This is a genomic window from Micromonospora sp. CV4, from assembly GCF_003667455.1.
Lineage (GTDB): Bacteria > Actinomycetota > Actinomycetes > Mycobacteriales > Micromonosporaceae > Micromonospora.
The window spans coordinates 1-41,655 of record NZ_RCVI01000308.1; the positions used below are offsets into that span (position 1 = coordinate 1).

41 protein-coding genes and 1 tRNA gene are annotated in these 41,655 nt (G+C 72.2%); 21 read left to right on the forward strand and 21 right to left on the reverse strand.

The window, feature by feature from the left end; genetic code table 11:
* Positions 1-46 precede the first annotated feature (46 nt).
* On the forward strand, positions 47-877 hold the full coding sequence (locus tag EAD98_RS21200) for a 1,4-dihydroxy-6-naphthoate synthase (RefSeq protein ID WP_121655788.1): 831 nt from the start codon (positions 47-49) through the stop codon (positions 875-877).
* Here the strand turns inward: EAD98_RS21200 and EAD98_RS21205 are convergent.
* Both EAD98_RS21205 and EAD98_RS21210 read right to left on the reverse strand, forming a co-directional pair.
* Complete coding sequence (locus tag EAD98_RS21205) at positions 838-1,224, reverse strand: cold-shock protein (protein WP_088986676.1); 387 nt, start codon at positions 1,222-1,224, stop codon at positions 838-840. The genes EAD98_RS21200 and EAD98_RS21205 overlap by 40 nt on opposite strands.
* A gap of 27 nt (positions 1,225-1,251) precedes the next feature.
* A complete protein-coding gene (locus tag EAD98_RS21210; RefSeq protein ID WP_121655789.1) occupies positions 1,252-1,875 on the reverse strand; it encodes an HAD family hydrolase in 624 nt (207 codons plus the stop codon).
* An 83-nt stretch (positions 1,876-1,958) separates the two neighbouring features.
* Between EAD98_RS21210 and EAD98_RS21215 the strand changes: the two genes are divergently transcribed.
* A complete protein-coding gene (locus EAD98_RS21215) occupies positions 1,959-4,445 on the forward strand; it encodes a helicase-associated domain-containing protein (protein WP_121655790.1) in 2,487 nt (828 codons plus the stop codon).
* Positions 4,446-4,482: 37 nt separating this feature from the next.
* On the opposite strand, the gene EAD98_RS21220 is transcribed toward EAD98_RS21215, so the two are convergent.
* Together EAD98_RS21220 and EAD98_RS21225 are read right to left on the reverse strand one after the other, a co-directional pair.
* Positions 4,483-4,719: a hypothetical protein gene (locus EAD98_RS21220; protein ID WP_121655791.1), complete on the reverse strand. Its 237-nt coding sequence runs from the start codon at positions 4,717-4,719 to the stop codon at positions 4,483-4,485.
* A gap of 95 nt (positions 4,720-4,814) precedes the next feature.
* Entirely contained in the window at positions 4,815-5,705 is an 891-nt protein-coding gene (locus EAD98_RS21225) for a L,D-transpeptidase family protein (RefSeq protein ID WP_121655792.1), read from the reverse strand.
* A 172-nt stretch (positions 5,706-5,877) separates the two neighbouring features.
* Here EAD98_RS21225 and EAD98_RS21230 point away from each other — a divergent pair, with 172 nt between their 5' ends.
* Positions 5,878-7,557, forward strand: coding sequence for a DNA repair helicase XPB (locus EAD98_RS21230; protein ID WP_121655793.1), 1,680 nt, complete (start codon positions 5,878-5,880; stop codon positions 7,555-7,557).
* Between the two features lie 85 nt (positions 7,558-7,642).
* Here EAD98_RS21230 and EAD98_RS21235 read toward each other — a convergent pair whose 3' ends face one another.
* The gene (locus EAD98_RS21235) at positions 7,643-8,224 is read right to left on the reverse strand and encodes a TetR/AcrR family transcriptional regulator (protein ID WP_121655794.1); all 582 of its coding nucleotides are present in this window, start codon (positions 8,222-8,224) and stop codon (positions 7,643-7,645) included.
* A gap of 87 nt (positions 8,225-8,311) precedes the next feature.
* On the opposite strand from EAD98_RS21235, the gene EAD98_RS21240 reads away from it, so the two are divergent.
* A complete protein-coding gene (locus EAD98_RS21240; RefSeq protein ID WP_121655795.1) occupies positions 8,312-8,683 on the forward strand; it encodes a DUF4267 domain-containing protein in 372 nt (123 codons plus the stop codon).
* 116 nt (positions 8,684-8,799) lie between these two features.
* On the opposite strand, the gene EAD98_RS21245 is transcribed toward EAD98_RS21240, so the two are convergent.
* On the reverse strand, positions 8,800-9,522 hold the full coding sequence (locus EAD98_RS21245) for a hypothetical protein (protein ID WP_147457460.1): 723 nt from the start codon (positions 9,520-9,522) through the stop codon (positions 8,800-8,802).
* Positions 9,523-9,712: 190 nt separating this feature from the next.
* A complete protein-coding gene (locus EAD98_RS21250) occupies positions 9,713-10,669 on the reverse strand; it encodes a zinc metalloprotease (protein WP_121655797.1) in 957 nt (318 codons plus the stop codon).
* 287 nt (positions 10,670-10,956) lie between these two features.
* Between EAD98_RS21250 and EAD98_RS21255 the strand changes: the two genes are divergently transcribed.
* Positions 10,957-11,442, forward strand: coding sequence for a carboxymuconolactone decarboxylase family protein (locus EAD98_RS21255; RefSeq protein WP_121655798.1), 486 nt, complete (start codon positions 10,957-10,959; stop codon positions 11,440-11,442).
* 4 nt (positions 11,443-11,446) lie between these two features.
* Here EAD98_RS21255 and EAD98_RS21260 read toward each other — a convergent pair whose 3' ends face one another.
* The gene (locus EAD98_RS21260) at positions 11,447-12,199 is read right to left on the reverse strand and encodes a TIGR03089 family protein (RefSeq protein WP_121655826.1); all 753 of its coding nucleotides are present in this window, start codon (positions 12,197-12,199) and stop codon (positions 11,447-11,449) included.
* 141 nt (positions 12,200-12,340) lie between these two features.
* On the opposite strand from EAD98_RS21260, the gene EAD98_RS21265 reads away from it, so the two are divergent.
* Positions 12,341-13,375 (forward strand): hypothetical protein, encoded by a 1,035-nt coding sequence (locus EAD98_RS21265; RefSeq protein ID WP_121655799.1) that lies wholly within the window; start codon positions 12,341-12,343, stop codon positions 13,373-13,375.
* Between the two features lie 54 nt (positions 13,376-13,429).
* Positions 13,430-15,736, forward strand: a complete 2,307-nt coding sequence (locus tag EAD98_RS21270; protein ID WP_121655800.1) for an esterase-like activity of phytase family protein — start codon at positions 13,430-13,432, stop codon at positions 15,734-15,736.
* A 305-nt stretch (positions 15,737-16,041) separates the two neighbouring features.
* Here the strand turns inward: EAD98_RS21270 and ligD (EAD98_RS21275) are convergent, their stop codons facing one another.
* Complete coding sequence (gene ligD / locus EAD98_RS21275; protein WP_121655801.1) at positions 16,042-16,950, reverse strand: non-homologous end-joining DNA ligase; 909 nt, start codon at positions 16,948-16,950, stop codon at positions 16,042-16,044.
* Positions 16,940-17,881: a non-homologous end-joining DNA ligase gene (ligD, locus tag EAD98_RS21280; RefSeq protein ID WP_121655802.1), complete on the reverse strand. Its 942-nt coding sequence runs from the start codon at positions 17,879-17,881 to the stop codon at positions 16,940-16,942. Before ligD (EAD98_RS21280) ends, ligD (EAD98_RS21275) begins: the two co-directional genes overlap by 11 nt.
* Positions 17,882-17,966: 85 nt before the next feature.
* Here ligD (EAD98_RS21280) and EAD98_RS21285 point away from each other — a divergent pair, with 85 nt between their 5' ends.
* The 6 genes from EAD98_RS21285 (at position 17,967) to EAD98_RS21310 (ending at position 23,412) form a co-directional block, all read left to right on the forward strand.
* A complete protein-coding gene (locus EAD98_RS21285) occupies positions 17,967-18,998 on the forward strand; it encodes a Ku protein (RefSeq protein ID WP_121655803.1) in 1,032 nt (343 codons plus the stop codon).
* A gap of 73 nt (positions 18,999-19,071) precedes the next feature.
* The gene (locus tag EAD98_RS21290; protein WP_121655804.1) at positions 19,072-19,710 is read left to right on the forward strand and encodes a DUF4241 domain-containing protein; all 639 of its coding nucleotides are present in this window, start codon (positions 19,072-19,074) and stop codon (positions 19,708-19,710) included.
* Between the two features lie 111 nt (positions 19,711-19,821).
* Entirely contained in the window at positions 19,822-20,538 is a 717-nt protein-coding gene (locus tag EAD98_RS21295; protein ID WP_121655805.1) for an FKBP-type peptidyl-prolyl cis-trans isomerase, read from the forward strand.
* 187 nt (positions 20,539-20,725) lie between these two features.
* Entirely contained in the window at positions 20,726-21,550 is an 825-nt protein-coding gene (locus tag EAD98_RS21300) for a hypothetical protein (protein WP_121655827.1), read from the forward strand.
* Positions 21,551-21,582: 32 nt separating this feature from the next.
* Complete coding sequence (locus EAD98_RS21305; protein ID WP_121655806.1) at positions 21,583-22,239, forward strand: HAD family phosphatase; 657 nt, start codon at positions 21,583-21,585, stop codon at positions 22,237-22,239.
* Positions 22,240-22,398: 159 nt separating this feature from the next.
* Positions 22,399-23,412 carry an NADPH:quinone reductase gene (locus EAD98_RS21310; RefSeq protein WP_121655807.1) on the forward strand — a complete coding sequence of 338 codons (1,014 nt, stop codon included), beginning with the start codon at positions 22,399-22,401 and terminating at the stop codon, positions 23,410-23,412.
* Positions 23,413-23,599: 187 nt separating this feature from the next.
* Here EAD98_RS21310 and EAD98_RS21315 read toward each other — a convergent pair whose 3' ends face one another.
* On the reverse strand, positions 23,600-25,249 hold the full coding sequence (locus tag EAD98_RS21315; protein WP_121655808.1) for a fatty acid--CoA ligase: 1,650 nt from the start codon (positions 25,247-25,249) through the stop codon (positions 23,600-23,602).
* Between the two features lie 56 nt (positions 25,250-25,305).
* Between EAD98_RS21315 and EAD98_RS21320 the strand changes: the two genes are divergently transcribed.
* Positions 25,306-25,797, forward strand: coding sequence for an NUDIX domain-containing protein (locus EAD98_RS21320; RefSeq protein ID WP_121655809.1), 492 nt, complete (start codon positions 25,306-25,308; stop codon positions 25,795-25,797).
* A 52-nt stretch (positions 25,798-25,849) separates the two neighbouring features.
* On the opposite strand, the gene EAD98_RS21325 is transcribed toward EAD98_RS21320, so the two are convergent.
* The gene (locus tag EAD98_RS21325) at positions 25,850-26,881 is read right to left on the reverse strand and encodes an aldo/keto reductase (protein WP_121655810.1); all 1,032 of its coding nucleotides are present in this window, start codon (positions 26,879-26,881) and stop codon (positions 25,850-25,852) included.
* Between the two features lie 119 nt (positions 26,882-27,000).
* On the opposite strand from EAD98_RS21325, the gene EAD98_RS31305 reads away from it, so the two are divergent.
* Complete coding sequence (locus EAD98_RS31305) at positions 27,001-27,633, forward strand: TetR/AcrR family transcriptional regulator (RefSeq protein ID WP_199723484.1); 633 nt, start codon at positions 27,001-27,003, stop codon at positions 27,631-27,633.
* 50 nt (positions 27,634-27,683) lie between these two features.
* On the opposite strand, the gene EAD98_RS21335 is transcribed toward EAD98_RS31305, so the two are convergent.
* Positions 27,684-29,360 carry an MDR family MFS transporter gene (locus EAD98_RS21335; RefSeq protein ID WP_121655811.1) on the reverse strand — a complete coding sequence of 559 codons (1,677 nt, stop codon included), beginning with the start codon at positions 29,358-29,360 and terminating at the stop codon, positions 27,684-27,686.
* A 136-nt stretch (positions 29,361-29,496) separates the two neighbouring features.
* Positions 29,497-30,039, reverse strand: coding sequence for a type 1 glutamine amidotransferase domain-containing protein (locus EAD98_RS21340; protein ID WP_121655812.1), 543 nt, complete (start codon positions 30,037-30,039; stop codon positions 29,497-29,499).
* Positions 30,040-30,240: 201 nt separating this feature from the next.
* On the opposite strand from EAD98_RS21340, the gene rfaE2 reads away from it, so the two are divergent.
* Entirely contained in the window at positions 30,241-32,088 is a 1,848-nt protein-coding gene (gene rfaE2, locus EAD98_RS21345; RefSeq protein WP_121655813.1) for a D-glycero-beta-D-manno-heptose 1-phosphate adenylyltransferase, read from the forward strand.
* The gene (locus EAD98_RS21350) at positions 32,085-32,963 is read left to right on the forward strand and encodes a glycosyltransferase family 2 protein (protein WP_121655814.1); all 879 of its coding nucleotides are present in this window, start codon (positions 32,085-32,087) and stop codon (positions 32,961-32,963) included. The genes rfaE2 and EAD98_RS21350 overlap by 4 nt, the downstream gene beginning before the upstream one ends.
* An 18-nt stretch (positions 32,964-32,981) precedes the next feature.
* On the opposite strand, the gene EAD98_RS21355 is transcribed toward EAD98_RS21350, so the two are convergent.
* The 3 genes from EAD98_RS21355 to EAD98_RS21365 are packed head-to-tail and all read right to left on the reverse strand — an operon-like array spanning position 32,982 to position 35,148.
* Positions 32,982-34,088, reverse strand: a complete 1,107-nt coding sequence (locus EAD98_RS21355; RefSeq protein ID WP_121655815.1) for a glycosyltransferase family 9 protein — start codon at positions 34,086-34,088, stop codon at positions 32,982-32,984.
* Positions 34,089-34,096: 8 nt separating this feature from the next.
* The gene (locus tag EAD98_RS21360; RefSeq protein WP_121655816.1) at positions 34,097-34,645 is read right to left on the reverse strand and encodes an Hsp20/alpha crystallin family protein; all 549 of its coding nucleotides are present in this window, start codon (positions 34,643-34,645) and stop codon (positions 34,097-34,099) included.
* Entirely contained in the window at positions 34,645-35,148 is a 504-nt protein-coding gene (locus EAD98_RS21365) for a DUF2231 domain-containing protein (protein WP_121655817.1), read from the reverse strand. Before EAD98_RS21365 ends, EAD98_RS21360 begins: the two co-directional genes overlap by 1 nt.
* Before the next feature lie 163 nt (positions 35,149-35,311).
* Between EAD98_RS21365 and EAD98_RS21370 the strand changes: the two genes are divergently transcribed.
* Entirely contained in the window at positions 35,312-35,929 is a 618-nt protein-coding gene (locus EAD98_RS21370; RefSeq protein WP_121655818.1) for a pyridoxamine 5'-phosphate oxidase family protein, read from the forward strand.
* Between the two features lie 51 nt (positions 35,930-35,980).
* Here EAD98_RS21370 and EAD98_RS21375 read toward each other — a convergent pair whose 3' ends face one another.
* Positions 35,981-36,388: a VOC family protein gene (locus EAD98_RS21375; protein WP_121655819.1), complete on the reverse strand. Its 408-nt coding sequence runs from the start codon at positions 36,386-36,388 to the stop codon at positions 35,981-35,983.
* Between the two features lie 234 nt (positions 36,389-36,622).
* Here EAD98_RS21375 and EAD98_RS21380 point away from each other — a divergent pair, with 234 nt between their 5' ends.
* Together EAD98_RS21380 and EAD98_RS21385 are read left to right on the forward strand one after the other, a co-directional pair.
* Positions 36,623-37,096 carry a hypothetical protein gene (locus EAD98_RS21380; RefSeq protein WP_121655820.1) on the forward strand — a complete coding sequence of 158 codons (474 nt, stop codon included), beginning with the start codon at positions 36,623-36,625 and terminating at the stop codon, positions 37,094-37,096.
* Between the two features lie 27 nt (positions 37,097-37,123).
* The gene (locus EAD98_RS21385) at positions 37,124-37,768 is read left to right on the forward strand and encodes a class I SAM-dependent methyltransferase (RefSeq protein ID WP_121655821.1); all 645 of its coding nucleotides are present in this window, start codon (positions 37,124-37,126) and stop codon (positions 37,766-37,768) included.
* A 45-nt stretch (positions 37,769-37,813) separates the two neighbouring features.
* Here the strand turns inward: EAD98_RS21385 and EAD98_RS21390 are convergent, their stop codons facing one another.
* The 3 genes from EAD98_RS21390 to EAD98_RS21410 form a co-directional block, all read right to left on the reverse strand.
* A complete protein-coding gene (locus tag EAD98_RS21390) occupies positions 37,814-38,461 on the reverse strand; it encodes a sigma factor (protein ID WP_121655822.1) in 648 nt (215 codons plus the stop codon).
* Positions 38,462-38,627: 166 nt separating this feature from the next.
* A complete protein-coding gene (locus EAD98_RS21395) occupies positions 38,628-38,996 on the reverse strand; it encodes a hypothetical protein (protein ID WP_121655823.1) in 369 nt (122 codons plus the stop codon).
* Between the two features lie 770 nt (positions 38,997-39,766).
* Positions 39,767-39,840: transfer RNA gene (locus EAD98_RS21410), tRNA-Thr, on the reverse strand.
* Positions 39,841-39,984: 144 nt separating this feature from the next.
* Between EAD98_RS21410 and EAD98_RS21415 the strand changes: the two genes are divergently transcribed.
* The coding region (locus EAD98_RS21415) for a metallophosphoesterase (protein WP_121655825.1) at positions 39,985-41,655 on the forward strand (1,671 nt) is incomplete at its 3' end.

The following is a 41,655-nucleotide window of genomic DNA, read 5'->3' on the forward strand; positions in this document are numbered from 1 at the left end:
GGGGTGGGCGCGGGTGGCCGCTCGGGGGCAGGGCTAACGTGGAGGCGTGGCGCTCTCCCTGGCGATCTCGCCCTGCCCCAACGACACGTTCGTCTTCCACGCTCTGGTGCACGGCCGGGTGCCCGGCGCGCCGCCGGTCGAGGTGACGTACGCCGACGTGGACGTCACCAACACGGCGGCCGAGCGGGGCGCGTTCGACCTGGTGAAGGTGAGCTTCGCGGCGCTGCCCTGGCTGCTCGACGACTACCACCTGCTGCCCTGCGGCGGCGCCCTCGGTCGCGGGTGCGGGCCGCTGGTGCTCACCAAGGGCGACCGCACCGACCTGACCGGCGCCACGGTGGCGGTGCCGGGCGACCGGACCACCGCGTACCTGCTGTTCCGGCTCTGGGCGGCCGGAAAACCGCCGGCCCGGATCGAGGTGGTTCCGTTCCACGAGATCATGCCGGGCGTCGCGGCCGGCCGCTACGACGCCGGGCTGGTCATCCACGAGGCCCGGTTCACCTACCACCGGCACGGCCTGACCGCCCTGGTCGACCTCGGCGAGTGGTGGGAGGCCGACACCGGCCTGCCCATCCCCCTCGGCGCGATCCTGGCCCGACGCGGCGCGGTGGATCCGGAGGCCGCGGCGGGCTGGGTCCGCGAGTCGGTCCGGCAGGCCTGGGCGGACCCGGCGGCCAGCCGGGAGTACGTGCTCGCGCACGCCCAGGAGATGGAACTCGACGTGGTGGACCGGCACATCGGCCTCTACGTCAACGAGTTCACCGCCGACCTGGGCGAGGCCGGTTTCGCCGCGATCGCGGCGCTGCTCGACCGGGCCGCCGACGCCGGGCTGGTGCCTCAGACCTCCAGCTCGCGCGCGACCGCGTGGACCAGCTGAGCGATCTTCTGCGCGGTCTTCTTGTCCGGGTACCGGCCCCGGCGCAGATCCGGCTGGACCTTCGCCTCCAGCACCTTGATCATGTCCTCGACGAGGCCGTGCAGTTCCTCGGCCGGCCGGCGCCGTAGCTCCGCCATCGACGGCGGCGCGTCCAGCAGTTTGACTCCCATGGCCTGCGCGCCCCGGCGGCTGTCGACCACGCTGAAGTCGACCCGCTGACCGCCCTTGAGGTCGGTGACGCCCGCCGGCAGCGCACCCTTGGGCAGAAACACGTCGCCGCCCTCGTCACTGGTGACGAAGCCGTATCCCTTGGCCGTGTCGTACCACTTCACTCGACCCGTAGGCACCTGAAAACCCCTGCTTCACTTGAGCCGCTACTGCTCCAAGGCTAGCTGGATCATGCCGTCGAGCGCCGCTGGGAATCCGGTGAGGTCGTCCAGCACCACTTTCGCCCCGGCGGCGCGCAGTTCGTCCGCGGAGCATGGCCCGGTCGCGACGCCGATTCCGGGCACCCCGGCCGCCCTCGCCGCCACCATGTCCGCCACGTGATCCCCGACGTAGTGGGTCGCCCCGTGCTCGCGCAGGGCGGTCGCCTTCTCCTCGGCGAACAGGTCGCCGGCCAACTCGTCGACCGTGAGGCCGAGGTGGTCCAGGTGCAGCCGGGCCAGCCGGCCGATCTTGGACGTGACGACCAGCACCCGGCCGCCCCGCGCACGGATCGCGTCGATCGCCGCCCGCGCGCCTGGCAGCGGCACCGTCGGGGTGATCGCGTACGCCCGGTACAGCTCGCGGTACATCTGCACGGCCGACTCGACCTGCTCCGGCGGGAACCAGTGCGCGATCTCGGTGCGCAGCGGCGGACCGAGCCGGGACACCGCCAGGTCGGCGTCCACCGGCACGCCGGTCCTGGCGGTCAGCGCCCGGTAGGCGGCGGCGATGCCAGGGCGGGAGTCCACCAGCGTCATGTCGAGGTCGAATCCGACGGTCAGTGCGGGCATGCCGAGAAACGTACAGGCGACTCCCGGCCGGGCGGACGTCCGAGGGGCGCGACGGCCCGGTGCCGGGCTAGCGTGGTAAGACGATGACCACCTCACTCGCCGACCACCTGCGGTCGCTTCCCGACGAGTCGCTGGCCGCACTCCTTCAGCTGCGGCCGGACCTCGTCGTGCCCGTGCCGGCCGACATCTCCGCCCTGGCCATCCGGGCCCAGTCCCGGGTCTCGGTGGCCCGCGCGCTGGACGGGCTGGACCAGTTCACCCTCCAGATCCTCGACGCCGCCCGGCTGACCCGGGACCCGGACGAGGGCACCACGGCCACCGAGGCCGTGCTCGCCATGGCCACCGCCGGGCCCCGCCCGCCGGCGCCGACGGCCGTCCGGGGCGCCGTCGGCCGGCTGCGCGCGCTCTTCCTGCTGTACGGCCCGGAGCACGCACTCCAGGTGGTGCCTGCCGTGGACGAGGTGGCCCCGTACCCCGCGGGGCTGGGCCGGCCGGCCGCGGAGCTGGACCCGCGCACGGCCGCGCTCTGCGCGGACCCGGCGAAGCTCCGGCGGACGCTGCTCGCCGCGCCTCCCTCGGCCCGGGCAATCCTGGACCGGCTGGCGGCCGGACCACCGGTGGGCAGCGTGCCCCCGGGTGCGTTGCAGGCACCGCCGCTCGGCGCGGAGGACGCCCTGCTCTCGGATCCCACCAACGGTGGCGCGCCGACCGGTTCCCCGGTGCGCTGGCTGGTCGACAACCGGCTGCTGGTCCCCGTCTCGGCCGGCTCGTCGACCACCACCGGCACGGTCGAGCTGCCCCGCGAGGTCGGCCTGCTGCTGCGCCGCGACAGCGGCCCGCTCGGACCGCTGCGCACCAGCCCGCCGCCGGTGGCCGCCGCGCCCCGCGAGGCGAAGGCGGTCGACTCCGCCGGGGCCGGGCAGACCATGGAGGTGGTCCGGCACACCGAAGGGCTGCTGGAGCAACTCGCCGCCGAACCCGCGCCGGTGCTGCGCTCGGGCGGCATCGGCGTACGGGACCTGCGCCGGCTGGCCCGTACCGCCGGGCTGGACGAGCCGACCACCGCGCTGCTGCTGGAGGTGGCGTACGCGGCGGGGCTCGCCGGCGAGCTGGAGCTGCCCGGCGCGACCACCACCCGGTACGGGGCGGATCAGCAGGTGCTGCCGACCGGCGGGTACGAGGTGTGGCGGGCCGCCTCGCTGGCCCAGCGCTGGGAGCAGCTGGCCCGGGCGTGGCTGACCATGACCCGACAGGTCGGGCTGGTGGGCCGGCGCGACGACCGGGACCGCCCGATCACCGCCCTCTCCGCCGAGGCCGAGCGGGCCAGCGCCCCGGGCACCCGGCGGGCGGTGCTCGCCGTGCTCGCCGGCCTCGAACCGGCGACCTCACCCACCCCGGAGGAGGTGCAGGACCTGCTGGACTGGCGGGCGCCGCGGCGCAGCCGGGGCCGGGAGGCCGCCCACCGGGAGGTGCTGGCCGAGGCGGCGCAGCTCGGCGTCACCGGCCTGGGGGCGCTCACCTCGTACGGCCGGCTGCTGCTGGCCGACCTGACCTCGGCCGACGAGCCGGGCGGCGAGGACCCGCTGGGGCTGCACGCGGACGCCGAGAGCGGCGACCCGTCCAGCGCGGCGCGGGCGCTGGACGCGCTGCTGCCCGCCCCGGTCGACCACTTCCTGGTGCAGGCCGACCTGACGGTGGTGGTGCCCGGGCCACCCGAGCCGGCGCTCGCCGCCGAGCTGGAGGCGATGACCGAACCCGAGTCGGCCGGCGGGGCCAGCGTGCACCGGGTCACGACGGCGAGCGTGCGGCGGGCGTTGGACGCCGGCTACTCGGCCGACGACCTGCACGACGTGTTCCGGCGGCGGTCCCGCACCCCGGTGCCGCAAGGGCTCACCTACCTGGTGGACGACGTGGCCCGCAAGCACGGCGGGTTGCGGGTCGGCCTGGCCGGGGCGTACCTGCGCAGCGACGACGAGACCCTGCTCAGCGAGGTGCTGGCCGACCGGCGGCTGGAGTTGCTGACGCTGCGCCGGCTCGCCCCGACGGTGCTGACCACGCCGTACCAGGTCGGCCGGCTGCTGAGCGCGTTGCGCGACGCCGGGTACGCCCCGGCGCAGGAGGACGGCAGCGGCGGCACCGTGCTGTCCCGGCCACGGATCCGGCGGGCCCCGGCCCGGGTGCCCGTGGCCACCCGGACGTTGGATCCGCTGGCCGCACCGAAGCTGCCCATGCCCCGACTGCTGGGCGTGGTGGAGCACATCCGGCGGGGTGAGGCGGCGGCGCGGGCCGCCCGACGGGCGCCGGCGGTGGTGCGTGGCGGGGCGGCCGGGCTCGGCGGCGGTCCGGTGCCGGCGCACACGCACAGCGAGGCGCTGGCCGTGCTCCAGCAGGCCGTGCGGGATCGTGCGCTGGTCTGGGTGGGTTACGTGGACGCGCACGGGGCGACCGCGTCCCGGCTGGTCAAGCCGGTCTCGATCGGCGCCGGCTACCTGCGCGCCGAGGACGAACGGACCGAGATGCTGCACACGTTCGCGCTGCACCGGATCACCGCGGCGGTGGTGGCGGACTGACCGGAGCCCGGCCGGCGCCGGCCGGTGTGCGCGCCGGTCAGCGTCGGCTGCGGCGTACGGTGCCGACGACCGAGATGATCAGCAGCAGCGCGAAGCCGGCGCCGGCGGACTCTCCGACCGAGTCGACGAAGCCCTGCCGCAGCACCAGCCAACCGAAGAGGAACCACCCGACGAGGAGCGCCGCCGCGACGGCGTACGCGACCACGGTTGCGCGGGACACCTCGTCGGGTTGAACCTGGTCGTGCGCTTCGATCACGTCACGGTCGACCGTCATGCCCAGCCTCCCCGCCCGGTCCGGCCCTGGACTCCCAGGGTGTCACTCGCGGGACCGGTGTGACAGGGGTTAAAACCCCGATTCGGGCGAGCCGCTCAGGTCCCCGGCCGGCGGCCGATCAGCACCACCCGGGTGCCCACCTTCCCCAACTCCCACATCCGGACGGCGTCGGCGTGCAGCAGGTTGACGCACCCGTGCGAGCCGATCGACTTCTCGTGCAGGTAGGTGGTGGTCTCGTGGAAGCCCATCCCCTGGGTGAAGTGTTGCCAGTACGGCAGCCACACCTCGTACGGGTCGGACCATTCCCTCGGGTTGCGGTAGTTGACCTTGTACGTGCCGGCCGGGGTGCGGTATCCGGACATTCCGGTCCGGGTCACCGTCGGCGCCATGATCACCTTGCCGCCCCGGACGGCCCAGACGGTCTGCCGGGTCAGGTCCACGCAGAACGTGGTGCCCGTGCCGGCCTTGCAGCGGGCCGGGTCGGTGGTGGCGAGCCGCTGGGCCACGTCGTACGTGGTCGGGCCGGCGCGACCCTGGACGGGGCGGATGCCGTACCGCCGCTGGAACTTCTTGATCGCCACGCAGTCGGCGGCGGACTGCCGGCCGTCCACGGTCACCGACCCGAACCCGCCCAACCGGGCCAGGTACGTCTCCACCGCTCGCTGGTGCTCGCCCTGCGGGCAGCCCGCGGCGGGCGCGGCGGTGCTGGTGGCCGGCGCCGGCGGCTTGCTGCGGGTCGGTTTCGGCGTGGCGCTCCGGGTGGGCTTCGGCGTCGGCGCCCGTGTCGGCGCGATCGTCGCGGGCCGGCCGCGCTGGTCCGGCCCGGGCGTGCCGCTCGCCCCCGTTGACTGTTCCGCCGCGCCTGCTGGGGCGGCTCCCCCGCCGCCACCCCCGCCGGCCTGCGGATCGAACGCGCACGCACCGGCACCGACCAGCGCGACCACCATCAGGGCAACAAGTCGGGAAGTGATCCGGACATGCTTCATGGAACCTCCCCTGGACCGTCGTCCCTTTGCTAGACGTTCACAAGTGCCTTCTCGGTTGCGTCCGGTGAGCATCTTTCTTCCGACAGTCCGCACCGTGCAACACTGGATGGTCGGCCAGCGGCGGGTAAGCAGGCGCAACGACCGGCGGCCAACCGGAGGAGAGGACCCTGGCGTGAGCGGTGGACCACTGATCGTGCAGTCGGACAAGACCCTGCTGCTGGAGATCGACCACCCGGATGCGCAGGCCTGCCGGATGGCCATCGCGCCCTTCGCCGAGTTGGAGCGCTCTCCCGAACACGTGCACACCTACCGGCTGACCCCGCTCGGGCTGTGGAACGCGCGCGCGGCGGGGCACGACGCCGAGGGCGTGGTGGACTCGCTGATCAAGTATTCGCGCTACCCGGTGCCGCACGCGCTGCTGGTGGACGTGGCCGAGACGATGGACCGGTACGGCCGGCTCCAGCTCGCCAACGACCCGGCGTACGGCCTGGTGCTGCGGGCACTGGACCGACTTGTGCTGATCGAGGTGGCCAAGAGCAAGAAGCTCGCCGGCATGCTCGGCAACAAGATCGACGACGACACGATCCAGGTGCACCCGTCCGAGCGTGGCCGGCTCAAGCAGGCGCTGCTCAAGCTCGGCTGGCCGGCGGAGGACCTGGCCGGCTACGTCGACGGCGAGGCGCACCCGATCGAGCTGGCCGAGGCCGGCAAGGACGGCAGCAAGCCGTGGACGCTGCGGTCGTACCAGCGCGAGGCCGTGGAGGCGTTCTGGGCCGGCGGGTCGGGCGTGGTGGTGCTGCCCTGCGGCGCCGGCAAGACGCTGGTGGGCGCGGCGGCGATGGCCGAGGCGAAGGCGACCACGCTGATCCTGGTCACCAACACCGTCGCCGGCCGGCAGTGGAAGCGGGAGCTGATCGCCCGCACCTCGCTGACCGAGGAGGAGATCGGGGAGTACTCGGGCGAGCGCAAGGAGATCCGCCCGGTCACGATCGCCACGTACCAGGTGCTCACCTCGCGGCGCGGCGGCGCGTTCACCCACCTGGACCTGTTCGGGGCCCGCGACTGGGGCCTGGTCGTCTACGACGAGGTGCACCTGCTGCCCGCGCCGATCTTCCGGTTCACCGCCGACCTTCAGGCCCGCCGCCGGCTCGGCCTCACCGCGACCCTGGTCCGCGAGGACGGCCGCGAGGGTGACGTGTTCAGCCTGATCGGCCCGAAGCGGTACGACGCGCCGTGGAAGGACATCGAGTCGCAGGGCTGGATCGCCCCGGCCGAGTGCACCGAGGTCCGGGTGACGCTGACCGACGCGGAGCGGATGTCGTACGCGACCGCGGAGGCCGAGGAGCGCTACCGGATGGCGGCGACCGCGCGCACCAAGCTGCCGGTGGTCCGGGCCCTGGTCGACCGACACCCGGACGACCAGGTGCTGGTGATCGGCGCCTACATCGACCAGTTGCACCAGCTCGGCGAATACCTGGACGCGCCGATCATCCAGGGCTCGACCACGAATCGCGAACGCGAGCGACTGTTCGACGCGTTCCGGTCCGGGGAGATCCGCACGCTGGTGATCTCCAAGGTCGGCAACTTCTCGATCGACCTGCCCGAGGCGGCGGTGGCGATCCAGGTGTCGGGGACGTTCGGCTCCCGACAGGAGGAGGCGCAGCGGCTCGGCCGGGTGCTGCGACCGAAGGCCGACGGCCGGCAGGCGCACTTCTACACGGTGGTCTCGCGGGACACGATCGACACCGAGTACGCCGCACACCGGCAGCGCTTCCTGGCCGAGCAGGGCTACGCGTACACCATCGTGGACGCCGACGACGTCCTCGGCCCGAAGCTCCCGACGGTCGACTGAGCGCGAACCCTCGATCGACTCGGCTTCCGGGAAGTCGTGGCGTCCGGAGCGCTCCGACACCGCGTTCTCCTGGAACCCGAGTCGATCAGTGCGCTCCCCGAGAGAAGCGGTGCACCAGCACCGCCACCCGCCGGTCGTGGTCGGCGCGGCGGAGCCGGCCGCTGCGCATCAGCGTGACCAGCCCGTGCAGGCCGCTCCAGAACGTCTCGGTGACCGTCTCCAGGTCGTCGTCCCCGGCGACCGGGCGCACCGCCTCGGCCAGCTCGGCGAAGCCTCGGGCCAGGTCCGCCGGGACCTCCTGGGTGGCGAACGGCAGATCCACGGCGAGCGTGAACATCGCGTCGTAGAGCGCAGGACGCCGCTCCGCGAACGCGATGTACGCCGCCGCGATGTCGGCGACCGCCTGCCGGGGATCGGCGGCCGAAGTCCGGGCCGCGGCCAGCGCGGTCGCCAGCTCGGCGAAGCCCTCGACGGCGACGGCCGCCATGATGGCGTCCTTGCCCTTGAAGTGGCTGTAGAGGACGGGCTGGCTGTACTCAATCTCGGCGGCGAGCCGCCGGGTGGTCACCGCGTCCCAGCCTTCCGCCAGCGCCAGGTCGCGTGCTGCGGCGACGATCGCCTGTTCCCGTTCCGCCCGCTCGCGCTCCCGGCGTCCCTGCGTCGACATGCACCCATCCTAGCACCGCTAGATATCCTGTCGACGCTCTGCTAGCGTCGCTCCTATATCTAGCAGCGCTAGGAATTGGAGCGGATCATGCTGTCCTTCATCGCCTACGGGCTCGCCGTCGTACTCAGCCTCTTCGTCGCCTTCATCGGCGCGCGGTTCCTGATGGTGCCGCAGGCTGCGGCCGCCGGGTACGGCGTACCGGCCAGGCCGGACGGTGACCCCGCCTACCTGACGGTCAAAGGGCTGAAGGATCTCACCTTCGGGCTGCTCGGCCTCGCCCTGATCGCCTTCACCACCGCCGACGCGGTCGCGTGGTTCATGCTGATCGTCGCGCTCGTCCCGCTGGGCGACACCGTCATCGTGCTGAGAAACGGCGGAACGAAGGCGGTGGCATTCGGCATCCACTTCGCCACCGCCGCAGTCGTCCTCCTGAACGCCGCCCTGCTCTTCGCCTTGTAACCAGACGCCGCCCCGCCGATGTTGATCAAGAGGTTTGCGTCATCGATCGGCCTGATGATGACGCAAACCTCTTGATCAACGCAGTGATCGACGCAGTGATGGACGCAGTCGATGGGTTACGGGGTGGGGGGTGGGCAGCGGTCGGGGAGGGTGACCTCGCCGGGGCGGTGGTCGAAGGTGTCCATCGTGAACCACTCGTCCAGCTCCGGGTCGAAGAGGTTCTGGAGACCGAACTGCAGGACCTGCCACCACTGGCTCGGATCGCGCTGGTCGACGTAGATGTCGCCGAGCGCGATCGGGAACCGGAACTCCTCGCCCGGCACGGTGGAACCTCCGACGACCCCGACCCGCCAGTGGTCGACGTGCCGGTCCTTCTCGCCTTGCAGGATCTCCGGTCCCACGAAGCGCGCGGTCTTCAGCTTGTCGTTGAAGATCTGGCGGTTGAAGAACCCCGGGACCTTGCTGCACGGCTGGGGCGGAAACAGCGGGATGTTCGGCCACCGGTAGGTGAGCGTGTAGAGCGTGTTCTCGTAGATCAGGTTCGTGAACCAGATCGGATGGTCCGGACCCCCGGCGGTCATCTGACTGTTGCCGTCCCTGCCCTGCCAGCTGAACGGCACGTCGATGCCGAGGTCGCGCACGATGTACCGGCCCTCGCCCTGGAAATCCGCCGGCAGCTGCGGGGGACGCGGCTCCCCCGGATCGTGGGCCGTGGCACCGTCGGCCTGGACCGCTCGGGGCTGCGGCGCGGCGGCCGGGCCCGGTGCGATCACACCGAGGGCGAACAGGCCACCGGCGACCGCCGACACCAGTGTCCGACGTGTACGCCTCGACGCCATCAGCCCTCCGCCGGTTGGAGTAGCGGCCGGCGCTCCGATCGCGCACGTGCCTTCGGCGAAGCGTATGAGCAGGCAGATCTGAGCGACGGCGTAATGAGCCGGCTTCACCGGAAGGGTGAAGCCGACCCCGAAAGGAAGGGGCCGACGAGCCGCTGGCAGCGACCCGTCGACCCCGACGCGCGTTCCCTGACTACCCGGCGCCACCGGCCCGGAATGCCACCCAGGCGTCGCTCATCCGGTCCGCCTGTCCGACGGTGAACATGTTCATGCAGGAGTCCTGCGTGTAGTCCATGAAGTTGTGGATCGGGTCCAGTCCGGGTGCGGTACAGGTGTCCGCGCCCACCGGGCAGTCGAACTGCGGCCCGGCCTCCCGGGGAGTGTCGGCGACGAAGTCGCCGGCAGCGGAGCATCCGTGCGCGAAGGTGTGCTCCAGCATCAGCCAGTGCCCCACCTCGTGCGTCAGCGTGTCGCCCAGGGAGTACTTCCCCGCCGTGCCGCCCGGCATCGACTCGTCGAGCATCACCACGCCGTCGATGTAGTCGCGGCCGTTGTTGTAACCCTTCGGGAAGTACGCCCAGCCGAGCAGCCCGCCGCCGATGTTGGCCGCGTACACGTTCAGGGTCTCCGAGTCGCCGGTGTACAGCGCCTTCTTCATGTCCCGCTCGTTCTTGCCCGGCACGACCGTGTACCAGGCGCTGTTCACCGTCCACGTCGTGTCGACGAGGTCGAACCGGAACGGCGTGTCGGAGGCGTTCGCCGCCGTACGCCCCGCGAACGAGTCGTTGAGCACCGTCATCTGCGCCGCGATCAGGGTGTTCCACCTGGTCGTCTCGGCTGCGGTGAGCGGGTGGTCGGAGACCATGTGAAAGACCGTCGGCACGGTCACGCTGCCGTTGGCCAGGCGCGGAGCGTCCTTGATCACCCCGTAGGCGTTCGCCTCGTTGTCGGGGTACAGCTTCGGCTCCTGCGCGGTGGCGCCCTTGGCGACCCGGGCCGCGCTGTGTGCCTCGGCACCCGGCTCACACGCGCCGACACCCGGGGAGGCGGGAACGGGTGCCGCCACCGCGGCGTAGCCGCCACCGGACGCCAGGAGCGTCGCGGCGGTGGCGGTGAGGACTGCCAGTCGGAAAATTGGTCTCCTGTGCATCGGTGCACCTCTCGGGGGAATCGGAGACGGCGCGGGGTCGTCAGGATCAGGTCGACGACGTCGTCTTCCCGGTATGAGACCACGCCGACGGCACCGGCAAAAGGCCTGCGTACAGCCCTGATGGGGGGTGTAACGGCAGGACGCCGAGGAGCGCTGTTAACGCCGTCCGCCGCCGTTCTGGGACGCGTGGAGCTGTGGCGGCCGTCACCCAGCCGCGCCGTCACAGGACGCTGCTCGCCGGCATCTCATGGTCGTCCGATCGAATACCGGGAGTGAAGGACGGAACCATGGACGCCCGATTCAACATGTTCGGCAACGAGATCGCCATGAAGTTCGCCAAGCGGTTCGCCAACGCCGGCATGGTGATCCAGCAGTCGCCGCTGCCGAAGTCCACGCAGGAACTGGTGTCCCTGCGGGCCAGCCAGATCAACGGCTGCGGCTGGTGCATCGACATGCACACCAAAGAGGCAGTGGCGGCCGGTGAGAGCGCGGTCCGGCTCAACCTGGTCGCCGCCTGGCGCGAGTCCACGGTCTTCACGGAGGCCGAGCAGGCCGCGCTGGCGCTCGCCGAGGAGGGCACCCGACTCGCCGACGCCCACCCGGGCGTGTCCGACGAGACCTGGGCGCAGGTGCGCAAGCACTACGACGACGACCAGATCGGCGCCCTGGTCGCCCTGGTCGCCCTGATCAACGCGGCCAACCGGCTCGCCGTGATCGTGCACCAGCGGGGCGGCTCCTACGAGCCCGGCATGTTCGCCGCCGCGTTCGAATGAGGCCCTAGAGGACCCGGCTCACCCGCTCGGCGGCGACCACTGTGTCCCGCCGGGCGGGGTCGAGGTTGGCGCTGATCACCACGGACGCGCCGGCGGAGAGCGGCGCGAGCAGCCACTTCAGCGGCTGCTCGTGCTCGGCCGCGTCGACCAGCAGCCGGTCGCCGGCGCGCAGGTCCAGCATCTCGGCGATCCCCCCGGCGAGGGCGCCCCACTCGCCGTAGGTGGTGCCGTCCGCACTGGCCGGGTCGGACGGGCGGATGACGGTGTGGTCGGGCGTGGCGTCGGCGTACCGGAGCACCTCGGCGGACCAGTCGAGCCAACCCAACGGCACGTCGGCCAGCGGCCCCGGCCCGGTGCCGACGAGGTAGCGGTGCGGGGCGTCCGGCACGTCCTCCAGCCAGTCGTCCTGCCGTTCGGGGGTCACGAAGACCGCGTCGAACGGCCGGTCGCCGCCCGGTTCGAGGACCGGCAGGCCCGCGGTGGCGCGGGGCCGGAACGACACCGCCAGGCCGGAGGCCCAGGCGCCCAACAGAACCGCAGCGGTACGCCAGTGCGGCGGCAGCAGCACCGCTACGCGGCTGCCGGGGCCGAGCCCGCAGCCGTCCCGCAGGAGACCGGCGCTGCGCGCCGCCCAGGCGCCGACCTGGTGCGCGGTCAGGTCGACCCGCTCGCCGGTCGCCTCGTCGCGGTAGCTGAGCAGCGGACGCTCGGCGTCGGCGGGCTGGACCGACAGGTCGGCCGTGACGGTTGGCTGCATCTCCACGCTCCCCGGGTGACGGCGTCGAACCACCCTACTCAACGACTTTGGTCGCGCCGGTCGTCGGCCGATGGCCGTATCGGCTGTCCGGGTGGCCGGCGCACGGTACGGGTGACCCCGAAGCGCCGCTGAGGAGCCACCGTGCCGACCGAGTCCCGCCCTGCCACCGCCGACCGTCTTCCACTGCGCCGCCGGCTCCTGCCGGTGGTGGCGTTGCTGCTGATCGCGCCCTGGGCCGCCGAGTGCTCCTGGGGCGGCTTCACCCTCGACGACTTCCTCCCGGTGCTGATCTTCCTGGGCCCGATGTACGGCGGGGCGGCCATCCTGATCCGGGAGACCGCCCGGCATCTTGGCGCCGGCTGGCCGGCGATCGTGCTGCTCGCCGCCGCGTTCGGCGTGCTCCAGGCCGGCCTGGTCGACCAGTCGCTGTTCAACCCCGGTTATCTGGACGACACGGAGTACGCCGACACCCGGGCCGCCGCCGAGGCCACGCTGGTGCCAGGCCTCGAGTTCAGCGTCCGCCAGGCCTTCGACTACGTGGGCAACCACATCGCGTTGACCATCTGCGCGCCTATCGTTCTCGTCGAGTCGTTCCTCGGGCCGGAGCGTCGGCTGCGGCCATGGCTCGGCCGGCGCGGGCTCGCCGTGGTCGGCGTGATCTACCTGCTCGGCAGTCTGCTGATCTTCTCGGACAGTGGGCGGACGGGCTTCCTGGCCAGCCCGCTCCAGCTGACCTTCGCCGCAGCGGTGATCCTCGCCCTCGTCGCGACGGCCCTGCTGCCCCGGTGGCGTCACCCGCACCCGCGGCACGCCCGCCGGGCGCCCGGCCCGGTCTGGGTGGGCCTGGTGGTCGTCGTCGTTCACTTCGGCACCGACGTGACGCCCGGTTGGCCGGGGATGGTCATCGCGCTGGCGCTCGCCGCCGGCACCGCGGGTCTGCTCGCCTTCTGGTCCTCCCGCGCCGGTTGGGGGCAGCGGCACGTGCTCGCCGCCGGCACGGCGAGTCTGGTCACCGCCGCCGCGTTCGCGTACCTGGTGCCGCCCTACTCGCCGGCGACGCCATCGGCGGCGCTGGCCGCAGACGTGGCGGTCAGCGTGGTCACCGCGGCCCTCATCGGTGGTGCTTGGTGGCGGCTGCGCCGCGCTTCGCCGGTTGTTCATCTCGGCGCAAGCTGATGCTCCCTCTCGGGTGCCAGCCTCCGTCCGGGTACCAGCAGACGGAGGAACTCCTTGTCAGTCAGAAGAGCAATCACGGCGCTCACCGCAGCCGGGGTCGCGGTCGCCACCATCAGCGGCGCCACCTCGGCGACCGCCGGGGAGCGGCACCACCCGAGCGGCACGGTCGCCTTCGACCGGGTCGCCACGTACCCGGTCTTTGCGAACCGTCCGGCCGGCGAGGACCCAGCGACCCCGACGGTCGCCGAGATCTCGGCGGTCAGTCCCGACGGTCGCACCCTGATCCACACCGACGCGCTGGCTCGGCGGATCGGCTTCCTCGACATCTCCCGGGCCGACCGGCCGCGCGGCCTCGGCACGCTCTCCCTGGCCCAGCTCGGCAACGCCGAGGACGAACCCACGTCGGTGGCCGTGGTCGGGAAGTACGTCCTGGTGGTGGTCAACACGAGCAGCAGCTACACCGAGCCGTCCGGCCGGCTGGACGTCATCGAGCTGGCCGGCCGCGAGCGGGTGGCCAGCTTCGACCTGGGCGGCCAGCCCGACTCGATCGCCATCAGCAAGGACCAGCGGTACGCCGCGATCGCCATCGAGAACGAGCGCGACGAGGAGGCCACCCCGCCCGGCGGCGAGGAGGGCGACCTGCCGCAGGCGCCCGCCGGTTTCGTGCAGATCGTCGACCTCACCGGGAAGTCCCCGGCCGGTTGGCGGCTTCGGCCGGTCGCGCTGACCGGCGCCGACGGGAGCGCGCTGCCGGCGCTGGTCCAGGCCGGCCTCGCCGCGCCGACCGACCCGGAGCCGGAGTACGTCTCCATCAACAGCCGTAACCAGCTGGTGGTGACTCTCCAGGAGAACAACGGCGTCGCCCTGATCGACCTGCCCACCGGGCGGATCACCCGCGTGTTCAGCGCGGGCACGGCGACCGTCAGCGGGATCGACACCGAGAAGGACGGTGTCATCGACCTGACCGGCGGCATCACCGATGTGTCGCGCGAGCCGGACGCGGTGGCCTGGGTCGACGACCGCTATCTCGCCACGGCCAACGAGGGCGACTGGCGGGGCGGCACCCGTGGCTGGTCCGTCTTCGACAGCCGCACCGGGCGGGTCGCCTGGGACGCCGGCAACAGCTTCGAGCGCCTCGCCGTCACGTACGGGCTGCACAACGAGGACCGGGCCGGCAAGAAGGGCACCGAGCCCGAGGGCGTCGCCGTCGCCGAGTACGACGGCGTGCGGTACGCGTTCGTCGGTTCGGAGCGCAGCAACTTCGTCGCTGTCTACGATCTGGGCAACCCCACCAGGCCGGTGTTCAAGCAGATCCTGCCGACCACCAACGGGCCGGAGGGGCTGCTGCCCATCCCGTCACGGGGGCTGCTCGCGATCTCCAGCGAGGAGGACGACGCCTCGGTCAACGTCCGCGCCTCGGTGTCGCTCTACCAGCTCGGCAAGGGCACCCCGGCGTTCCCGAGCATCGTCTCCGGCACCGACCGGGCCCGCACGCCGATCGGTTGGGGCGCCCTCGGCGCGCTGAGCGCGGTACCCGGCAAGCGGGACCAGCTCTACAGCGTCACCGACGCGGCGTACAGCCAGACCCGGATCCTCACCATCGACGCGAAACGGACGCCGGCAGTGATCACCGGTGCGCTGGCGGTGCAGGACGCGACCGGTACGCCGGTCGGGTACGACGCCGAGGGCATCTTCGCCCGCCCGCAGGGCGGCTTCTGGCTCGCCGTCGAGGGTGCCAAGGGCTCGGAGAACAAGCTGGTCCGACTGGACGCCGCCGGGATCACCCGGCAGACCGTTCCGCTGCCCACGGATGTCGCCGCCGGCCTGGCCAAGCAGGGTCTGGAGGGGGTCACCGCGACCACCGACCGGCAGGGTCGGGAGATCGTCTGGGTGGCCGTGCAGCGGGAGCTGAGCACCGACCCGACCGGCGTGGTCCGGCTCGGCCGGTACGACGTGACGGCGGGCACCTGGAGCTGGTTCGGTTACCGGTTGGGCAGCACCAGCGTGCCGGGTGACTGGATGGGGCTCTCCGAGATCACCGTGGTCGGCGACCGACTCGCCGTCATCGAGCGGGACAAGCTGAACGGTCCCGCCGCCGCGGTGAAGCGGATCTACACGGTGCCGCTGCCGGGTGCGGCGGCGACCGGCCCGCTCAAGGTGCTGCCGAAGACGCTCGCCGTCGACGTGCTGCCCGCGCTGCGCGCCACCAACGGCTGGACCCAGGAAAAGCTGGAGGGTCTGACCGTGGCCGGCAACGGCGAGGTGTACGCGATCACCGACAACGACGCGGTCCAGGACGCCACCGGCGAGACGGTCCTGCTGCGGCTGGGTTCCAGCCGCAAGATCTTCGGGCGCAGCTGACCCGTCACCGCTCACGTTCCGGCCCGGCGTCCACCTGGAGGCGGGCGCCGGGCCGGTCACAGCCGGTGATGCCGGGTGCCGGGCCGGCATCCCCACACCACACCCTTTGCTCTGCTTACCTGTACGCGCCACGCACGCTGCGCGACCAGACGTATGGCTGCCCCTTCGGGACCATCGCGCAAAGGCGCAGCTCAGCGTGGTGGTGCGTAGGTAAGCAGAGCAAAGGGGTTGAGTGGTCCGACCAGGGGCGGCGCTGTCCGTCGCGCTCAGTGACGAGCAGTGCTCCGCCGTCCGGGCACTGCCCGTCACGGGAGCTCGGGGCCGCCGTCGAGCAGCGGGGCCAGCAGGTCGTCGTACTCCTCGACCCGGTCCAGCACCTCGGCGGCGGTGAACTGGCGGACGGCCGGCTTCCGGCCGCGGGCGCCGGCCTCGACCTCGTCCCAGGTCAGCGGGGTTGAGGCGGACGGCACGTCCTGGGCCCGCAGCGAGTACGGCGCCACCGTGGTCTTCGCCGCGTTGTTCTGGCTCCAGTCGATGAAGACCTTCCCCGGGCGCAGGTTCTTCGCCATCTTCGACACGATCAGCTTCGGGTGCGCCTTCTCCAACTCCTGAGCGACCCGCTTGGCGTAGTCGGAGACGACCTCGGACGACTGGGTGCCGGCGATCGGGCAGCAGAGCTGCATGCCCTTCTTGCCGGAGGTCTTCGGGTACGACTCGATCCCGTCGTCGGCGAGCCGGTCGCGCATCAGCACCGCCACCGGGCAGCACTCGGCGAGCCCGGCCGGCGGCCCCGGGTCCAGGTCGACCACCATCATGTCCGGGTGCTCGCCGACCTTCCACTGCGGCGTGTGCAGCTCCAGGGCGGCCAGGTTGGCCAGCCAGACCAGCGTGGGCAGGTCGTCGGCGACCACGTAGTCGATGGTCTCCCGGCCCTTGCTCGACCCGGGGACGGGCAGCGTCTCCAGGCGTACCCAGTCGGGGGTGGCGGCCGGGGCGTTCTTCTCGAAGAACGAGCCGCCGCCCACGCCGTTGGGGAACCGGATCCGGGTCAGCGCCCGGTCCCGCAGGTGCGGCAGCAGCACCGGCGAGATCCGCGTGTAGTAGTCGATCACTTCACCCTTGGTGAAGCCGGCCGACGGATAGAGCACCTTGTCCAGGTTGGACAACTCCAGCGCGCGGCCCTCCACGTCCACCCGCAACCGCTCACCCGGCATCGTCGACCTCCTCCGGAGGTTTGTCCGGGCGCAACCGCAGCACCCGGGGGAAGCGCAGCCGGCCGTCGGGGGTGCGCTGGCCGTACTTCACCTCCACCACCACCCGGGGAGTTACCCAGATGGCGCCCCGGGCATCCTCGCGCGGCACACCCGGCGCGAACGGGGACACGCCGGAGCGCAGCGGTTCCAGCTCGGCGAGGAGCTGCCGTTCGATGGCCGCGCCGATCCCACCGCCCACCCGGCCCCGGTAGATGAGCCGGCCGTCCGGGCCGGGCACACCGACCAGCAGCCCACCGATCCGGCGCGCGCCCGGTCGCCAGCCACCGACGACGAAGTCGCCGGTCACCTCCAGCTTGACCTTCACCCAGTCCGGCGAGCGCACCCCGGGGCGGTAGACGGCAGCGACCCGCTTGGCCATCACCCCCTCCAGGCCGTGCTCGCCGGCCGCCTCGTAGGTGGCCGGGCCGTCGGCGAAGACCGGAGGCACCGCCCACCGGGCACCGCCGAGGGCGAGCGCGTCCAGGGCCTCCCGGCGGCGCTCGTACGGCCAGCCGGTCAGGTCGTCGCCGTTCAGCCGGAGCAGGTCGAAGATCATGTACGTCACCGGCATGACCGCCGCCAACCGGGCCGCCTTGTTCCGGTCCCGGACGTGCATCCGTTCGGCCAGCGCGGTGAACGACGGCTGGCCGCCCTCGCCCAGCAGCACCACCTCGCCGTCGAGCAGCGCGTCGTCGACCTGCTCGAACAGGGTGGCCAGCTCGGGGTACGCGGCGGTGATCTCCACGCCGGAGCGGGCGTACAGGTGTTGACGGCCGGCGGAGATGTCGGCGAGCGCGCGGACGCCGTCCCACTTGAACTCGTACGCCCAGCCGTCACCGGCCGGGAGCGGCCCGGTCATCGCGAGCATCGGCTTGAGCGGCGCGCCGGGCACGACCCGACTGTAGTAGCAGGCCGAACACCTCGCGTCCCGTTCGTTCGGATGCGAGCATGGTCGATACCGGGGAAGGGAGCAGAGGATGCGGGCCATCTGGAAGGGAGCCGTGTCGTTCGGGCTCGTCTCGATCGGGGTGAAGCTCTACTCCGCGACCGAGGAGAAGGACATCCGGTTCCACCAGGTGCACCGCGAGGACGGTGGCCGGATCCGCTACAAGCGCACCTGCTCGGTCTGCGGCGAGGAGGTCACCTACGACGACATCGCCAAGGGCTACGACATCGGCGGCGGGGAGATGGTGATCCTCACCGACGAGGACTTCGCCGACCTGCCGCTGACCAGCTCGCGCGCGATCGACGTGCTGGAGTTCGTCCCGGCGGACCAGGTCGACCCGATCCTCTACAACAAGGCGTACTTCCTGGAGCCGGAGGGCACCGCGACCAAGCCGTACGTGCTGCTGCGCGACGCGCTGCTCGACTCGGAGCGGGTGGCCATCGTCAAGGTGGCGCTGCGCCAGCGCGAACAGCTGGCCACGCTGCGGGTCCGCGAGGGCGTGCTGCTGCTCAACACCATGCTCTGGCCGGACGAGATCCGGACGGCGGATTTCGGCTTCCTCGACGAGGACCTCAAGGTGCGCCCGCCGGAGTTGGCGATGGCGAGTTCCCTGATCGACTCGATGACCGGCGAGTTCGAGCCGGACGTCTTCACCGACGACTACCGGGCCGCGTTGCAGGAGGTCATCGACGCCAAGGTGGAGGGTCGGGAGGTCGTCCAGCCGGAAGAGGTGGAGGAGGCGCCGGCCGCGGCGGTGGACCTGATGGCCGCGCTGAAGGCATCGGTGGACCGGGCTCGGTCGGCCCGCGGCGAGCAGCCGGCCCGTGGCGGCGGTGGCGAGCCGACGCCCATCTCGTCGGCCCGTTCGGCCAAGAAGGCGGCCGAGAAGAAGACGGCGAAGGCGCCCGCGAAGAAGGCGGCGGCGAAGAAGACCGCCGAGAAGAAGACGGCCGCGGCCAAGGCCGAACCGGCGAAGAAGGCCGCCAAGAAGACCCCCGCGAAGAAGGCGGAGCCGGCTAAGAAGACGGCGGCCCGCAAGGCGGCACCCCGCAAGACCGCCTGACCGCACGGCAGCGACGGAGGCGTCGGCCGGACCGGGTACGCTCCGCCGGCCGCTGGCCACCGGAGGAGCCGCCATGCCGTACACCCCTGATCTGGACCGGTTGTTGACGCCCGGCGCTCGCTTCACCGACGAGCACGGCTCGTACGTGATCGAAGCCCACCCGGTGGGCGACGTCGTGCTGCCGACCGGTCAGGTGGTCGGGTGTGACCCGCTGGTGTGCCCGGAGGCCGAACCGTTCACGGTCACCGTGCCCTCGGGTCGGCATCCCGCCCGCGCCTGGGTGGCCGTGGTGCTCCGGGAGGACGCCGAGGTGGACCGCCGGGTGGCTGCGCTGGAGCTGGTGGTCCAGGACGCGCCGACGGTCCGTTGGGAACCGGCCGTCGCGGGCGACCAGGACGTCGCCACCCTCGGCGCGGACGACTACTTCGGGTACGGGGTGGACGCCGGTGCCGGCACCCTGGCCGACCCGACGGCGCTCGCCGCCCTGGAAGCCTGGGACTACGACCAGGTGGAAGCGGTGTTCATTCCGGCCGAACTGCCCGTCTCGCCGGTTCCGGGCCTGATCACCGCGGTGCTGGACGAGGCCACCGGCGCCAACGTCGTCACCGTCGCCACGGGCTGGGGCGACGGCTGCTACGGCACCTGGATCGGGCGCGCCGCCGACGGCCGGGTGACGTCGTTCGTGACGGACTTCATGGTCGTGCCGGAATAACCGTCGCGCCGGGCCCGGGATGGCGCCCGCGGAACGATCCGGACGGTCCGGGGTGGGCACGGTGGGCCGTCAGGCGGGTACCGTGTGCGTCGGCTTTCCCCCCGGCACCGGGTGCCGGCCACACCTTCGCAGCAGGGAGTCGACGACGTGAGCGAGCGCACGCAGCAGAACAGGTCGGAGGGCCAGAGCCCGGCAACCAAGGCGGGGCGACGGCTGGCCGCCCAGCTGGCAGCGCAGAAGGCGGCCGAGGCGAAGCGGCGCCGTCAGGCGTGGGCCGGCGGGCTGGCCGGCGTCGCCGTCGTGGCGGTGCTGATCACCGTCTTCGTGCTGGTCGGCGGGGGCGACGACAAGCCCGCGAACCAGGCCGGCGCGACCCCCTCCGCGTCCGCCTCCGCCCCGGCTCCGGACGAGGCCGCCGCGCCTCCCGCCCCCCAGCTGCCGGAGGGCGCCGACCCGGCGCTGGGCAGCAAGCCGACCGTCGAGGCCGGCAAGGGTGAGCTGACGAAGCTCGCGGTGACGCCCCTGATCAAGGGCACCGGCCCGGCGGTCAAGAAGGGCCAGACCATCACCACGAACTACGTGGGCGTCTTCTACAAGGACGGCAAGGAGTTCGACTCCTCCTGGAAGGCCGGCCAGCCGGCCACCTTCCCGATCGGCGTGGGCCAGGTCATCCCCGGCTGGGACCAGGGCCTGGTCGGCGTGACCGTGGGCAGCCGGGTGCAGCTCGACATCCCCGGTGAGCTGGGCTACGGCAACGACGCGGCCGCTGCGGGTGGCCGGCCGACCGGCCCGCTGCGCTTCGTGGTGGACGTGCTCGCCGCCCAGTGACCCGTCCGGATCGCCCCGGTTGTCACCTGAGCGCGATGGACTTGTTCACATGGGGCTTCCGGCCCGTCACCTACCGGCAGTAGGTTCGGCGTCACCCCGGGCGGTTCGCCGCCCGGGGTGAGCATCCGGACGGGACACGGAGGTGCACGTGACGGCGCTCGACGAGCCCGGGCGGGTCGCCCGGTTGATGTGGACGCACTTCGAGCCGGTGCACGCCGTCACCTACTTTCACCCCCGGGCACGAGCGGCGTACGAGGCGGTCGGGCTACGCGGCTACTGGCGGGGCTACTTCGCCGGCCGGTCCGCGCCGCTGGGCGCCACCGACGCAGCCCCGGTGATCTCCGCCTTCTTCAATTTCGCGCCGCCGATGGTCAGCCGGGCGCTGCCGGCGGTGTGGCGGTTGGCCACCCCGCAGGAGGCGTTGCGGGCCCGGCTGACCGGCGCCGTGCAGGCCCTCGCGGAGCTGACCTACGAGCTGCCGGAGGCGCACCTGGCGGAGGCCGCCGACCTGCTGGAGCGGGCCGCCTCGGCGGCGCAGACCGCCGGCCGGCTGCTCGGTGCGGTCAACGCGGCTCTGCCGATCGGGGAATACCCGCTGGCCCGGCTCTGGCAGGCCGCCACCACGCTGCGCGAGCACCGGGGAGACGGGCACGTGGCGGCGCTGGTGGCCGCCGGCCTGGACCCGGTGGAGACGCTGGCCTGGCGGGTCGCCGTGGACATGTCGCCGCAGAACCTGCTGGGCCGGGGCTGGTCCGAGGAGCAGTGGCGGGCCGCCCGCGAGCGGCTCACCCAGCGGGGCTGGCTGACCCCGGACGGCGCGGCCACCGACCACGGCCGGACCGGTTTCCAGGCGATCGAGGACGCGACCGACCGGGCGGCCGAGCACCCGTGGCGGGCGCTCGGCCCGGACGGCACGGACCGGCTGCGCGAGCTGCTGGAGCCGATGGCCCGGGCCTGCCACACCGTGATCCCGGCCGGCAGCCCGATCGGGCTTCCCGCGCTGCCCGCCTGACCGGCGGCCCACCGTTCCGGCAGGATGGGCCCGTGGTGGATGCGGTGGTCTTCGACCTGGACGGTGTGATCGTGGATTCCGAACCGGTGTGGGAGGAGGTCCGGCGGGCGTACGTGGCGACGCACGGCGGCGCCTGGCAGCCGGACACGCAGCGCCGGTTGATGGGCATGAGCACCAGCGAGTGGGCCCACTATCTCAGCGGCGAGTTGGGCGTGGCACGCACCGCCGCCCAGGTCGCCGACGAGGTGGTCGAGGAGATGACCCGGCGCTACCGGGAGCACGTACCGCTGATCGACAGCGCCGACCAGGTGGTGCGCCGGCTGGCCGCGCGGTGGCCGCTGGGGTTGGCCAGTTCGTCGCCGACCCGGCTGATCGCGGCGGCGTTGGCCGCGACCGGCCTGACCGACGCGTTCGCCACCACCCTGTCCACCGAGGAGACCGAGCGGGGCAAGCCGGCGCCGGACGTGTACCTGAGCGTCGCGGGGCGGCTGGGCGTCGACCCGGGCCGCTGCGTGGCGGTGGAGGACTCGTCCAACGGCGTGCGGTCGGCTGCCGCAGCGGGGATGCGGGTGGTGGCGGTGCCGCACGGTTCGTACCCGCTGGATCCGGACGCCGCCCGGTTGGCCGCGGTGACGTTGGGTGCGGTCGGTGAGCTGACCCCGGAGCTGGTGGATGACCTGGCTGGCTGATGTACGACGCATCACCCGTTGTCCGGTCCCTCCCGCCTCGCGTGCGGTTGTACGGTTTCCAGGGACCGGTGGGGCCGGCATGACGGGGACTGAGCGGGGTACCGCAGCCGGCGGTGCTCGACCCGGGTGCCACCCGCCGGACGGGTGAGGAGACCACGGATGAAAGCCATCGTGTACGAGCGCACCGGCGATCCTTCGGTGCTGAAGTTGGTCGACCGGCCGGTGCCGGAGCCGGGGGCGGGCGAGGTCCTGGTCCGGATGGCGGTCTCCGGGGTGAACCCGACGGACTGGAAGGCCCGCCGGTCGTTCCCCCTGCCGGCCGGTTGGCAGATCCCCGGGCAGGACGGGGCGGGCGTGGTGGAGGCCGTCGGCGCCGGGGTCGACCCGGATCGGATCGGCGAGCGGGTCTGGATCTGGGAGGCGGCCTGGCAGCGGCCGTGGGGCACCGCGGCGGAGTACACGCTGGTGCCGGTCCGGCAGGCGGTCCGCCTCGGTGACGCCTCGTTCGAGCTGGGCGCCAGCCTGGGCATCCCGTTCCTGACGGCGCACCGCTGCCTGACCGCCGGCGAGTTCATGCCGGACACGTTGCGGGCCGGCGCGCTGGCCGATCACACCGTGCTGGTGCAGGGCGGGGCGGGAGCGGTCGGCAACGCGGCGATCCAGCTCGCCCGTTGGGCCGACGCCACGGTGATCACCACGGTGAGCAGCGCCGAGAAGGCCCAGCTCGCGGCGTCGGCCGGCGCCTCCTACGTGATCAACTACCGGGAGCAGGACGTGGTCGAGGAGATCCGCAAGATCGCTCCCGACGGGGTGCACACGATCGTCGAGGTCTCCCCGGCCCGCAACGCCCCGACGGACGTGCAGGTGCTCCGCAACGGTGGCGCGGTCTGCGCGTACGCCGACGACGGCGCGTCCGAGCTGACCGTCCCGATCCGGCCGCTGATGATGTCGAACGCCCGGTGGCAGTTCGTGCTGGTCTACACGGAGCCGAAGGCGGCCAAGGCGCACGGCGTACGGGACGTGGCCGCGGCGGCGGAGCAGGGCGGCATCCGGGTCGGCACGGACGCCGGCCTGCCGCTGCACAACTACCCTCTGGCCGACACGGCGGCAGCGCACGAGGCGGTGGAGAGCTCGGTGGTGGGCAAGGTGCTGATCAGCACGAGTGACGCCTGATCAGGTCGCTGACCACCCGATTTCTCCGTCATCAGGACAAAGGAGAAGAAGTTTCGCAACAATGACGGTGCGGGTCGCCCCGCGTGAAACGGGCGGCCCCGGCGCGGTGCGAACGCCGGGGCCGCCCCTGGGGAGGAATGTTTCAGGAGTACCCCTGCCCCAACAGGCGACGGTGCCTGGAAAAACGTTACGGGGCTGTCAGCTCCCGGACAGTCAGCTCGCCACCGGCGTACCGCGAACGGACGACCTTCTTGTCGAACTTTCCGACGCTGGTCTTCGGCACCGTGTCGATGAACGCCCACCGCTCGGGCAGTTGCCAGCGGGCCACCGAGCCGGCCAGGAAGTCGCGCAGCTCCTCGGCGGTCACCGAGGCGCCCTCCCGGACCACCACGGTGGCCAACGGTCGCTCGTCCCACCGCTCGTCCGGCACACCCACCACGCACGCCTCCAGCACCGCCGGGTGGGCCATCAGCGCGTTCTCCAGCTCCACCGACGAGATCCACTCACCGCCGGACTTGATGACGTCCTTGGCGCGGTCGGTCAGCGTGATGTATCCGTCCGGCGAGAGCGTCCCCACGTCGCCGGTACGCAGCCAGCCGTCGCGGAACTTCTCCTCGTCCGGGGCGTCGTCCCCGACGTACCGGGCGGTCACCCACGGCCCACGGACCTCCAGCTCGCCCACCGCGCCGCCGTCGGCGGGCAGCGGCTCGCCCAGCGGGCCGACGATCCGCGCCTGCACCCCGGCCGGCACGCGACCCTGCGTGTAGCGGTAGCGCCACGCCTGCTCGCCGGTCGCGCCGGCGGGTGGACGGGAGACCGAACCCAGCGGGGACATCTCGGTCATGCCCCAGGCGTGGATGACGTCGATGCCGTGCCGCTCGTCGAAGGCGTGCATCAGCGCCGGCGGGCAGGCCGAGCCTCCGACGATCACCTCCTTGAGCGAGGAGGTGTCCACGTCGTGACTGTCCAGGTGGGCCAGCAGGTCGGTCCAGATGGTCGGGACCGCGCCGGCCAGGGTGGGCCGCTCGGCGGCGATCATGTCGGCGATCGGTGCGGCCTGGAGGAACCGGTCCGGCATGATCAGCGAAGCGCCGGAGAGGAACGCCGCGTACGGCAGGCCCCACGACATGGCGTGGAACATCGGCACGATGGCCAGCTCCCGGTCGGTGGGCCCGAGACCGAAGCCCTCCGGCATGCAGACCTGCAACGAGTGCAGGTAGATCGACCGGTGCGAGTAGGCCACGCCCTTCGGGTTGCCGGTGGTGCCGGAGGTGTAGCAGAGCGCCGCGGCGTCACGCTCGTCCACCTCGGGCCAGTCGAACACCTCCGGCCGGTCGGCGAGCAGCGCGTCCCAGTGGTGCACGGTGATCCGGTCGCCGGCAACCGCCACCAGCGGCGCCGGGTCGCCGCCGCCGACCACCACCACGTGCCGCACCGTGGCCAGCTCGCCGATCACGCGGGCCAGCAGCGGAATGAGCGTGCTGTCGACCAGCACCACCCGGTCCTCGGCGTGGTTGGCGATGTAGGCGACCTGGTCGGGAAAGAGCCGGATGTTGAGGGTGTGCAGCACCGCGCCCATGCTCGGCACCGCGAAGTAGGCCACCAGGTGCTCGTTGTTGTTCCACATGAAGGTGGCGACCCGCTCGTCGCCGGTCACCCCGCACTCGTCGCGCAGTGCGTGTGCCAGCCGGGCGGCCGCACGGCCCACCTCGGCGTACGTCATCCGGCGGGGTTCGGCGCCGGTCCAGGTGACCACCTCGGCCGTGCCGTGCACGGTGGCGCCGTGGTCGAGGATCCGGGAGACCTGCAGAGGGGCGTCCATCATCGTGCTACGCATGGGTAACAAGCTAGTGTCGCCGGTCACAGCTTGGGAACCCCCGTAAATTGTCGCAGGTGAGCATCTCCTGGGCCGACTCCTACGTGGGGCAGTTGCGCGCGCTCGCCGGGGACCGGACGCTGATGTTCGTCGGCGCCCGCGCCGTGGTCCGCGACAACGCCGGGCGAATCCTGCTGATCCAGCGCTCGGACAACGGCCAGTGGGCCATGCCGGCCGGGGCGATGGAGCTGGGCGAGTCGATCGCGGACTGCGCGGTGCGGGAGGTCCGTGAGGAGACCGGGCTCCGGGCGTTGCGGGTCTGCGCGTTCGCCCTCTACACCGGTCCGGACCGGACCAGCACCAACATGTACGGGCACACCTACCAGGTCTTCACCACGGCGTTCCGGGTGGAGGAGTGGGACGGCCAGCTGGCGCGGGTCACCGACGAGACCACCGACGCCGGCTTCTTCCCCCGGGACCGCTTCCCCGCCCCGCTCTCCGCCTCGGTCAACGAGACCCTGGCCGACCTGGACGTCTTCGAGCAGACGAACCGGCTGATCCTCAAGTAGGTCGGTGCCGCCTCGCCCGGTCCGGCGTCGGGCGCCGGACCGGGCGGGTGGGTCACTGCGGCAGGCGGGTACCGGCGAACGCCTCCTGGATCCAGTTCGGGTACGCGACGGGCAGCTTGCTGATCTCGTCCAGCTCGGCGAGATCCTGCGCGGTGAGCGTGAGGTCGGAGGCGGCGATGTTGTCCACCAACTGCTCCTGCTTGCGGGCGCCGACGATGACGCTGGTCACCGCCGGCCGGGAGAGCAGCCAGGCGACCGCCACCCGGGCCGGGCTGACGCCGTGCCGCTCGCCGATGGCCTTGAGGACGTCGACCACTCCGAAAGCGTGCTCCGGGTCGAACGGCGTGAAGCTGGAGTAACCGGGCTGGGCGCTGCGCGAGCCGCTGTCGGCGACCACGCTGTCCCGGCCGACCTTGCCGGAGAGGAAGCCACCGGCCAAGGGGCTCCAGACGGTCAGCCCGACACCCTCGTCGAGCGCCATCGGCACCACGTCGCGCTCCACGTCCCGGCCCAGCAGGGAGTAGTACGACTGCACGGAGACGAAGCCGGCCAACTGCTCCCGGGCGGAGATGCCCAGCGCCTTGGAGATCTGCCAGGCGGCGAAGTTCGCGCAACCGATGTACCGAACCTTGCCCTGCCGGACCGCGTCGTCCAGCGCGCGCAGGGTCTCCTCCATCGGGGTGACGTGGTCGAAGTTGTGGAGCTGGTAGAGGTCGATGTGATCGGTGCCCAGCCGCCGCAGGCTGTCCTCCAACGCCTGCATGACGTGCAGCCGCGAGGTGCCGACGTCGTTCGGGCCGGGACCCGTCCGGGCGTGCGCCTTGGTAGCGATCACCACGTCGCGACGCCGCTTGCCGAGCGCCTGGCCGAGCAGTTCCTCGCTCTCCCCGTCGCTGTACATGTCGGCGGTGTCGACGAAGTTGACGCCCGCGTCGAGCGCGGTGTCCACCAGCCGCTGGGCGTCAGGCAGCGCCAGCGCCCCGAGGGTGCTCCAAATGGGGTGTCCGCTGCCGCCGAAGGTCATCGTGCCGAGCGAGATCTCCGAGACGTACACCCCGGTGTTGCCCAGCAGTCGGTACTTCACGCGTTGCTCCTCGTCGGTCGGGGCCGTGTCAGCCCACTTCCTGGTCACTTTGTCGGACAGTGTGTCCGGCAACCAGCGTACGTCGCCGCTCCGACCCCCAGCCACCTAGGATTTCGACCATGCCCTCGATCACCCGACGTCGCCCGCGCAACCCCGACGGCCGTGCCGCCGTCGAGGCGCGGGTGCTGGCCGCCACCGAGCGGCTGCTCCAGCAGGGGGCCCGCTTCACCGACCTCGGAGTCCAGCGGATCGCCGCCGAGGCGGGGGTCGCCCGGTCGACCTTCTACACGCACTTCCGGGACAAGAGCGAGCTGCTGATGCGCCTCGCCGCGACCATGCGGGAGACCTCCTTCGACCGGGTCCGCGAGTGGGACCCGCACACACCGGGCGACCCGCTCGACGCGCTCACCGAGGTCTTCACCGACGTGATCCGGATCTACCGGACGTACGCCCCGGTGCTGGCGGCGATCAACGAGGTCGCCGCCTACGACGAGGTCGTCCGGGAGTACTGGGCGGGCGGGTTCGAGCAGTTCGTGGCGCGTACCGACGAGGCGCTCCGCGCCGAGCAGCGGGCCGGGCGTACCCCGGCGACCGTGGACGTGGGGGCCGCGACCCGGCTCATCGTGCTCGGCGGCGACCGGTTCCTCGCACACCACGTCGGCCTGGTGCCGGCCGACCCCGACGCCGACGCGGCCGCCGCCCGCGAGCTGGCCGCCACCTGGTGGTACGGGGTCTACCGCCGCCCCGGCTGACCGCCGACCGCCCTGGACCGGGTCCGGGGCGGTCGCGGTGCGCGGTGGGGTCAGATCATCGTCTGGGACTTGGCCTCCATGTCGGCGGCCGCCTCCTCCTTGGACTCGCGGGTCAGCGGCTTGCCGCCCGACGCCGGAGCCTCACCGCCGAGCGGGTCGGCACCGCCCTTGGCGCCCTGCGGGCCGGCGCCTCGGAGCTGGTCGTTCGGCAGCGCCACGGTCACCAGCACGGCCACGATGGCGATCAGGCCGGCGGTCAGGAAGACCATGTCCAGCGCGTCGACGAACGCGTTCTGGATCGCCGCCCGCACCGGCCCGGGCAGGGCCATGATGGTTGCCGGATCGTTGATCGAGATGTTCGTGCCGCCACTCGCCGCTACCTCCGCCTGCTGCTGCGGCGGGAGTTGGGCGATGGCGCCGGGCAGTCGGTCGGCCAGTCCCCCGGCGAGCCGCGAGGAGAGCACCGCGCCGAGGATCGCGACGCCGAACGAACCGCCCAGCGACCGGAAGAACGTGGCCGACGACGTGCCGGCGCCCAGGTCACGCACGGAGACCGCGTTCTGCACCGCGAGGACCAGCGACTGCATGCACAGGCCCAGGCCGACGCCGATCACCACCATGTAGCCGAAGGCGATCCAGAGCGAGGTGCCGACCGCCAGCTGGGTGAACAGGAACATGCCGACCAGCAGGGTCACCGACCCGGCGACCGGGAACCACTTGTACCGGCCGATCCGGCTCATCGCCCGCCCGGTGAGGATCGAGGTGACGATGATGCCCGTCATCATCGGCAGCATCAGCAGACCGCTGCGGGTCGGCGAGGCGCCCTTCACGATCTGCAGGTACAGCGGGATGAAGATGATCGACCCGAACATCACGAGGCCGAGCACGAAGCCGGCCGAGTTGGCCAGCGCGAAGGTGGCGCTGCGGAACAGCCGCAGCGGCAGGATGGGTTCGGCGACCCGGGCCTCCTGGAGCACGAAGAGCACGGCGAACACCGCGCCCGCCACGAAGAGGCCGATGATCACGCCGGAGCCCCAGGCGTACTCGTTGCCACCCCAGCTCAGCGCGAGCAGCAGGCAGCTCACGCCGGCGACGAGCAGGCCGGCGCCGAGCCAGTCGATCGCGTGGTCCCGCCGTTCGAACGGAATCAGCCGCATCACGTGGTAGCAGACCACGATGGCCAGGATCGCCAGCGGCACGTTGATGTAGAAGATCCACCGCCAGTCGGTCTCCGCGAAGTAACCACCGACCAGCGGGCCGGCCACCGACGAGATCCCGAAGACGGCCCCGAAGAGACCCTGGTAGCGGCCCCGCTCCCGCGGCGAGACGACGTCCGAGATGATCGTGAACGCCAGCGTCAGCAGACCACCCGCGCCGATACCCTGGATGCCCCGGGTGACGATCAGCTGGGTCATGTTCTGTGACAGGCCGGCCAGCAGCGACCCGACCAGGAACGTGCCGATCGAGAAGAGGAAGACCGGGCGGCGCCCGTACAGGTCGGCCATCTTGCCGTACAGGGGCGTCGACGCGGTCGAGGCGAGCAGGTACGCGGTGACCACCCACGAGTAGTGGTTGATCCCGCCCAGCTCGCCGACGATGGTCGGCAGGGCCGTGCCGACGATGGTCTGGTCGAGGGCGGCCAGCAGCATGCCGGTCATCAGACCGATCATGAGCAACCGGATCTGCTGGCGATTCAGCACCGGCGCGGCAGAGGCTTCGGTGGTCATGGGCCCTTCTTTCCCGACCAACGCGGAACATGCGTCGAACCAGGAAAAACCGTCCCCTCCCCCGCCCAGTTCGATCATGGCCCTGGCGGCGCGTCGCGCCGGCACGCACCATGATCAAGCCGGGCGGGTCAGCAGGTCAGACGGCGAAGGCCTGGGTGATTCTCTGGCAGAAGGCGGGGAGGTCACCCGGGTTGCGGCTGCTGGTCAGGTTGCCGTCGGTCACGCACTCCTCATCGACCCACGTGGCGCCGGCGTTGGTCAGGTCCGTACGCAGGCTCGGCCAGGAGGTGATCCGCCGGCCGCGCACCACGTCCGCCTCGATCAACGTCCACGGGCCGTGGCAGATCACCCCGACCGGCTTGCCCGCGTCGAAGAACGCCCGCACGAACCGCACCGCATCGGCGTCGGCACGCAGGAAGTCCGGGTTCGCCACCCCGCCGGGCAACACCAGCGCGTCGTAACCGCCGGCGTCCGCCTTGTCCGCGGTGACGTCCACGTCGTACGTCTTGGACTGGTCAAGATGGTTGAAGGACTGGATGGAACCGGCCTTGAGCGAGACCAGCTCGACCGTCGCGCCGGCCTTCTCCACCGCCTCGCGCGGCTGGACGTACTCGACCTCCTCGACGCCGTCGGTGGCCAGGAAGGCGATCCGCTTGCCCTGAAGTGTCGTCGCTGTCATTCCGATGCATCTCCTCTCCGAGGGGTACCTGAACTCCCTTCCCGGACCCCGAAGCCCGAAACGCCCACCAACAGTAAGGAAGGGCACCTTGGTGACGCCCGCGGTAGAGGAAGGCTCCCTTCGCAACACGGAGCCGCACCGCCGCGCCGCGGTGATCATCGCGGAGGTTTGACCCCAGGGCCGCTGGGGACCCGGGGAGGCATGGCAGGAGCAGCAGCGGAACACCGCCGGCTCGCCACCGTCGTGGAGAGCTGGCTGGGGCGCCCCGTCCTGATCGTCGGCGACGCCATGTTGGACGAATGGCGGTTCGCCGACTCCGACCGGCTCTGCCGGGAGGCGCCCGCCCCGGTCCTCACCCTGCGACGGCGGATCTCCGCAGCCGGCGGGGCCGCGAACACCGCCGTCAACGTCGCCACCCTCGGTGGACGGGCGGTGCTGGTGGCACCGGTCGGCGCCGACGTGGCCGGCGACGAACTGCACGACTGTCTGGACCGCGCCGGCGTCTGGGACCGTACGGTCAACCAGCCCGGCCGGCCCACCCCGGTGAAACGGCGGATGCTGGCCGGCAACCAGATCCTGCTCCGGGAGGACTCCGGCGACCCGGACGACGCGCTCGCCCCGGACGGGGTGACCCGGCTGCTCACCGCGTTGGACTGCGCCACCGAGGAGCTGCGCGCCGCCGCCGGCGGGGAGGCGCCGACCCTGGTGGTCTGCGACTACGGCCTGGGCGCCCTGCCCGCGCCGGTCCGCGCCTGGCTGGTCGAGCAGCGGGAGCGCTACGCCACCGTCGCGCTGGACGCCCATGACCTCGCCGACTGGCGGGGGCTCGCGCCGACCGTGGTCACTCCCAGCTTCGCCGAGGCGACCCGGCTGCTGGCCCGCGCCGGTGGCGCGACCCGGCCGACCGCCGGCGTCGAACTGCACCTGGAACACCCCGACAGCGACCCGGCGGACGGACCGTCGGAGTTGAGCGTGGGCGCCGCCCCGGGCGGGGCGCGGGCCGACGCGGTCAGCGCCGGAACCATCCCGGACCCGACGCGGGCCGGCCGACCGGGGCCGATCGGCGAGCCGACGCTCAGCGAGGGCCAGGTGGCCCTCACCGGCGACGGGCTGAGCGTCACCGGCGCCGGCGTGACCGTGAACACCGAGGCCGGGGAGGGCGTCGACCGGGCCGTACTGGCCGAGGCGCGCCTTGCCGACCTGCGCGCGCACACCGGCGCCGACGTGGTCGCGGTGACCCTGGACACCGAGGGCGCGGTGGTCGGCGGCGCCGACGGGGAGCCGCGGCGCAGCCACAGCACCCCGGTGCCGGCGAGCCACGCCGTGGGCGCCGGTGACGCGTACCTAGCGGCGATGACGCTCGCCCTGGCCGCCGACGCGCCGCTGCCCACCGCCGCCCAACTCGCCCAGCTGGCGGCCACCATCACCGTGTCCGACACCGGCACCTGCGTGTGCCGGCGGGAGGACCTGCTCACCGCGCTCGACCAGCCACCGGAGACCACCGGGCACCCGGCGCTGGTCGGCGCCGACGAGCTGGACGCGATCGTCGCCGAGCATCGCGACGCGGGACGGTCGGTGGTGTTCACCAACGGCTGCTTCGACGTGCTGCACCGCGGGCACGTGCGCTACCTGGAGCAGGCCCGCGCGCTGGGCGACCTGCTCATCGTGGCGGTCAACTCGGACGGCAGCGTACGCCGGTTGAAGGGCTCGGACCGGCCGGTCAACCCGGTCGAGGACCGGGGGGCCCTGCTCGCCGCGCTGTCCTGCGTGGACCACGTGGTGATCTTCGAGGAGGATTCGCCCGCCGCGCTGATCGAGGCGGTCCGGCCGGACGTCTACGTCAAGGGCGGGGACTACCCGCCGGAGCTGGTGCCCGAGGCGCCGCTGGTCCGCCGGCTCGGCGGCCAGGTGCGAACCCTGGGGTACGTGCCGGACCGGTCCACCTCGGCGATCATCGAGCGGATCCGGTCGCACAGCCAGGACGCGTCGTCGCACGCCACGGACCGGGAGCCTGGCCCGTCGCTGCGCACCCGCAGCCAGGCGTCGTGAACCGCCCCCTCGACCTCGGCGCCCCGGAGGAGTTCCGCGCCGACCGGCTGGTCGACGTGCTGATTCCGACCCGGAACCGGCCCGCGGAGCTGGCGGTCACCCTGACCGGCCTCGCCGCGCAGGAGGGTGTGCCCGGCTTCGGGGTCGTGGTCAGCGACCAGTCCGACGGGGACCCCGCGTACGCCCACCCGGCCGCCGCCACCATGGTCCGGGCGCTGCGACACCGGGGCCACCCGGTGCTGCTGACCCGCCGGCTGCCCCGGCGGGGGCTGGCCGAGCACCGGGCGTACCTGCTGGCCGCCTCGGCCGCCCGGTACGTGCTCAGCCTCGACGACGACGTCTGGCTGGAGCCGGGGACGCTGCATCGGCTGGTCACCGCGATCGGGGAGCTGGGCTGCGGGTTCGTCGGCAACGGCGTGCACGGGCTCTCGTACACCGACGACCGGCGGCCGGAGACGCACGCGCACTACGAGGAGTGGATCGGCCGGCCCACACCGGAGCGGATCCGGCCGGGCACCCCGGAGTGGAACCGGGCCCGCATCCACTCGGCGGCCAACCTGCTGCACGTCACCGGAGAGTTGGCGCTGCCCCCGGGAGCGTGGCGCGCGTACAAGATCTCCTGGATCGGGGGATGCGTGCTCTACGACCGGGCCAAGCTCGTCGACTCCGGTGGCTTCGACTTCTGGCGGCGGGTGCAGGAGAAGCACCAGGGCGAGGACGTGGCCGCCCAACTGTCGGTGCTCGCCCGACACGGAGGTGCCGGCATCCTGCCCAGCGGCGCCTACCACCTGGAGTCCCCCACCACGGTCACCGACCGGGACGTCGAGGCGTGGGAGGTCGTACTCGCCGACGAGGACACCCCTCAGCCGGCCTGAGTTCCGGTGAGAGCGCCCTTACGACTGGAGCAGCTCTCGGGCGGCCTCCAGCACCTCGATGGTCGGGACGTCGCTGACGAAGGAATCCCGGTGCGGGCACTCGCCGTCGCCGGGTCGGTGCGGGTAGATGCCGGGCGTGCAGTCCACCCCGCAGACCGGGCAGTGCACCGTCCAGGAGCAGATCGGCCGGTGCCGGCCACGCAGCGGGTTGCCCGTGTTGATCAGGTTGCCGACCCAGTACACGCCGACCGTCGGCGCGCCCACCGCGGCGGCCAGGTGCAGAGGGCCGGTGTCGTTGGAGACGACCAGGGCGCAGCCGGCGTAGCAGGCGGCCAACCCACCGAGGCTGAGCGTGCCCACCTGCGGCCGGACCGGCACCCCCGCCGCCTCGACCACCCGATCCACCACCTCCCGCTCGCTCGGCGTACCGGTGACCAGCACCTCGTAGCCGTCGCCGTGCAGCTCGCGGGCCACCTCGCCGAACCGCTCGGCCGGCCAGCGGCGACGGGTGTCGGTGGCGCCCGGATGCAGCGCCACCCGAGGTCGGTCCGGCGTGCCGAGCACCTGGTTCGCCTCCGCCCGGTCGGCGTCGGTCACGGCCAGCGCCGGCACGATCGTGGTCGCCGGCGCACCCACCAGGGCCACCGCCTCCAGGTAGCGGATCACCTCGTGCTGGTAGTAGACGTAGCGGACCCACCGGTCGAGCGGCGGCGCGTCATCGGAGCGCAGCCCCACGGTGACCCGGGCGCCGAGGCGGCTGACCAGCGGATTGGAGTTGGCGCCCCCGCCGTGGATCTGCACCGCCAGGTCGAAGCCCTCACCGGTGGCCGCGGCCAGGAAGTCGTCCATCGACGACTCCGCCTCACCCGCTTCCGGCGTACGGATGCCCGGCGCCGGCGGCACCACCAGCACCCGGTCCACCGGGCCGGGGCGATCGCGCCAGAGCTTCGCGTGCCACGGCGCCCCGAGCAGCACGAGCTCCGCCGACGGGTACGCGGCGCGCAGCGCGTCCAGCGCCGGCAGGGCGAACAGGAAGTCGCCGAGCGCGTTGGCGCGTAGCACGGCGATCCGCCGCACGTCGGGAACGCGCCCGGCCGTCGGGCCGAGCAGGGACGGGGTGACCACGCGGTCCGCTACGGCCGGTCGATCTCGCCGACCGTGTCCGGGCGGTGCAGCTCGCGGTCGGCGGCGGGATCGGCCGGCATCGGCGTACCCCCGGAAAGGCCGCCGGAGCGCGGCCCGGTCCGGCCGACGGTGATGGTGCGCGGCTGTGGCCGGACCGCCCGCGGCAGCCGGACCCGGAGCAGGCCGTGGTCCATCACCGCGTCGATGCCCTCCGGGTCGACCCGGGACGGCAGGTCGATGCGGTATTCGAAGCCGCGGGTCTCAAAGCCGCCCGGGATGCCCTGATCGGCGTTGACCTCCGCCTCGGAGCGGGCCCGCACGCACAGCTCCCGGTCGTCCAGCTCGACCGCCACCTCCTCCGGCGCCACCCCGGGCAGCCGGACGACGACCTCCCAGCCGTCCGAGGTCTCGGTCAGCTCGACGTCGGACGTTCCGGCCCGACCACCGACCAGCCGGCTCAGCTCGGCGCGCAGCGACTGCAGCTCGCCCATCGGATCCCAGCCCTGCTGCCGGCCCCGCCATCCCCGGCCGAAGCCGCCGGTCTGCTGCTCGCTCATCACACCTCTCCGATCCGCTGAGTGGCCGCCGGTGGCCGTAGTGAGCTGGGGGCGTCCAGACCGGCCTCGCGGTCGACGCCCACGCCGAGCCGGTCGACCAGCTCTCCGCCGAGCCAGGCGCTGATGCCGAGGATGGCCACCGCGACCACCTCGATGGCGATCAACGAACCGCCGGCGGCCCGGGAGTCGGCGTTGAGCCGGACCGCCCAGACGGCGGCGAAGAGCAGGATCACCGCGACGTTCGCCCCGGCGTGCAGGAGGCCGACCCGCTTGGCGCGGGTGCCGGTCGGGATCGCCAGCAGGTCGAACGAGCCGGCCGCCGCGGCGAGCAGGCCGCCGATCAGGCCGACCGTGATGTTCCAGTACGCGACCTCGCCGAGGAAGTCGGGCCCGCCGACCGTGTCGATCACGTCGAACAGCACCGCGGTGACCAGCAGCGCGACCGGGAACATGACCAGCATCGGATGGACTGGGTGACCCAGCACCTTGAGTCGGCTCTCCATCTCCCGGCCTCCACTGGTCGGCTTGCTGCGGACGGTTCGTGCGGCGGGCGCGTCGGGTGAGGCCGTACCCCGGGCGACCGGGGGCAAACCTCGCGCTGGTCACGCCCGCCTAGGCTGACGAAGGGTGGCCCGCCACCCGGGTCAACGGCTGGGGGAGGATCACGTGACGGTGGAGATCACCTCGCACGAGGAACTGCGCGAACTGCTCGGCGTGCCGCACCCGCGGGCTGCCAACAAGGAACGCACCCGCCTGCACGAGCGGGACCGCGAATGGCTGGCCGCCTCGCCGTTCTGCCTGGTGGCCACGGCCGGGGCGGACGGCAGCTGCGACGTGTCACCCAAGGGCGACCCGGCCGGTTTCGCCCTGGTGCTCGACGACACGACCATCGCGCTGCCCGAGCGGCCGGGCAACAAGCGGGCGGACGGCTACCGCAACATCCTGGACAACCCGCACGTCGGGCTGCTCTTCATGATTCCCGGTCGGACCGACACGCTGCGGATCAACGGGCGCGCACGGCTGGTACGGGACGCGGCCTGGTTCGACGACATGGTGGTCAAGGGACACCGGCCGGTGCTCGCCGTGGTCGTGGAGATCGAGCAGATCTTCTACCACTGCGCGAAGGCGTTCCTGCGGTCCGCGCTGTGGCAGCCGGAGACGTGGCAGCCCGACGCGCTGCCGTCCCGGGCACGCCTGATCAAGGAGGTCGAGGCGCCGGTGGAGAGCCTCGAAGACCTGGAACGGCACTACGGCCCGGAGTACGCCAGGAAGATCTACGTCTGATCCCGCCGCCCGCAGCGCGGCCCACACGGACGTCGACAGACGTCACGTCGGTCAGGACGCCGGCTCGGCGTGCACCATCCACAGGTGACCGTCCGGGTCGGCGAAGGCGCCGGCGTACCCCCAGGGTTGTGCCTCCGGCTCGGTGACCACCTCGGCGCCGGCGGCGCGGGCCCGCTCGACGATCGCATCCGCGTCGGCGGGCGAGGCGACGTCGAGGCTGAGCACGCACTCGCTCTGCCCCCGCGTGGCGACCTCGTGCCGGCCGATCACCCACCCGAAGCCGCCGGTCGGAATGAGCATCAGCCGCAGGCCGTCGTTGACGACGAACTGCAACGGCTCCGGGATGCCGTCGTCGGCCAGATCCCCCACCGTTTCCAGACCGAGCGCTTCGCGGTAGAAGCGGTGCGAGGTCGGGCGGTCGGCGATGGGAAGACTGATGATCACGGGCGCGAAGGACATGGAACGGGCTCCCAGGTGTCGGGCGGACGCTGTCTCCAGGATGGACGGGATCCTGCACCGAAAGTCATCGGTCCGCCGGGTCGGACACCGAACATCGTTCAACCCGGGGCCGTGGACACGCCGCGTGGTGGCGCGGTGAGTAGCGGTGCTCAGGCGCGGGGCGGGAAGTCAGGAAATTCTGCACTGATGCCATCGACACCCGAGAACTCCGCCCCACCGCGGTCGGCTCCCGACGTGCCGCGCCTGGTGAACCCCCACCGCCTGGCGGTGGGGCAGATGGTCGTGGTCGGTGCGGCGGCCGCCCTGTTCCTGCGCGGAACCACCAGCGGCCCGTGGGTGCTGCTCGGGCTCTTCGTCGGGTTGGAGGTCGTGCTGCTCGGCGGCGCCGTGGTGCTGCTGACGCTGACCTACCTGCTCGGCACCCTCACCCGCCACGGGTCGCGGCTGACCGAGAACCCCGGCGGCCGATGCGCCTGGACCGTGGCCGTCTGGGCCGGGGGCGCCGTACTCGTCGGCTTCGGACACGCGGCCCTGGGTCATCTGGGCTTCGAGGCGGACCGGTATCCCGAAGTCGGCCACTGGCTGCTGGGCCTGGCGGTGGCGCTGGTGGTGGGTCTTCTCAGCCGGTCACGACAGGTACGCGTCGGCTCGGCCGTACTGATCGCGCTCTTCGTCGTGGTCACCGTCGCGCTCCGAGCCGTCGTCTGATCACGTCCCTGATCTAGCGTTGCCGCCATGAAGGTCGAAGGCTGGTTGGCCGACACCCGCACCTCCTACGACACGGTCGCCGCCGGTTATGCCGACGTGGTACGCAACCTCCTGTCCGAGACACCCTACGAACGAGGGACTCTGGCGTTGTTCGCCGACCTCGTGCTCGCTGCCGGCGGCGGGCCGGTCGCGGACGTGGGCTGCGGAACAGGGCGTATCACCGCCCACCTGCACGGGCTCGGCGTCGACGCCTTCGGGATCGACCTGTCACCGGGGATGATCGAGGTGGCTCGGCGCGATCACCCCGGTCTGCGGTTCGAGGTGGGCTCGATGACCGACCTCGATCTTGCCGAGGCGTCGGTCGCCGGCCTGGTCGCCTGGTATTCGCTGATCCACGTCCCCGACGACCAGGTCGGCTCGGTCCTCGCACACTTTCGGCGGGTGGTGCGGCCCGGCGGCCCGCTGCTCGTCGGCTTCCACGTCGGCGACGAGACGAGGCTCAAGACGCAGGGCTACGGCGGGCACCCGATGAAGGTTCACGTCCACTACCGCCAGCCCGCGCAGGTGGCGCAATGGCTGCGCGAGAGCGGATTCGCGGTCGAGGCGCAGATGACCCTCACATCGGCCGAGAGCCGGCTCGGGGGGATTCTCTTCGGACGCCGCCAGTCCTGACCGGGCCGAGCCGTCTTCGGACGGCTCGGCCCCGCTTGCGGTTCGTCAGGGGGTCACCCGGGTAGCCGGGTGGTCGCCCGGCAGGCCCGACATGTTGGCCTCGACCGGCGGCAACGGGGTGGTGCCGAGGACGCTGCCGTCCGGGGAGTACGCGGTGAGGGTGGCCGGCTGATCCGGCGGTATCCGGGTGGTGCCGGCGTTCGACGCGTCGAGGGTGACCGTGGCGGGGGGTGCGCCGTCCAACGTGACCGTGACGCGGGCCGCGCCCGGCGGAGCGATCACCCGCACCCGGTCGGTCGGCGTGCGGACGCCGTTGTCGGCCCTGATCCGCCAGCCGACCGGTCGCTGGTCGGCGCCCTCGGCCGCCAGCAGCAGCCGCAGGTCGGTCGACCAGCCGGTGCGATCGTCGCCGTGCAGGGCGTACGCGATCACGCCGCCGCCGGCAGGCTCCAGCGGCCGACGCCGACGCCGCCAGGAGATCGCCGTGTTGACCATCGCCCGGCGTACGTAGACCTCGGGCGCGTCCCTGCGGAGTACCCGCCCCCAGCGTCGATGGGTCTTCTCCAACGCCGACTGCGCCAGGTCCTCGCCTGTCGCCCGGTCGCCGGTCAGCAGGTAAGCCGTTCGGAGCAACGGCCCCCACTGTCGTTGGACGAACAGCCGGAACTGTTCGTCGTCCTCGTACCGACTCACGCCACCTCCAGGTCGCGTCCGCCTCGCGTTTCGGTGCGGATGCAGAGTGAGACGCGATCGGCGCGCCCGGGGTTGAGCGCAAGGCCGGTACGCGGGCTGTTCGGTGCGGACCTGGACGCCGTCACCAACCGGGCCAGACGAGGCCGGTCGCGGCGCGGGAAGCCGGTCAGGCAGAAGGGCTGGCGGATCCACCTCGCGCAGGTACCGGCGACGGCGTGCCGTTCACACAGCTCTCGATGAACAACTCCTCGCCCTCTTTCAGCAAGGCGACTCTTTCGACGTCGGTCCCGACGTGGGGCGCGTCGTGGCCGTTCGGTCCGTCGTAGAGATGTTCGTAAGCGCCGTAGCACTCCTCCCGGTCCCCCGGGGTTCCGTGACCCTGGCTGCCCTTCTTCACGGCATGCAGTTCGGCCCCACGCTGAGCCATCTTGTGCAGGTACTCCATCTGCTCCTCTTGCGAGGCACTGCTGCTGCACGCGGTGACGAGTGCCGCGAGGGACAGGGACAGGGCCGCTGCCACGTAGCGCTTCACCATGGGCGCGGAGTGTATCAACCACCCTTGATGTCCATGGGAAGCACCTGTGCGCTCGACTGCTTTACACCGCCCAGAACGGCGGGCCGCTGCGCACCACCAACTTCCGGTCCGTCGTGATGCAAGGTTTGTTTCGATCCGGGTGCAGCCCTCATCGAAGCCGGACAGGACCTCGACCCCGGCCAAGCTTGCTCCCTGTTCTCTCAGATGGTCGAGCTTCAGGGTCGGCCGCCGGGGACGTCGTGGATCGTGACCGTGTTGCCGAGCCGGGACGACCCGCAAGCGGTCTCCGGCCAGATGTGCTCCGCCGGGCGCTTCACCTCGTTAATGGTCGCCGACACGTCCGGGCTCGACGAGCCACTACCCCTCGACCCCGTGGCCGAGGCAACCAAGCTGGTCCATCGCCGAGGCCTTGGCTGACCCGCCCGGTACAGCTGGTTGAGATGCCGACTGCAGGCCGAGCCCATTCGACCTGTCATCGGCCTCCGTGCGCTCACGCTCCGCGGTTCCTCGTCGACGAGCTGGCCGCGCACGTCGCCGGAAAGGGGCGTGAGGATCTGGTACAGCGGATGCTCGGGCACGCCTCGGCGTCGAAGACGCTGGACGTGTACGCGGGTCTGTTCGGTGACGACCTGGACGCGGTCGCCAACCGGCTGGACGAGGCGGTCGCGGCGCGAGATGCGGACTACTTGCGGACCGGCACGGCCGGCGGCCAGGTTGTCGACCTTGGGAAACGGCGAAGCCCAGGTCTTCTGACCTGGGCTTCTGTACCGAGCCGCCTGACGGAATCGAACCGTCGACCTACGCATTACGAGTGCGTCGCTCTAGCCGACTGAGCTAAGGCGGCAACGATCGTCAAGTGTACGGCACCCCACGGCCGCCGCCCGAACGGGATACCCCTTCCCCGCCCGCTGCCACCAACCGGACATCGGCCGCCATCTGGACGTTTACCGGACAGCGGATCATCGGGGTCGGGACTACGCTGCGGCAGGTGAGCGACGATCACGCCCCCCTCGACGACCCCGACCAGGACCCGCCCGCCGGGGAGCGGGCAGCCCACCGCCCGCGCACCACGGACCCGCTGGAGCTGGGCTTCACCCCGCGCAAGCCGGTGCCGTGGCTGGCCCCGTTCCTGCTGATCAGCACCGGCATCCGCACGCTGCTGGCGATGCTCTTCGGCGCGTACCTGGACAAGCGCGAGTTGCAGAACGCGTTCGGCGACGACGCGTTCCGCCAGTCCGGGCCGGACGGCGGGCTGTGGCTCGACTACGTGGCCGACCTGGGTGACGGCTTCAACGCCACCTACTCGGTGGCGTACCTGCTGGCGCAGCCGGAGCTGACCGTGGACGGGCACCGGCTGCCCCGGGCGCAGACCCTGGTGATGGGTGGCGACCAGGTGTATCCGTCGGCGGCGTACGCCTCGTACGAGGATCGCTGCAAGGGCCCCTACCAGGCTGCACTCCCGGCGACCCCGCCGGAACGGCCGACCCTCTTCGCGGTGCCCGGCAACCACGACTGGTACGACGGCCTGACCGCGTTCCTGCGGTTGTTCGTCCGCTCCCGGGACCGACACTTCGGCGGTTGGGGCACCGGGCAGTCGCGCTCGTACTTCGCCGTGGAGCTGCCGGCCGGCTGGTGGCTGCTCGGCGTGGACGACCAGTCCGGCTCGTACCTGGACGACCCGCAGCTGGCGTACTTCGACGAGGTGGCGCGGCAACTCGGCCCGGAGTCGAAGGTGATCGTCGCGACGCCGGCGCCGACCTGGGTCAAGGCCGCCGACCATCCGACGGCGTACGACTCGGTCGACTACTTCATCCGCACGATCATCGACCCGACCGGGGCGCAGGTCCGGCTGCTGCTCTCGGGCGACCTGCACCACTATGCCCGCTACGCGGGGCCGGACCGGCAGCTGATCACCTGTGGCGGCGGCGGGGCGTACCTCTACCCGACGCACAAGCTGCCGGAGCGCATCGAGGTGCCTCCGCGGGACACCCTGGCCCGACGGGCCAGCCGCGCCCAGCCGTACGACCTGGCGGCCCGCTATCCGGACGCGGCCCGCTCCCGCCGCTACGGCTGGGGCATCTTTCCCCGGCTGCCGTTCCGCAATCCCGGCTTCACCACCCTGCTCGGCACCCTGCACACGTTGCTGATGCTGGCCATGGCGGGCGCGGCCGCGAACTGGGCGGACACCACCGAGCAGCGGCTGTTCACCGTCCCGCTGGTACTGATGCTGCTCGTGACGGTGCTGGCCGCGGCCCTGTTCGCCAAGCCACCCAGCGCGAGCGGCAAGCGGCACGCGCGGCACTGGATTCTCGGCGTCAGCCACGGCCTGGCACACGTCGGGTTGGCCGCCGCCGGCACCTGGGCCTGGTTGGCGCTGCCGTTCTACGACTGGCCCTGGCCGCTGCCGGTGGTCGCCGCGGCGGTGCTCTACGGCCCGGTGAGCGGCCTGCTGGCCAGCCAGCTGGTGGCGGCGTACCTGCTGGTGGCGGGGTGGTTCGGGGTGAACGTCAACGAACTCTTCGCCGGTCAGGGCATCGAGGACTCCAAGGCGTTCCTGCGGTTGCGCATCGACCCCGACGGCACGCTGACCGTCTACCCGATCGCGGTAGACCGGGTCTCCCGCGACTGGCAGATCAACCCCGACCAGTCCCCCACCGCG

Excerpts from the sequence above, each read along its gene's own strand:
- EAD98_RS21310 (WP_121655807.1), top strand. The coding sequence starts at position 22,399 with ATGAAAGCCATCGTGTACGAGCGCACCGGCGATCCTTCGGTGCTGAAG.
- EAD98_RS21260 (WP_121655826.1), bottom strand. The coding sequence starts at position 12,199 with ATGCAGCCAACCGTCACGGCCGACCTGTCGGTCCAGCCCGCCGACGCC.
- EAD98_RS21285 (WP_121655803.1), top strand. The coding sequence starts at position 17,967 with ATGCGGGCCATCTGGAAGGGAGCCGTGTCGTTCGGGCTCGTCTCGATC.
- EAD98_RS21365 (WP_121655817.1), bottom strand. The coding sequence starts at position 35,148 with ATGGAGAGCCGACTCAAGGTGCTGGGTCACCCAGTCCATCCGATGCTG.
- EAD98_RS21290 (WP_121655804.1), top strand. The coding sequence starts at position 19,072 with ATGCCGTACACCCCTGATCTGGACCGGTTGTTGACGCCCGGCGCTCGC.
- EAD98_RS21395 (WP_121655823.1), bottom strand. The coding sequence starts at position 38,996 with ATGGTGAAGCGCTACGTGGCAGCGGCCCTGTCCCTGTCCCTCGCGGCA.
- EAD98_RS21360 (WP_121655816.1), bottom strand. The coding sequence starts at position 34,645 with ATGAGCGAGCAGCAGACCGGCGGCTTCGGCCGGGGATGGCGGGGCCGG.
- rfaE2 (WP_121655813.1), top strand. The coding sequence starts at position 30,241 with ATGGCAGGAGCAGCAGCGGAACACCGCCGGCTCGCCACCGTCGTGGAG.
- EAD98_RS21375 (WP_121655819.1), bottom strand. The coding sequence starts at position 36,388 with ATGTCCTTCGCGCCCGTGATCATCAGTCTTCCCATCGCCGACCGCCCG.
- ligD (WP_121655801.1), bottom strand. The coding sequence starts at position 16,950 with ATGCCGGGTGAGCGGTTGCGGGTGGACGTGGAGGGCCGCGCGCTGGAG.
- EAD98_RS21235 (WP_121655794.1), bottom strand. The coding sequence starts at position 8,224 with ATGTCGACGCAGGGACGCCGGGAGCGCGAGCGGGCGGAACGGGAACAG.
- EAD98_RS21335 (WP_121655811.1), bottom strand. The coding sequence starts at position 29,360 with ATGACCACCGAAGCCTCTGCCGCGCCGGTGCTGAATCGCCAGCAGATC.
- EAD98_RS21315 (WP_121655808.1), bottom strand. The coding sequence starts at position 25,249 with ATGCGTAGCACGATGATGGACGCCCCTCTGCAGGTCTCCCGGATCCTC.
- EAD98_RS21245 (WP_147457460.1), bottom strand. The coding sequence starts at position 9,522 with ATGGCGTCGAGGCGTACACGTCGGACACTGGTGTCGGCGGTCGCCGGT.
- EAD98_RS21385 (WP_121655821.1), top strand. The coding sequence starts at position 37,124 with ATGAAGGTCGAAGGCTGGTTGGCCGACACCCGCACCTCCTACGACACG.
- EAD98_RS31305 (WP_199723484.1), top strand. The coding sequence starts at position 27,001 with ATGCCCTCGATCACCCGACGTCGCCCGCGCAACCCCGACGGCCGTGCC.
- EAD98_RS21210 (WP_121655789.1), bottom strand. The coding sequence starts at position 1,875 with ATGCCCGCACTGACCGTCGGATTCGACCTCGACATGACGCTGGTGGAC.
- EAD98_RS21220 (WP_121655791.1), bottom strand. The coding sequence starts at position 4,719 with ATGACGGTCGACCGTGACGTGATCGAAGCGCACGACCAGGTTCAACCC.
- EAD98_RS21250 (WP_121655797.1), bottom strand. The coding sequence starts at position 10,669 with ATGCACAGGAGACCAATTTTCCGACTGGCAGTCCTCACCGCCACCGCC.
- EAD98_RS21340 (WP_121655812.1), bottom strand. The coding sequence starts at position 30,039 with ATGACAGCGACGACACTTCAGGGCAAGCGGATCGCCTTCCTGGCCACC.
- EAD98_RS21255 (WP_121655798.1), top strand. The coding sequence starts at position 10,957 with ATGGACGCCCGATTCAACATGTTCGGCAACGAGATCGCCATGAAGTTC.
- EAD98_RS21215 (WP_121655790.1), top strand. The coding sequence starts at position 1,959 with ATGACCACCTCACTCGCCGACCACCTGCGGTCGCTTCCCGACGAGTCG.
- EAD98_RS21300 (WP_121655827.1), top strand. The coding sequence starts at position 20,726 with ATGTGGACGCACTTCGAGCCGGTGCACGCCGTCACCTACTTTCACCCC.
- EAD98_RS21240 (WP_121655795.1), top strand. The coding sequence starts at position 8,312 with ATGCTGTCCTTCATCGCCTACGGGCTCGCCGTCGTACTCAGCCTCTTC.
- EAD98_RS21225 (WP_121655792.1), bottom strand. The coding sequence starts at position 5,705 with ATGAAGCATGTCCGGATCACTTCCCGACTTGTTGCCCTGATGGTGGTC.